This window comes from Psychrobacter sp. JCM 18903 (genome assembly GCF_000586475.1).
In the GTDB taxonomy this organism is placed as follows: domain Bacteria; phylum Pseudomonadota; class Gammaproteobacteria; order Pseudomonadales; family Moraxellaceae; genus Psychrobacter.
Window position 1 is genome coordinate 57672 of record NZ_BAWJ01000014.1, and the last position, 47909, is coordinate 105580.

The window sequence follows — 47909 nt, forward strand, 5'->3', positions numbered from 1 at the left end:
GTTGCTGATTTGGGTCATCGGGTGCGCCTTCGGTAAAAAGTGCCGCTTATTTTAGCAAATTTTAGTGAATTTGCCCAATGCCATCTGTGTTTTGAGACAAAATTAATCAAATACTGGCATTTATTCTGGCTTTTCTACGATGAAAGGGCGGTAATAGTTTGCTAAACGATTTAAAGAGCGATCCGGTAGGTCGGGTAGCAACTTATTTAAGGCCATACTCATGCCTTTATCAATGGCGGCTTTGGCAACTGGGACAGCTTTGCGTTTAATCATGCCAAGTTTCAGCGTTTCAGCATAGCGGCTGATAAAGTGAGTCAATGTCTCTTCATTCATGGTTTCAAGCGCTGTTTTAAATGCTTTCATATCTACTTGCTCAGGTGTGATAGCAGCAAAGCCTTTTTCGATGGTTTGCGCATCTGCATCAGATAATTTGAAACCCACTCGTTTTACACCTTCATTATCAATAAACGTCGCCCGATCTCTCAAGAAGTGAAAGCTTGGCATTACTTCTTCGTTATTCTCTTTACCGAGTAAGATGTTAAGCAGCGTATCTGTCGCTTTTTCAACTGTGCCAACAATTTTTCGCATGGAGCTTGACGTTCAGGGTTTGGAATAATATCTACCAATCCAATCAACAAATTGTCGATTAGATCACGTGCTGTTTGATGCGTCAGGGCATCACGATATGGGTAGTATTCGACCTCCTCATTTGAGGCAATCACTTGCTCAGCGTCAATGATTAATGCTTTCAATTTATCTGAAGGTACAAACCCAAAATAATGCGCCATGGTGCTTCCTTTATTTGTTGTTTTTCATGTTTAACCAGCGTTACATTTGTCGTTAAATCAGTTAGTATCTAGATGGGTTGCAGTCAAAGACTCACCATATGCTGACTAGTGACATGTGCTAACGATAGAATGCAAAGCCTTATTAATGGATGATGATACCACAGTACTTCTATAAACAGCCTTTGGACAGGTGCGCTAAGTCACTAGTCGCCGACTAATTTAACATATTTTTTATATTCTAAATTAAAAAGCTTGAACTTATAAGGCTACCTATTACTTGTCTAAGGAGAGATAAGATGAATAGTGCAATCGTGCTAGTGTTTGCTGTTGCCGCGATGCTTTGCGGTTATCTGTTTTACTCAAAATTTATCGCTACTAAAATCTTGGCATTGGATAACAGTATCCCCACGCCAGCGCACACTATGAAAGATGGGGTGGATTATATCCCCACCAATAAATACGTGCTATGGGGACATCATTTTACTTCAGTCGCAGGAGCGGCGCCGATTATTGGTCCTGCCATTGCGGTTATTTGGGGCTGGGTACCTGCTATCATTTGGGTAGTATTGGGCACGATTTTTATGGCAGGTGTCCACGATATGTCAGCCATTTGGGCTAGTATGCGCAATCGAGGTCAGTCGATTGGCTCGATTGCCGGTACCGTCATGGGTACACGTGTACGTAGCTTGATGATGATCGTTATCTTCCTATTATTACTCATGGTAAATGCGGTATTTGGCGTCGCTATTGCTAATATGATGATAAAAACCCCGTCCGCTGTGCTACCTGTTTGGGGGGCTTTGATAGTCGCCTTTATCATCGGTCAGTGTATTTATCGCTATAAGATGAATCTGGTTTGGGTATCAATCATTGGGGTCACGGCTTTATATGGGCTTATCTATCTTGGTCCTATGTTCCTGTCGTATTGCCTGAGACATTCTTAGGCTTACCTGACAATGCTGTTTGGATTATTATCTTGTTTGCTTATGCGGCAATCGCTTCTTTATTACCGGTTTGGATGCTCTTGCAGCCGCGCGATTACATCAATGGCTTACAGTTATTTGTCGGTCTAATTTTGTTATACGCTGCCATCTTTATTGCGACGCCGAATATTGTCGCGCCAGCGATAAACACGGCATTGCCAATCGGCACACCATCTATGGTGCCTTTATTGTTTGTGACCATTGCTTGTGGTGCAATTTCAGGCTTTCATGGTCTGGTAGCAACGGGTACGACATCTAAGCAGATTGATAAAGAAGAGGATGTGCGATTCGTTGGTTACTTCGGTGCCATGGGTGAGGGGATGCTGGCACTGGGTGCGATACTCGCGGCAACAGCAGGCTTTGCAACCCTTGGCGACTGGCAAGCCGTTTATCAAAAATTTGGCGATGGCTCTATTGGTGCCTTTATTGATGGCGGTGCAACTATATTGAATGCTGGTGTCGGCATTGATATGGTTTTATCACAGACGATGCTGACGGTAATGGCAGCATTGTTCGCTGGCACCACGATGGATACTGGAGTACGTTTGCAACGCTATATTTTCCAAGAGTTTGGTGAAATTTATAAACTACCTGTTCTAAATAAAAGTGTGGTGGCAACATTGCTTGCCGTTGGCAGCTGTTTGTTATTAGCCTTTGGTGCTGGTGGCATCGATGGTGCTGGCGGTATGATTATTTGGCCGTTATTTGGCACGACGAATCAGCTAATGGCCGCATTAACCTTGATGATTGTTACTGTCATCTTGTTACGTAAAGGCAGACCTGTGTGGTATACCTTGGGGCCATTGTCATTTTTACTGGTCATGACGGTTTTTGCGTTATTGATTCAGCTAAAAACCTTTTTCAATGATGGTAATTGGCTGCTTATTATTATGGATGTCATTATCTTAATAGCTACGATTTTAGTGACGTTTGAGAGTCTATCGGTACTCCGAAAAGAGTGGTCGATACACAGAGGCAAAAGCAATCTCTAAGCCATGTTGAATAACTAGTTAGATACTTACTGAAATACGATAAAAACGCTAGCAGCAATTGCTGGCGTTTTTTGTCTCATATAGGCATGATAGTTAATAAGCATCCGCAAAAGAAGAGTGATTATGGAAAACACGGATATAACAAAACCTATAAAAAATATTGAGCCATGGTGGCAAAGATTTGCGGCAGGGTTAAATGAGTTTTATCATGCGCCTTATCGTCAGACAATGGCACGCGCCGCGCGTGATGAAGAAGATTTTTTCATGCTACTCATGTTTGCGGAAAGCTTGGGTATCGACAATCCGGCCAGCTTTTATACATTAGAGTTGCAGCCATTGTTTTTAGAAAACTTCCATGAGTGGCATACACGTATGGGTATGGATAGATGCCCTTTTGACCACGTAGGTTGCTGCTAGTTTCCTTTAAATTAATTAAAATGAGATAAAAGTATGGCATTACATCCTTTGCCCGCATTGGTAGAGCAACTGGCAAAGCAGCCGATTATATTTATCGGCGGCAAGGGCGGTGTCGGTAAAACCACCACTGCCGCCGCACTTGCCAGCTATTATGCCAATCATGGCAAAAAGACACTGATTGTCTCGACCGATCCAGCACACAGCTTGGGCGATGTGTTAAACGTCCCACTAAAAAACCAAAAAACAGTCGTAACTTCTTGTCTAGATGCTATTGAACTAAACCCTGATATCATCGTCGATGAGCATTTTGCCCAAGTTGAACGCACCATTACTTCCTATGCAAACCCAGACATGATGCCAAAAATTCGCGAACATCTACGGCTATCAAAATCAGCACCTGGCGCACAAGAAGCCGCCATGCTCGAATCTATGTGCCAGCACTTGGTTGCAGCAGCAGATGCCGGCTATGAGCACGTCATTTTTGATACCGCACCGACGGGACATACACTGCGTTTATTAGTGCTGCCTGAAATGATGGGGGCATGGACGGATGGATTGCTAGCGCAGCAGCGGCGGCAGGCAAAACTTCGCTCAGTAGCAAATCATTTGGGCAGTCATGAACAACACAATAATAAAAACGACTTAGCCAATCCATTTACCGCAAAAAAAACTGACCGCTGGGAACAAGCAGTATCCGTACTAGAGAAACGCAAACAGCTGTTTCGTCAGGCAGGGTTGCTACTGCATGACCGAACACAAACCGCCATTGTATTGGTTATGACGGCTGACGTATTGCCACTGGCTGAAACAAAGCGGGCGATAGAGCAATTAGAAGACAGTAAGCTCATGCCAGCCGCCATCGTTATTAATCAGTTGATAGCACCGACCCAGTCTGATGCGTTTTGGCGTCATCGAGCTGAGCGCCAACAACAATTAATGCAAGATATTGAGCAAAGCTTTCCCAAGTATCCGTTATACCCAATATATCTGCAACAAACCGATGTGCGTGGTATTGAGGCATTGAGTGAGTTGTTAAAATCAGTACTATAAAAAATTTTAGACATATAGGATTATACAATGCTAATAATTTATGTGTCTTTCTCGTCCTCACCTTTGATATTTATCATAGGTACTTGATCAGACACTCCTTTCAAAGCACTTTTGTATTTAGTGATTTGAAGCTCTCTTTGTGAAATTTTTGATGAGTCTGTTTCTTTATTAGCCACTTGTTTATTTTCTAATTTCTTCATTGCACCACGAAGCAGTAGATCCTCCATCTCTTTCTTTTGAATATTGAATTTTTCGGAGTACATTTTATTTTTAAGGATCTCCTGACTTGTTGCCACTCTCTCTCTTTCTCTTGTTAAAGCTAAATCTAATATAATTTGATCCCATGTACTGTCTGTTACTTTAGCACTATCAGAAATTAAATCTAAGGCTTGTTGTCTAGGCATAAGCGTTAACCCTTGCTCGTCTGCTTCCAATAGGTCTTCTTCATTCTTAGCTCTTATTTCATTGAAATGAGTGAAATAAGTCGAGGTAAGTTCCTCACATCCACTAAGAGCGCCATTAAGGATAGACATCTTTCTTTCTAGTTCTAGATTATTCTGGAAATCTGGATAACGAATATGGTGATCGATTTCACCCCAGGCTTCATCTAAGATAGTTCGAGTTTGAAGTTCAAATTTAAAATCATAAGGTGGAATACCTTTAATTATGTAATGCGTAGATCGATAGCGGGATGGTTTTGTGTCTAATACATATTTATATCCTTTATGCGTAGTCTCATGCTCTGGATATAAACTAAGATCATCATCGTTAGCATGGTAGATTGTTATACATTCGTCTTCACATACGACAAAATTACCTAGAACAAAGTCGTTAACCCATTCCCAGTTATCCTTGAAGAGGTATATAGCTCTAATCCCAACTAAGTCATTGATTATATCTTTATAATTATCTACGTTAACATTTAAATATTTAACATCAGCCTTCCCTTTTAGAGCTTCTTTTCTTTTTCTTACTATTTTAGTTAGTAAATGAAGAGGGTCTTTGATTCTCTGCTTCACGGAATTTATGCTATTCCCATTCTGTAATATATTACCAAGGTAACGTGCTTGTTCCATGAGCATTACCTGATTGCTCATGTAATCCCTATATATATGTACCAATACTTCTTTATCAATCTGAGCTGCTTTTAAACTTTCTACTTGAAGGTCTTCTAGTTCGAAAAGTTCATCTTCATGTTTCATATAAGTTCTATCCAAATAATTAATATTTTTTTAAAAATAGATTGCTACTCACGCTTGTACTATTGCAATTTAACTGAAAGCGACCATGCCATATCTGCTCGTAATAGCTGAGCTTGTTCAGATTTACCACTACTGAGTGATGACCATTGCGGTTTACCACGAGCTTTCTTGAGCTCACTGGGTAATTTATGTGTTGGCCATGGTGTGACAGTGGCGCTTTCGTCATCTAACGACTGTTCAATACTGGATTTCTCACCTTTATACAGCAATTGCGTGGCATCAGTTGCTGCATGACCACGATGGCGCAATGCTGTCAATAAATCTATGGATCGAGTGGCCAGTAGTGTCAACGTAGCAGGATCGATATACAAGCGTTTTACCCCTGTGATCCTATCAGCAATGCTACTGGTGTTAGACAATAAACCCCCTGCAATACCACCAATCGCTGCACCCAATCCCAAGGTTGTACCAAGAGCGGCCGCATCAATCCCCAATCCTAGTAGCGCACCAGCAGCAGCTCCCGATGTTGTGCGTATGCCATAGCTTTTTAGCAGTTCAGGGTCAAACGGATCTTGTTGATAGGCTTTTAGCTCAAGTGGCGTTGCTGCTACGTCATTGTCATAAAACTTATATAAGTTAAGCAAATTATGTTGCATAGCACGTTCGCTCTGTCTCACCGCCTCTTGCATTTGCTGTAATACTGGCATTGGATCGTCATCTTCACTAATTTCACGAACAAAAGCAGCAACATTGATTAAAAAATCAGCAATGATAATGTTGGCCTCGTCATTTAGCTGCGCCCAATTTTCTATCCTACGCTGCATCAACTGCTCAAGCATCTCAGAGTGGGTAAGCATGGTGGCTAAATTCTGCCATAAGCGCATTTCATCTGCAAACTCAAAAGCCACGGAGTCAAAGCGTGTAGAAATATGCAAATTACGACGCGCCAGCATGGTCTGCCACTCGTCGATATTGGCATCCTGACTGTCAGTGAAATTAAATACTGGCATCACAGGAATCGCTGCCCAAGATAAAATAGCTAACTCGTCTTTATATTTACCGAGTACCGGCTCACGTGCATCGACGACATAAATGGCCATATCACTTGCCAGCAGCTGCCGAATCACTTTGGCCTCTTGGCTATAGTCCTCATTGCTATTTAGTGCCTCACCACCTTGGGCAATGTCTGCTGCCAAAAACTGTTGCAAACGCTCAATGCCATCACGCCGACTGGCGGTATTGTCCTCTAACCAATCCATCAATCCTGACGCATCTTCTAGACCCGGTGTGTCATACAATACCACCAACACTTCGCCCGTTTGGCTGTCTGTTAATTTGGCTTGCTCTACATGACGGGTAGTTGCGGCTTCGTTTTTGACTTCACCAAAATAGACGTCACGCAATAGTGTACGTAGTATGGATGTCTTGCCCGTATTGGTATGACCAACGACGGCCAATTTTAGCGGTTCACCACTGGCGATGGTTTTCCTTGTCATACTTGTCGTTGTTGTTAATGGTTCAGTTGATAAAGGTTGATTGTCTTGAGTTTCCACTGACTGAGTTACAGCTGATTTTAAAGTGCTGTTTGCGGTATTAGAAGTTGCCTCATAAGTCTTATCTGCAAAGAGACCAGCAGGCTTATTGTGTTCATAATTCTCTTTTTTGTTATTATTATTCATAATATCGTCTTCTATTTATTAATGACCAAAACATATAGTGGCTTTTATTGTAGAACAAATTGTGTACTATTTCGGTATTAATACTAACCATCTTTCTTAAGTAACTGATAATCACAGTTTGGCTAGTCAATCAATTATTCACTAGACCAATGTTGCGGGCAGAGAGTGCGGTTTGCCACTGCTGATAACGAACATCTTGATGGTCTGCAACCTGCTTGGTTAAGTCTAAAGCGCTTGAATCACTCAGCAGCTGCACAATGAGCCCATCTTTGGCGTGAGCAGCGATTTGATCAAGTTTACGCAATGTACCACGGTCAGGTAAGGCCTTATGATGAATACCAAGTAAGACCTGCACTGGATGACTGCCTAAATAGCTCTTCAAACGTGCCATATCGTCACGATCATCAACGATACCGAAATTCTCTATCTCACTATTAATATCGCTATCTGAATTAAGCCCCGACTGCCACCAGTTATCCTGCTCTGCTGGATACTCAAGCAAAGCAACCAGCTTCTTGCCAGCGCTAACAGCTGCTTTTGGCGCAATAGGAACGGGCACTTCATTAAAGTCATCAACATCTACCACCTGACGTTGCCAAAAGTTTAAAATCTTTTGATAATAGGGCTGCTTGATGTCCAACCGCATCTTTTTACGACGGAACATCAATGCACAAAACGCCCAAGCAATCGCTCTTGGTACAATACCGTACATCAGCAAACTACCAACCAATAAGCCTGCCCATTGCCGCGCAACAGTCAATGGCATCGCATCAGTCACCAAGCGACTCTGTACAATAGCGTTGCTATTTGGCACATCGAATCCCACCATACTTGGTAACCAGCCAAGTACCTGTGTCAAAGTAATTAGCGCTTGATCGGATAGTAAAGTCGACTCCCAGCTAAAGCTATACTGACGCACAATCAATAGGAAAATAATCGCCAGCAGCATGCCTGTCAACGTTGCCAGCCATAACTGATGACTAAATCTCCCCAAATACCAGCGCATCCCGCTATGCTGTAATTGGCGCTCGTACAAATCGACTGCCGCCTTGGTAACATCGTCTTTACCACGTATCAGATAACTGGGACTGACAAAATTGGCAAACCAATTCGAAGACGGCTTGCTTGATTAATCAGGCTCATCACCAGCCAACCTAACAGCATAATGGTATGAAAACCCAGCAAGCAAACCAAGACATAAAAGAAATTCACCACATTTGTCTGTAGTAAGGTGAATAATCCCAAAAATCCTGAGAGACACCACACCACGCTCATGACCACCATGATGCCTTTAATACGGCCATCAATTTTGCCCAATATTCGTGCCAGCGCACCGTTACTATCGATACGTGAGGCTCGGCGGTGCAATTTTTGAATGGGTTTGCCATCCTCACCTTGTAGTTTTTCCGTGATAAGTAGCGGGTCAGTGGCAAAGACATGTTGCTGCGTCTCAAGCGTGCGTACCAACTCAGTCAATTGATCTTGGGGTGATAGCATAATGCGATAACATCCATATAAAGGCGTTTATGTAGGAGATAATTCTTGATTATTGTAGCGTATATATGAGGACACGCCTTCGCCAAATGTTAAAAAATGAACATTTATTAAGCATTTTTATCATGGTAAAGACAATAAAAATCAGCCAAAATGAATAATGAACGAAATGATAGTGACAAGGGTGAAAAAACGCTGTTAAAGGGAATCCAAAAAAGGAATCATCATGAATAACAGAACATATCTAATCGTTGGTGGTACAGGCGGCATTGGTAGAGCGATGATTGAGCAATTAGTAAATGGCACTGCCAGTGACAATAAGGATGAGAATGCGAATACTGATAATGGTGGAAAACAAGGTATCCATGTCTTTGCGACTTATCATCGCAATGTACCTGATTTTGAGGCTGACAATCTGCATTGGATATCCATGAATATCTGCGAAGAACAAAGTATCGAGCAAGCAGCCGAGGTTATTCAGCAGCAAACCACTCATATTGATTGGATTATCAATTGTGCAGGGTTATTACATACGGCGACGCAGCAGCCAGAAAAAGCGCTGCGTCAGGTTGAGACTGATTTCTTTTTACAAAACATGCAAGTGAATGCCTTAGCCAGCTTACTCATTGCCAAGCATTTTAGACCACTATTAGCCAAAGCTGCGCGTAGTAATGACAAGCCCGCAATCTTTGCAACGATATCCGCGCGCGTTGCAGTATCAGTGACAACCAACTGGGCGGATGGTATAGCTATCGTATGAGTAAAGCGGCACTCAATATGGGCATGAAAAACCTGAGTATTGAATGGAGTCGCTCGCTCAAAGACGTGTGCGTGGTTGTCCTGCAGCCAGGAACGGTAAATACGCAACTATCAGCCCTTTTCAAGGTAATGTGGCCGAAGGTCAGTTGTTCTCGCCAGCCTATAGTGTGGAATGCTTATTAGAAGTGCTTAACCGTATGAAGGCGATGCAATCAGGAAGCTTTGTTGACTGGGCAGGGGAATCCATACCTTGGTAGCTCTAAATGATTGAAACGTTCACAAAGCCAATTCAAGAGATGAAAATAGGGCGTGTCGTCAATATGAGGACACGCTCTATTTTATTTATAAGATAAGGGTTGTTTTTAGATAGGCAAATGCTTAATTCGCCATAAACAAGTCCATAAACTCATGTACAGGTGTGTGCTCTAAGCGGGTTTGATCGCTACAAAGCGCAAAAATATCCTGACAGCGACTGTCGATAAATCGCGTCGCCAAACTGGCACGAAACTTGGCTTCTAATACAGGAATACCTTCTTTGCGGCGGCGCTTATGTCCGATAGGGTATTCGACAACAACCTTGTCGGTACTGCTACCGTCTTTAAAAAATATCTGAATAGCATTGGCAATCGAGCGCTTGCTTGGGTCATGGTAATCTTTTGAATAACCCGCATCTTCTTCTACGATCATTTTGCGGCGTAGACCATCAATTAACACATGGTGCTGTGCATGATAATCGTCTTCATAATTTTCTGCCATTAAATCGCCAGTGAGCAGAGGCACCGCTACCATATATTGCAAACAATGATCGCGATCAGCAGGGTTGGCCAATGTGCCTTCTTTAGAGATAATTCTAATCGCAGATTCATGAGTGGTCAGGACAATTTTTTCAATATCGTCGATTCTGTCATCAATGCGTGGATGTAAGATAACAGCAGCCTCACAAGCAGTCTGCGCATGAAACTCGGCAGGAAAGCTTAACTTAAATAAAATATTTTCCATCACGTAACTGCCAAACTCACGCTGGAAAGTAAAACGGCGCTCGTTTGCAGGTTTAAGGCTAAGTCTTTATTGGTATGGCTAAACAATACATCATAAAACCCCCACTGCGGTGCAGAGAGTGCCCCAGGGATACCCATTTCACCGCGACGGGTAATATCAACCAAGCGTACCGCACGACTGGTAGCGTCGCCTGCCGCCCAAGATTTACGGCTACCGGCATTGGGTGCATGACGATAAGTACGTAGCGCTTGACCATCGACGATTGCTTGGGATATTGCCGCCATAATACGCTCACGCGGCAATTTATAGAGCTTGGCGACCACAGCGGTAGAGGCCAATTTAACTAAAAACACATGGTCAAGACCCACACGGTTGAATGAGTTTTCGAGTGCAATTACCCCCTGAATCTCATGCGCCATAATCATAGCCTCAAGCACCTCACGCATGGTTAATGCTGATGATTGCGACTGACATTTTGTTGGCTGATATAATCGGCGACTGCTAGGATACCGCCTAAATTGTCCGAAGGGTGCCCCCATTCAGCAGCCAGCCACGTGTCATTATAATCGAGCCAGCGCACCATACAGCCGATATCAAAGGCGGCCTTGATAGGATCTAGTCTGTGGGCTGTACCCGGAACGCGCGCGCCATTAGGTGTGAGCTGATCGGCACAATCTGGTCCCAAATGCTTGGTGCATTCAGGGAAACGTAGCGCAAGCAGACCACAGCCAAGCGTATCCATCAAGCAATGACGCGCAGTATTCCAAGCATCTGCGCTATTGGGGGAGTCGTTATCTATCGAATAATTAAGCACATAATCAGCAATCTTTTGAATCTCAATGTCATATTCTGGACGGACATTGCTTTCTACCGTTGCATCATTTTTATTTGAATGTGTTGTATCTGAATTATCATTTGACATGGTTGTCTCCTCTTCCTTGAGTGTGCTACTTCCTTGACCCATTATCTCGGTCATCTTTTTAAATTAGCCATCATTTAAAAGTAGCATACTCAATATGAAACAACCAAACTGAATTATGTTAAAAATTAAAACCTTGCGGCACGCTTAAATCATCAAATATAGCAGACCTAACACAAATAAAGCCGCCATGATAAACAGCAGAAAACTTAATACTTTGTTCGTTGTGGAGGCAGACTCAGTACGATCTTTTTGTACTTTGTTTTTCTTGGCAACGTATAGAACCATTTTTACATGCTCTATGTTGTCTTCGAGATAATGATCGCCTTCAGGGACAAACCCCAAGGACTCATAGAAGCTGAGTAAGTAGGCTTGTGCAGAGAGTATAATCGGGCGCTTTTTACCGTATTTTTTACGGCAGTGCGCAATGGCATGAATCATCATCTGCCGTGCTATACCGTCACCTCTGTGCTCTGATAAGACCAGCACTCTACCGATGGCAGGCATAGCAGTATGATTGGTCTTAATCGTAGGGTCAGCGACCGATAGATTGGATTTTAATTTATTAAATTCAGGCGGAATGATACGGCAGTAGCCTACCAACGCCTCGTTTTGATGCGCGATAAGATGGAGGCAATCAAAGTCCACCTCATCCATATCTTGATAGGCGCAGTTTTGCTCAACCACAAACACTTGTGATCGGGCTTTTAAAATATGATAGAGATCAACTGAGGTCAGCTCATCAAAGGTTTTGATAGAAAATTCACAAGTCATAGTGGGCTAGCTTCTGGAAATAGGCAGTAAAAGATTGGCATTATAACGATTTAGGCACACATTGACCATTCCTAACCATTTAGAGTCTGGCTGATTTTATCCAAATTTAAGCTATCCGACATGGCATTGAATATCTCAAAATATTTGCCGTGTTTCTCATATAGCGCTTCATGCGTACCGGTTTCAACCACGCGACCATCTTCTATCACGACCAAGTCATCCGCATCGATAATTTGGGCAATATTATGCGAGACCATGATCACGGTACGATCTTTTTTGATGAGATCTAGGCTCTTCTTCACTTGTTGGCTGGCGATGGCATCGAGGCTAGCGGTTGGCTCATCCAAAAACACAATAGGCGGATCTTTTAAAAACATCCGTGCCAGCGCGATACGTTGCTGTTGACCACCAGACAATGACTTTGCTGTACTCTCATAGCCTTCTGCTAAATTAATAATTTGCTCATGAATCGAGGCTTTTTTAGCAGCGACGATAATATCTTCATCAGTGGCATTCATATCGCCATAACGAATATTTTCGCTAATCGTACCTGAAAAAATATGATTACTTTGTAGTACCAAGCCAATATTTTGACGCAATTCATGGGTATCGCAGTCGGCCAAATCATACCCATCTAAACATATTTTGCCAGCATCTGGCGCGTAAAACTTGACCAATAGATTAATAACGGTGCTCTTGCCAGCGCCGCTTAAGCCCACCAGCGCAGTAATGCGATTGGGTTTAATAGTAAAGCTGACATCTTTTAGCGCTTGCGTGCCATTCGGATATGTGAAATCGACGTTTTTCAGCTCAATATGACCTTTTAAATTTTTACTACTTCTGCCCGTGATATCTTCAACTTGGCTTTCATCTTCTAATATATCAAAGAAACCTTCGGCATAAGTCAGGGCGTTATTAATCTGATCATAGATACGATGCAATTGGCGGATAGGGGCGGCGACGTTTTGGAATAGCATGACATGGAATAAAATCATACCGATGGTCATCTGGCCTTTTAATACAAAGTAGGATGTCAGCAGAATGATTACCACCACGCCAATCTGCTCAATAAAGGTCTTTATCGCATCATAAATAAAACCAATACTGCGAATACGCAACTGATTGTCAGTCATGTCTTTTTGAATGGTTAAGTGCTTTTCCGCTTCTATCGACTCACGAACAAAGGATTTCACCACGCTGATGGAGTTGATCAAGGAGATAACCAAGCCACTTTTGGCTTCTCGATAGCCGCGCATCTGCCGACGGAATCCTTGTAGACGCCGTGCTTGTTTTTGGCTGATGAAAAAGTAAATAGGAATGATAATAAGACCGACCAAGCCTATCCAAAAATTGGTCGAAAACATAATGATGAGTGAGACGATCGCACTGGCAAACAGTGGCAGCATATCAATAAAGAAGTTTTGCACCAAACTGGTTAAGCTGCTGACGCCATAGTCGATACGGGTTTGCAACTTGCCGCTGTCGTTTTCGCTACTGGTATAAAATGCCATCCGATAGGTGAGGATGCGCTCAATGATTTTTTGCGATAAATCACGTGATAGATTGATACGAATCTTTTCGCCAAAGAAGCGTTGCCCAAACGAGATAAATATCGACAGTATCTCTTTGGTTAAGAGTACCGCACTGATAATGGTCAGCATGCGCACGCCAGCTTCCCAAGGTTCAGCGAGGATAGCGATTTCGGTCAAGGTATCAACGGCATAGCGCAGCACAAAGGCGTTAACCTGCGCGGTAAAAGAGCCCAGCACGGTTAATATCAATGTGGCAATAATTAAAACTTTATATGGCGCGGCAAAAACGGCAAGCTTTTTGAGGATATCCCACAACAACGCTCGCCGCTCAGTTTTTTTGAGCGGTGTTTTTTTGTCTAATTGCATACGGCGTGGCTGGGGAGATATTGGCATATATTTTTTATGAATATTAGTAATTAGCCTTCATTATGTACTACTTTATTAGCGATTCCAAAAGGGATATGAACTGAAGGTAAAATACTAGCAGATTTTAAATGTAGCTTTTGATCATCAAAGAATATATGTGGCTTTAGTACCTCAAGTACCTTAGATTTATCAACTCCTCCCATAAAAAAAGCTTCATTGGCGAGAATATCCCACGCACGCATGGTATTAATTGCACGCTTATGTGAAGGTGCGTTTCTTGCTGTGACAATAGAAACCCTCAAAACTGGTTCATAATTAGGGTTTTTGAGCTTATAAGCATTTTCAAGTTTTTGAATATGAGAAATACGATCAATAAAATTCTTTAAAGGTCCTGGATTATGAGCGACATCTACCTTAGTAGACTCATGGGTGTGAAATTCATCAAGGTTTTTATTTTCTTTATAAATACTTTCAGACTCATCATCAATAATCACACCATCAAAATCGAACGCTATTCTTAATTGTCTATCATCAAGATCATCAGATATGTCACCGTGTAAAATTTGTCCTGCTGAATAACCAGCATCTATCGCTTGTTTAACATCACTTTCATTGGCAGACAAGAACAGTTCTATATCAAAAGCTGGAATATATTTATAAGCTGATTGACCTTGTAAAAAAACAGCTCGAGTAATAGATAACTTATGATATTCAATAGAGTTCATAACTCGCAAACCAGTATCTGGATCATTGCGAGATAATAGTATGACTTCCACTATAGGCTCATCGGATATTTGATTAAGTTTTAATAACCTTCTAATAAATGGATATGCAACACCCGTGGTAAGAGGGATATCTTGTTTTTCACGTTGATATTTTCTGTATTCTTGCTCACCTTGTTCTCTAAATATCTCATCTGACTCATGTAAATCAAATAAAGCGCTAGATGATAATCCGATTACTAATCTATTCGTTAAGTCGTAAGCCATTAAAACATCCTTAATTAAAAACTGTCATTTGGCACAAAAACTTCACCCACCATAATACGCCTTGCTGAGCGGCTCATCGAGACTTTTTTGGCTTGCCAGCGACCATCGACTTGCTCGGTTTTTCCGCCTACTAATAACGTGCCAGAGGGATGACCAAAACGTACTTCACTAAGTTGCTTTTTCGATTGACCGCCACCTGCCGCTTCATTGACCAATGTACCTTGTGTAGTTGCCGCTGCGGCAATCGCAACCGCTGCCGTGCCCATCATGGCATGATGTAGTTGCCCCATGCTCATCGCCCGTACGACAAGATCAATCTCATTCGCCTCAACGGCTTTGCCACTTGATGCGCTGTAACTTTGTGCAGCGCCAACCCATGCAATCTTGGGTATATGCTGACTGCTTTGCGCTTCACTGACGTCTTTAAACAGCCCCATCGCAACGCCGCCTTTGGCACGGATTTTTTCAAGCTTAGCCAAGGTTTCGCTATCGCTATTGATATCGCCTTGCAACTCAGTACCCGTAAAGCCTAAATCTTCTGCTCTCATAAAGATGGTTGGGATACCAGCACTAATAAAAGTTGCTTTAACACTATCGCTAGCCAAGCCACAGCCAGATACATCAAAGTCATCGATTAGATTATTTGTCGGGAACATGTCGCTTGATGAATCAACGGGATCAATAAATTCAATTTTAACTTCAGCAGCAGGGAAGGTGACACCATCTAACTCAAAATCGCCGGTTTCTTGCACTTGTACTTTGCCTTGTGCGTCCATGTAAACAGGCACATGAGCAATAATGGTTTTGCTGATATTCTCTTGCCAAATACGTACTTCGCAAATACCGCTGTCCGCGTTTTTATCGATGCTGTTAGCAATCTTCTGCGCTGCGACCAGACCCATATTAATGGCACAGGCACCGACTGCTGCGGTCAAATTGCCACAGTTACCCGCCCAATCAATCATTGGTTTGGCGATATTGACCTGTCCAAACAAGTAGTTCACATCGTGGTCTGATCTAGAAGACTCAGATAAGATGACTGTTTTTGAGGTGCTAGAGCTACCATTGCCTAAGCCATCGATTTGCTTACCATAAGGATCAGGCTACCGATAACCCGCAATAGGAAATTATCACGCGCAGCCCCTGCAACTTGGCAACGCTCAGGTAAATCAGACAGTTTAAAAAATGTGCCTTTTGAGGTGCCGCCACGCATATAGGTGGCTGGGACAGATAGTTGTGGAGCGAAAGCAGGGTTTGGTCGGGTCATTTTTTTATTCCTATTATTTTAGTACGATATATTCATCACCGTTTTGAATGACCATTGTTAATGATTCAATAGATTGCGGCGACAACATATTTAAAGACTCACTGGTTTCTTCAGAGCTTTGTGCAGCTGCTTGTTGCAGCCAATAACGTGCTCTTTCTTCATTTTTTTGAACACCCCATCCGTTTAAATAGGCTGCTGCTAAAAAGTTCTGTGCCTGCAGATCGCCTTCTTTTGAGGCAATAGACAAAAGCTTAGCAGCTTTAGTCAAATCTTGCTTGGTACCCCATCCTTTTATATACATAAGGGCTAAAGTTGTCACGGCATGAATAAATCCACTTTCAGCGGACAAACTGTACCAGTAACACGCTGCTACTAAGTCTTGACCGACACCATCACCAGTATGAAATTTAAGCGCCAAGAGATACTGCGAAACTGGGTCGTCTTCATCAATGCCAGGTCTCAAATCGGACTTAGCCATTTCAAGTTATTCCCGTCGAATTTGTATAATACTATCAACGGACTCTTGTATATCGCGGCCGGTACGCACATTAGAAACCCAACAACCAATAATAATAGCAATAACGACAATGGAAATAGAGACGTCTACCATTGATAAATCAGTGAGACTACTACAACCGCTAAGATTCAATACAGAAATCAAAATAATAAAAATTCTATTGATGTTTTTCATGCCACTTCTTATGATAAAAAATGACAATTATACTAAATAGAAAAACAAATGTTTATTTTTTAATAAAATTCATTTAAATAAAGTACTATAAGCAATGTATTTAATGGATAGAAGCCTAATAAGACTAAGGAGTATCAGAATCTATTGTGAGACTACTAAAAAAGCCAATGCCATATAAATATAACATTGGCTTTTGTCACGTGTACGGCAGCTATCGTTGTTGTTTATTCGTTTCTATTAAACGATATCTAGCGTGCCATCGATAAACTCTTTGGCAAAGCGCTGTAGCATACCGCCAGCGTTATACATTTTAACTTCATCAGCGGTATCTAAGCGGCATTTCACTGAGGCTTTATCGACAGTACCATCTGTGCGGTTAATGACCAATGTCATCTCACCACCAGCCGACACTTCGCCTTCGATATCAAATACTTCGCTGCCATCGATATTAAGCGTATTGCGCGTGACACCTTCTTTAAATTGCAAAGGTAGTGCGCCCATACCGACCAAGTTTTGACGGTGGATACGCTCAAAATCTTCTGCGACGACGACTTCTACACCAGCTAAACGGACGCCTTTAGCAGCCCAGTCACGGCTTGATCCTTGACCATAGCCATCACCTGCGATGATGATAAGCGGTTGCTCGCGGTTCATATAGGTTTCAATGGCTTCCCACATACGCATGACTTTACCTTCAGGCTCTACTCTAGCCAGTGAACCTTGGATCACCTCACCTTTCTCGTCACGTACCATCTCATTCAATAGCTTAGGATTGGCAAAGGTCGCACGCTGCGCGGTTAAGTGATCGCCGCGATGGGTTGCATACGAGTTGTAGTCCTCGGCAGGTAAGCCATAGTATCAAGATACTCGCCAGCCGCCGAATCGCCCAAAATCGCATTAGACGGTGATAAATGGTCAGTAGTGATATTATCACCAAGCACCGCTAACGGACGCATGCCTTTTAGCTTATTCATCGCTGCCATTTTGCCTTCCCAATACGGCGGACGGCGGATATAAGTCGTCTGTTCACGCCAGTTATAGAGCGGACTTAATGCTTTGCCGGTGTCTTTTTTGGCTTCGTCAAACATCGGAATATAAACAGCGTTAAATTGCTCAGGTTTTACCGCTTTAGCCACGACGGCATCAACTTCATCATCATCGAACCAGATGTCTTTTAGATAAACGTCATTGCCGTCTTGGTCTTTGCCCAATGAGTCTTTTTCGATATCAAAACGGATATTACCGGCAATAGCATAGGCAATCACCAATGGTGGTGATGCTAAAAATGCTTGCTTGGCATACGGATGGATACGACCATCAAAGTTACGGTTACCAGACAGTACAGCTGTGGTGAACAGATCATTATCGATAATTTCTTTTTCGATATCTGGGTCAAGTGCGCCGCTCATACCATTACAAGTGGTACAAGCAAAGCCAACCACGTCAAAGCCAATTTCTTGTAGCTCAGGCATCAGTCCTGCTTCTTCTAAGTACATTTTTACCGTTTTTGAGCCTGGTGCTAATGATGATTTCACCCAAGGTTTCCGTAACAAGCCTTTAGCATTGGCGTTACGGGCGACAAGGCCTGCTGCCACCATGTTGCGTGGGTTTGAGGTGTTGGTACAGCTGGTAATAGCCGCGATAATCACCGCACCATCTGGCATTAGACCATCTTTGGGTTCTGGTAGTTTTTCATCAGCACCGTGGGCGATACCTTTGGCGACCAAATCAGTGGTCGATACACGTGCATGCGGGCGTGAAGGGCCCGCCATGTTACGGACAACAGCGGACAAGTCAAACTCAAGTACACGGTCATAAACCGCATTTTCCATACCATCAGCCCATAGACCGGTCTGCTTAGCATACTGCTCAACCAATTTTATTTGAGCTTCACTACGACCAGTTAGGCGTAAATAGTCGATGGTTTGTTCATCGATATAGAACATCGCCGCGGTTGCGCCATATTCTGGCGTCATGTTTGAGATAGAAGCACGGTCACCGACACTCAGCTGACGTGCACCTTCACCAAAGAACTCGATATAGGTAGAGACTACGCCAGCATCACGTAAGAACTCGGTCATAGCGAGTACTAAATCGGTGCCAGTAATGCCTTTTTGCAGTTTGCCCGTTAGCTTAACGCCGACGTAATCAGGCAGGCGCATATATGATGGATTGCCCAACATCACGCTTTCAGCTTCAAGCCCGCCAACACCGATTGAGATGACACCTAAAGCATCAACCATTGGTGTATGACTGTCAGTACCGACTAAGGTATCAGCAAAAGCGACTTGTTCCCCGGCTTTGTTTTGTACCACTTGTACCACAGGTGACATTTTTTCTAGGTTAATTTGGTGCATGATGCCGTTACCAGGTGGTACAACGTTGACGTTATCAAAGGCATACTGACACCAGTTGATAAAGTGAAAACGGTCATCATTACGGCGTTCTTCGATAGCACGGTTTTTCTCAAATGCATTTTCTTCAAAGCCTGCATGCTCAACGGCTAGTGAATGGTCGACAATTAATTGCGTTGGTACAATTGGATTTACTTTTGATGGGTCACCGCCTTGCTCAGCGATGGCATCACGTAGACCTGCCAAATCAACAAACGCCGTCTGACCCAAAATATCATGACAAACCACGCGGGCAGGGTACCAAGGAAAATCTAAATCTTGTTTGCCTTCTATATGCTGTTTAAGCGCCGCGGTTAAGTCTTCTGGCGGGCAACGGCGTACCAAGTTTTCACACAATACTTTTGAGCAGAACGGCAGTTTGTCATAGGCACCCGCTTCAATGCTTTCAATCGCTTCGCGGGTATCAAAGTAATACAAATCTGTATCAGGTAATGGCTTTTTGAATTGTTCATTCATCGGTTGTACGAGGGCGTTGTCCATAAGTCACCTTTGGCGGTTGGCTGGTTTAAATTTAAAAAAGAGTCATTCTTTTAGCAAAATCGTCAGTGGTATTAGAAATCGGCTTTGCTAAAAAAATATGCTTAAACAGAAAGTGAGATTATTAAGAAAAAGTTTAACTGCTAAATGGTGAATATATCTAGCAGTTAAACTGGTTATCTCGCATAAGCACTTATCCGAGATAGTAAATATATATGGATTAACGCGCGCTCATCTCTGGTACTGGGCGTAGCTCTTCACCGGTATATTCCGCACTTGGGCGAATGATACGGTTATTAGCACGTTGCTCAAATACGTGTGCTGCCCAACCTGTTAGACGTGAGCAAACAAAGATTGGTGTGAACAGCTTGGTTGGGATACCCATGAAGTGATAAGCAGAGGCATGGAAAAAGTCAGCATTACAGAACAGTTTTTTCTCACGCCACATCACTTCTTCACAGCGTACTGATACTGGGTATAGCACTTCATCACCAACATCTGCTGCCAGTTTTTCAGCCCAGCCTTTAATCACAACATTACGTGGATCTGATTCGCTATAGATAGCATGACCAAAGCCCATGATTTTATCTTTACGCGCCAGCATACCCATCATTTCTTCTTCGGCTTCATCAGGTGAACTAAAGCCTTCAATCATATCCATCGCCGCCTCATTAGCGCCACCATGCAGAGGACCGCGTAGTGAACCGATTGCGCCAGTGATACAAGAATGGATATCAGATAGCGTAGAAGCACATACACGTGCGGTAAAGGTCGAGGCGTTGAACTCATGCTCTGCGTACAAGATAAGAGACACGTTCATCACTTTTGTGTGTAGCTCGTTTGGTTTCTCACCCTTTAATAGATTCAAGAAGTGACCACCAATGGTCGCATCATCGGTTTCAGTTTCGATACGCACGTTGTCATGCGTGAAGCGATACCAGTAGTTGATAATAGAAGGAAATACAGCAAGCATACGATCTGCTTGGTCGTTTTCTTCCTCAAAACTCATTTCGGTTTCTAAGTTACCCAGCATAGAGCAACCGGTACGTAATACATCCATTGGATGCGACTCGGCAGGGATACGTTCAAGCACGTCTTTTAATGACTGCGGTAGACCACGTAAGCTTTTGAGCTTGGCTTGGTAAGCGTCAAGCTCAGTTTGGTTTGGCAAGTTGCATAAAGCAGCAAGTAGGCCACTTCTTCAAAGATGCATTTGTCTGCCAGCTCTGACACGTCATAACCGCGATACGTCAGACCAGAGCCTGATTTTCCGACGGTAGATAGAGCGGTCTTGCCAGCGACTTGTCCACGTAGACCTGCGCCTGACAATACTTTTGTTGATGGGCTTTGTGCTGCCATGATGAAATTCCTTTTGTGGGTAGCTTTTTGGGTGAAAAACGGTGTTTCTAAGTTTCTAATAATAAATTTGTCAGTTAATGACTGATGATAGCGCCAGTTGAGCGTTACGCAGGCTGTTCAAGCTGTGGACCATCTAAATCGACATTACAACGCTCAAACTCCGCTTCGATAGGGCCGTTTAAGACTTCCATTGCGCTGCCTTCGCCTTCTGCATTGTTGATCTTCATGTACTTGACACCCAGTGGTGATTCCATGAATGTCTGAATCTCAGTCATCTCTTCTGGAGTAGGGTCAGCCATTGGCGTTGCAATCTCTTCACCATTCATGACGCGCAGTTGCTCATTACCAAACGTAATCAGCTTTTTCCCTACTTCTGACGTATAAAAGTCATCCAACTCTTGTAACTCTGCATCGGTAAACTGACTCTTATAGAAGCTATCGACTTCGGCTTTACCCAAGTCTTTGTCGCGTGATTCGAGACAGCTGACTTGCTCTGCACTGAGCGCACCACTATTGATAACTGGTGCGAACAATAGACTGTCGACGGTATCTAGCGTAATCGTCGTCATGACCAAATCATCTTGAGTGGCAGGTGCGGTAGCCTCTTTGGTAGTATCAACTTCAGCAGTGCTTGCACCATTGGTCGTATCATCAGCGGTTTCTGGTGTTTTATCACAGCCCGTCATGAATAATAGCGCCGCAAGCGTGCTGCTCAGTAGTGACGTTTTAAGAGCAGTATTAGCAGTAAAAAATGGCATAAATGACCTAAAAGTAAATGAAGACGGATTTCGAAAAGATAACACACTCAAAGGTGAGCTATCTTTTCAGTGTTGCCAATAACTAACTCTTAACTACTTATTAGCAAATAATTTGTCTAGTGTCTGCTCAAACTCATGATAATTTAAGAAATCATACAGCTCCATGCGGGTTTGCATGGTATCAACAACTTTTTCTTGTGTGCCATCAGTTAATAGATGCTGATAAACGTTTAATGCCGCTTTGTTCATCGCACGGAATGCTGATAGTGGGTACAACACCATCTCGACACCCACGCTATATAGTTGATCAGTGGTGTAAAGGTCGGTCTGACCAAACTCTGTCATGTTGGCGAGTACTGGAATATCTAGTACGTCAGTGAACTTACGATACATTTCGATATCCGTTAAGGCTTCAGCAAAAATCATGTCTGCGCCTGCTTCTTGGAAGGCAACAGCGCGCTCTACAGCAGCATCAAGCCCTTCGACCGATAGCGCATCCGTACGTGCCATGACCACAAAATCAGGGTCAGTTTTGGCATCCAATGCCGCTTTTAAGCGATCAACCATTTCTGAGATACTGACGATTTCTTTATTTGGGCGATGACCACAGCGCTTTTGAGCGACTTGATCTTCGATATGTACGGCTGCCACGCCCGCTTTTTCCATTTTTCTGATGGTTTGTGCAATGTTAAACGCGCCACCAAAACCAGTATCGATATCTACTAATAACGGCGTATCAACTGCGTCAGTGATACGTCGTGCATCTTCTAGTACATTATCAAGGCTAGTCATACCCAAATCAGGAAGACCAAATGAGGCATTTGCCACACCAGCACCGGAGAGATACAACGCTTGATGGCCGACTTGGGTCGCCATCATTGCAGTATAGGCATTGATAGCACCTGCAATTTGTAGTGGCTGGTTATTATCGTTTTTTTGGGTCAAAGCACTGCGAAAGCGTGCGCCTGCTGAAGGTGAAGTCATGTGAGTGTCCTTGCATAGAGAGATAGTATTATCGTTATTGTGTTCGATTATACTCAATAATCAGTAAGTGAAAAGCATTGTTTGAGCATATCTATTTAAATAATTTAAACAACTAGTTTATTAAAATTAATATTATTCACTATGTAAATAGCATTATCTATAAAGTAATGGTTTGCTTAAACTATTATTCATATTGCTGAATTTGCAAAGACACGTATAGCCCATTATTTACATTTATTTACAATAGCGGTTGCGCTTATTTTTATCGATTCATGGTTTTAGCTTACCAAAAAGCCCTAATAGCTAAGCTAAAAGGGCTTTTATGATATAAATAGATATTTTTAAAACCGATACCTAGCCAAATAGTCCAGCAAGATTGGCTAAAAATAACAGCGCAAAACCCGTTAAGAAGATGAGTCCCGCGATAGAGAGTGCATTCATGCCAAAAGACAGTTTTTTATGGTTTTTAACCAGTGAGTAATTTAACCAGCCAAAGATAGGCGCTGAGACAAACGCCGATATCATGGCAAACTTAAGCATAGTCCCTAATTGTCCAGTAAAGAAAGTGATAATCATCAACCCACCACCGATAGCATAGGTCGTCCAAAAAGCGATTTGCTTTTTGTTGATTTCGCTTTCACCTTTTATTAGACGCCAGCACTCAGCGTTGGCACGGCCATAACCGTCTGCACAGGTGATCGTCGTGCCAAACATACACATAAAGGCGACGAAAGCGACCAATAGACGTGACCATTCGCCGATGGTTGCGGTATACATGTTAATCAACTGATTGATATAAGCGCCACCGACCAGCTCAATTTCTTGTCCTGAGCCATACTGTACAAACACACCTAATGACAAGAAAAATAAGGCTAAAATTGCTGAGACGGCATAACCGACGTTAAAATCTAACAAACCTTGGCGATGGGTGGTGTGATCGGCTTTGACTTTGGCAGATGTCCACATCGAGGTAATGGCGGCAAACTCAAGCGGTGCTGGCATCCAGCCCATGAGTGCCACAATAAAACCTAAAGTTGCTAAATTCCAAGGAGAGGCCGCGACAAAGTCAGCAGCCATAACCGTTGGCTTGCCAGCAGCAATGATGACAGCAGCGACGGTCGCAGTCGTCAAGGCAATCATAATCCATTTGGTCACACCATCAAGCAGCTTATAGTGACCTGCAATTAAAAAGAACCAAGAAACCGCCACGATGATTAGAGACAGTGCCATCGTCGATAGCCCAAGAGAAGCGGGTAGCATAAAACCTAAGATAACCGCTGCTATTAATGAGACCGCGCCCGTACTAATGACGGCTGATAGGATAGAGAGTATAAAATATACCCACAGATATACTTTTGAGCGTTTGGCATAGCCTGCAATCAAACTCTCGCCAGTGTCATAGACGTAGTCGGTTGCAAAGCGAAAAAATGGATACTTAAAAACGTTGGCTAAAATAATCATAATGGCCAGTTGCCAGCCATATATAGCGCCAGCCTGCGTCGATGAAATCAAATGCGAGCCACCGATAGCAGCGGTTGCCATCAAAATACCGGGACCAAAAATGCGCCAGCTAAAGCCTTCTTGTGGCGATGTCGCGGTATCGTCAGTGGCATTTGGGTTGGTGCGTGGATTATTGAGTGGTTGTGTGGTCATGAATACCTCTAAATGGTTAAAACGGCAAATTATCACTTACCTGTGTCAGCTTGCCAATGATCATGAGAGAAGCGCTTTATAAACTGCTTAAATATAAAACGATTCATCTTGTATCGACTTTAGCACACCGAAGCCAGTCAGGAGAATGATTATTCTAGTTATTATTACTATTTGTTTGCATTGCCATTCTTTTTAGTTAGCATAATCAGTTGATAATATCAAGTATTAAGGCTGATTATTTTTTAGCGGTTCTTTATAACACAATATCCATCCAATATCTGATAATTTAAGGCTGTGACACAAATTTTTGCTGCCGATAAGTGATGCCGCGCTGCTCATATACCTGATAGGTGGCGCGCAGCAAATCAGAAATGCTGGGATGAACGAAATCTTTGAGTGTATGCAGATAAATAGGGGAGGTGACGTTTTCGTGTACTAAACGTTGATAACTGATTTGGTCGGTACGCACAGTCTTTAGGCTAGCAGGCACAAGGGTAATGCCTTCGCCAGCCGCCACCAAGCCTAGCGCTACTTGCAAGTCACTCACCGTCGTAGTCATAAAAGGCGAAATACCGTATTGTGCGAATAAGTGTAGCAACGGCTCCGTAATAGGCGCGCTAAGTGTGGATTGCTCAGCGCTTGTGCGTCTGGATTTTGTATTACTATCCAGCTTTGCACTGGTTGATCTTACGCTAGTCGCTATCGGTAAATGGGTTTGATGGTAGAGAATCAGTCGATTGTTTGCTAAGTCTATCAATCGCTGCTCCTTTACATGCGCCAAAGGATGGGCTTTTGGTAAGGCGACGACATAACGTTCATGACGCAGTAGTATTTGTTGAATCCATGGATCTTGATGCGGGAAACGCCCAAATCCGATGTCTATCTCACCAGATTTGAGCGCCTCTATCTGTTGATATGAGCTGATGTCTTTGAGATTGACTTCGATATCGGGGTTGGATTGCTTCAGCATGGCAATAATTTCAGGAAGCAATCCATAAAGCACGGATGGGACAAAGCCAATATTTAGCATGCTGCTGGGCGTCGATAGCCGCTGCGTCATACTGGTGACGGTATCAATTTCTGTCAATATGGCGCTGATTTTGTCGTAAAAGAATGTACCCGCTTCGGTCAGATGTAGCGGTCTATGGTAGCGATCGACCAATTCCACACCCATATCCGTTTCAAGCTGTTTAAGCAGACGACTCAAGCTTGGTTGTGACAATCCAGTTTTAGTCGCTGCGGCACTAAAGCTCCGTGAATTTGCGATAGCAATAAAAGCGTTGAGCTGTTTTAAATCCATATCTTTGTGCTCACTTGTTTATGATGTCACCGTTGCTTGTGGCTTATTTTTTTTGGCTATTTTGATTATTTTATCCGAATAAGAGCAGTAAGCGACAAATTATGCTTGAAGCGAACGAGGCGAGCTACTATATTGTTTGTTAACGTTAGTGTTACACTTTAGCAAACAATAAAAACTTTATTCTTAATTCTAGCCGTTATCTACTTTTTCGCGGTAAAAACTGGTTTGGTATTACTTCATGAGCGACAAAAAAAATAGCCCTAATGCGCAGTTAGAGGCAAATTTAGCCAAAATTGCTAATACTAAGCCACGTAAGCGTATGCGTAAAGATAATATCTACGAGCGTTTCATCACGCGTGTCGAAAATGTTGATAGTAATGAGGATAACCCTACTTTCAAAGAAAATGCATTAAAACCACTAAAGAATACCGATCATCTTTCATCGTATGAGCCATTAAGCGCCACAGAGCTAGAATTATTTGCTAATTTAGAGCAAGAAAGCGTGAGCACAGGTATTCATGTGGATTTTTCTGATTACGATAAAGACGAGGGTTTTTCGACAAATCATGCACCGATAGCTAATACTGACAACTCTTTAGATTCTGATGCAAATAACGATAAATCTTCTTTATATATCGCTGACAGCGCAAATGCTGATGATTTAAAACGTCAAGATTCAGAAAGATTAGCAGCGGAAAAAGTTAGAAACGAACAACTATCTAATAATAACGACGCTGTAAATGACAGTGCCATTGCTAAACAATTAGCGAAATCAAAGGAAAAGCAAGTAAGTAGCAAAAAACCGCTTATTATTGGCATGATCTTTGGCTCATTATTGATTGCTATTATCGTAGCAACACTAATTTTCACCGGCATTCTATCGACCTCAACGAAAACGATTGCACCTGATAGTGCAGAGACGAAAACAACAACGACAGATGCAGCACCAGCTGTTAGCACTGGAAAAACAGTAGTAACCGATGATAACCAACCTTCTGCTGATACAGGTGCGGTAGACAAATCGACAGTGATGTCGCAACCAAATGAATCCCCCACTGAGAATCCAGACACTAATCCTAATGGGGTAGAGACTACTAAAGCGCCATCGACCATGCCAGCAGCTGAGGCAGCCATCACTTATGATGACTTTAGAGAAGAATCTCAAAGTACCTTGTATCGTGAGACCAATGATTAGGGTCTGCTGCACATTCATAATTTCAACTAGTCATTTAATCTAAGGTATATTCTCAATTCAAATGGACTGAATTTTGCCAAGCAGCGTTAAACATCTGCTTAACACATCGAGATAACCTGTGCTATTTTGCTTATTAGACTGCAATTCATCTCATTTTTATTACCATTTTTCAAATTGCTCATCAGCAACTAGCCATACAATAATAGTGCTTTCAAGCCGCTTATCAGTCAATTCTATCGCTCATACCAAAAATCATTGCAACATACCTGAGAGCCCGTATCCTGATATCAAGGATACGGTGATAGGCCGTTCATAACATGGATTGACTCGGTATTGGATTATGACTATCTCAGACAATAAAAATGATATCAATAAAAGTGTTGGCTTACCCAGTAACTCTAATAACGAGCCACTATTAGCAACCGACACAGCAAAGCTAGCAAAAGGCAGTTTGCTGTGTCATGTAAAATGGTTTGCCATAGTGGGCGTCTTGTTGTTAACGACTATATTCGTGTCGGCTCGTTTTTTTTCAACAATCCCTCAAACATCCATGGTAAGTGTTCATGTACCTGTTACGGTAGCTACTCATCAAATCAACGAGACGGCAGCAGATAGCTCACCGCTAGTAGAAGTTAAAAACAATCATATTAAGGCTAATGTTGAAGCTAAGTATGCTCAAGCCGAGACTGCTATTAGTTATGGTGATTTTAGACAGGAAGCACAGAATATCTTATATCGTGAGCCAGAAGCGTCTGTCTCACATATAAACCTAAGTACAGCTAGCATTGAGCCTGCCATTAGTCATGAAGATTTTAGAATAGAAGCAAAAAACATCTTATACCGTGAGGAAAAATAATCAAGTTTATAGGCTAACAGTCGTTATGGTTAATGCTAATTGATACTAGACTTAACCATATCTCTAATTTTAATGACACCTAATATTTGCTGACCATCTGCAACCAGCAGTAGCGTACTACCACGGCGAGCCACTTCTGGTAATTGTTGTTCTAAATCCATAGTACATCGACGTCGCCAGCCGCTTCCACCGCCCGGCCAAAGATCGCAATCACCTTAGCTTGAGCATTCGGCTCATGACCGCTACGCCAATCGTTGTCAAAATTAAGCAAGCTAATAAAGCCGCTGAAATAATAGCGCTGACTATATTGCCTTTTGAGAGGACGGCAATATAGTCAGTTCAATCTCATTTGGCGTTCTGGTACGTTTGGCACCCTCTATTCTACCAAGGCCATCATAAATAGATGTCGAATCTTAAGTGACGCTGGAGCAGTATTTTTTGGGAGCAATAAGGGTTTTTAATATTGTAAATAATTATAGAAACAAAAATGATTATCATTTACAATATTGTTCACAAAGTTAGTACACACAGCATTATTAGCTAAATATAACTTTTACCACTCTTTGATCCTCCAATTAAGTGAAGTGAATATGAAACGCCACCATCAAGTTGCTCTATCCTTTCTTACCCTTTGTATCAGCCAGCAACTATATGCACAAAACAATGTCAGTGCTATGGACATCGCTTCAAATACGAGGCTTTCAGAAGACTTAGCTGTCAACGCCGCCTCAAGTGAGTTACCAAACGTGACTTTAGATACCATTACGGTCACTGCTAAAGCAAGGACAGGAACGGCTTTGGCACAAAAAATTAGTGAGATGCCCGCCGTCACACAGGTAATTACCGAAAATGAGCTACAAATGCAGGCGACAGGCAATCGTACTACTGGAGATATATTGGCTCAGCTGATTCCAAGTTTGGGGGCAAGTAGTGGCTCAACCAGTAACTATGGCACGACCATGCATGGCCGTCCCGTGCAGTTTTTGCTGAATGGTGTGCCATTGAGTGGCTCACGCAGCCTTTCACGCGAGCTAAACAGTATCGACCCTGCGCAGCTTGAGCGGGTAGAGGTGCTCTCTGGTGCGACCAGTATTTATGGGGCTGGCGCGGCTGGTGGTCTGATTAATCTCGTCACAAAATCTATGGTGGGTTATGGCTCTATCAGGCAAACCAGAGTCGGCGTCAGTAGCAGTCGTAATTTTGACTCAGATTCCTTGGGTTATCATGTGGGGCAGACATTGGGTTATGGCGGTGAGCGAGTCTATGGTCGCTAGATGTGGATTATGATCGTAAGGGCGGCAAATTCGATAGCACGATAATCGCATCAGTCCAGACGTCAATCAAACTGACCAACAAGATACCGAGTCGCTAAGTATTAATGGTAGCTTGGGTATAGAGCTCACTGACAGCCAACGTCTTGATTTGGCAGTGACTTACTATAATGATGAGCAGGATACTGACTATGGTCCAGATTATGGTAAAAATTTACAAGTATTATTAAAACCGAAAAAATTACCACCATCTTTAAAAGCGATTGATGGTGCCGACGTAGAAAATGAGCCTTATACCACTAAAACATCGGTGAACTTAAATTATAATAATGATGATATTGCAGGCTCAAATTTGAGCGTGACTGGCTACTATCGAGACGAAAAAGGCCGTTTTTATCCTTCTGGGAAAAGTGCAGCAGACCAAGCAGCTGAAGTTTGGGCTACCAATGGTCTTACTGACAAAGACACGCTAGATAAGCTTTTGGGCGCGGCAACATTCGTCACTCAATCAGAAGCAGATATTGAGGTGATGGGTTTGCGTGCCGCTATGCAAACGGATAGTAAAATTGCAGGTAAAAAAACGCTATTTAGCTATGGTGCTGACTTTGAACGCGAAAAAAGTGAGCAAACCTATGAAGGTCAAGACTTAAACACGTTTATTGCTAGTAATGGTTTGAGCGCTCAAACCAACAGACTATCTTACAATGGTGGACCAGATACCACCATCGATAAATGGGGCGCTTTTGTCAATGCGGATATAGATATCACTGATAAATGGCATACCAGTGCTGGCGTGCGCTATCAAAAACTCAAAGCAGAAACGGCTACTTTCACGCCCATTTATGAGCAATTGCTCGAAGAGTATTTTAATGATCCTCTCATCAACGGTGTCAGTAATGCTTATGGCATTGACTATCAGGCCGGTCAAGTGGAAAAGGGCAATACAGACCACGATAAAACCCTATTTAATATCGGTACCAGCTATCAATTAACCCCAAATGACCAAGTATTTGCCAATTTTTCACAAGGCTTTACCACTGCTGACATTCAGCGTGCGCTACGTGATGTACGGGCAGGCTTTGTCGTCAACTCAGACAATGTACAACCTATTGCAATCGACAATTACGAGTTGGGCTGGCAAGGTAAGCATGGCAGTACTGCTGCACGATTGAGCGGTTTTTACAATGAATCAGATAAAACGGTACGCTTTACCAATGACTATACGGTAGAAGTCGTCGATACCGATGAGCGCGTCTACGGCGTAGAAGGCTCGCTCAGCCATGATATTGATGATCAATGGCAAGTGGGTGGCAGTGTCACCTATACTCGTGGCCAGTATGATAAAGAGGGTGATTGGTTGGAGCTGGATGCCGTACGCTTGACACCACTTAAAGGCACCGCATTTGCGCAATACAACTTCGATGAAGGCAGTAATATACGTCTACAAGCATTGGCAATTGGCGGTAATGATAAAGCCTTTAAGGATCAACAAAAAGACCCTGATTCTAGCGCATTGCCAGTCACAGGTTATATGACACTTGATGTATTAGGACAAGTCAAAATGCCGGTAGGTCGAGTAAACTATGGGGTTTACAACTTACTCAATAAGGATTATCTAACGGTCTATCATCAAACAACCTATGGCGACTTAAATCGTTTGCCTGCCTCGGGTACAACTTACGGCTTGAGCTACACTGTGGATTATTAAAAATAATATCAGAAAACCTTTTACGCTAATTATTGAATAGCGTGAAAGGTTTTTACATTTTTTTTTCAAAACCTAAAATACGATTAAAAATCTAATTTATCTATATCTTGATTGATAATAACTATCAGTTATGTTAGTTAACATTCTCCTAGCCGTTATTCGGTATCAACTTTGTCTTTAGGTCTTTAGAAGACCTTTCAGTTAGTACGCTGTCTATGAGTAAGGGAGTAGCAAAATACTGCTTCACTTTTTAATTCCTTTTTTAGTCTGTCTCGATTCGTCATAAATTTTTTATTTACTTCGTGAAGTCGTCGTATTTCTCGCTTTTATTCTATTAATGTCTGAGACTGTGCTGATATGGTATAGTCAGCGAACCATTAAACTGTTAGGTATGATACTCCCTTCGTTGTACTACTTGCATGATCTGCGGTTGCCTATTTTTAATATGACTATTAAAAAAGATTTAATATATGGCTGCGAAAACCTTAAAAAACTATTTGGAAAAAATAGACGCTGGTGAAGCTATTAATCTTAGAGCTTTTCAGAAATTAATAGCGTCTATTTCATCCTTTGATGGATTTGCCGAGTCTGACATACAATCGGTTAAAAAGGGTGCACATACTTACATCCTAAGTTATATAAACCCTGAAAAGTTGGCTTTTTTACACCATTATGCTGAGAGTCAAGGCGAAGATAGAGTCTCAGGAGCAATGCAAAATAATAGCCATGCATTTAAAGTGAATGGCTCACTACTCCTTATCCAAAAATACCAAAACCATCCTGACGTTCTGATATTCAAAGACGACGGTAGAATTCCTAAATATAAAACCAATAAGTCTGCGTTAATATTAGAAAACAGAGAGCTGTTTATTCATAGCGATAAAACATTTAAGTTTTTAAGCGAGCACTGCCAAATTACTGAGGATATGCGTAAAGACATTGACGTCATCTTTGGTGCAGGGACAGAGATTACTAATGGCTTACACCTTCCATTTTTAAGTCTTTATAACACCTTGTATTTATGTCTAAATCTTGACTTGGGCGGCATTAAAACGGCAACCTCATTGATTAATAACTTGCCATCAAGCATGGCGATTCACTTTGTCATTCCAAATGATATCGAATCTCGCCTTAAGCAAGTTATTGATAAATGTTCACCTGAATATATGCAAAAGATATACAACCTTGATGAGAATATGTCTCAAGTACTGCTCCCCTGCATACGCATTATCAAAAAACACAATACTATCTTAGAACAAGAGGCATATTTGTATGGCTACTGATTTTAATACTCATTACTCGGCTGTTAATGAGCTTACGGCTCACAATATAAATGCCCCTACTATGGATCATAACGATAACAAATCGTTAGATAGTCCATTGATCGACAATGACTTAAATGACTTAGAAAGGGGTGTTGATGACTATTTAAATGATGACTTTAGACTCAACTACTCTCTTAACAAGATTGTTTTGGTTAACTCTGCGAGTCATGCTTACTCAGAGATACCCATCGATGAGCCTTTAGTACTGCTTGGTAAAAATAACCGCGGCAAAACCTCTAGTCTTGCCGCGACTAAGCTTATTTTATATCCTGAAGTTAATTTTAATAATTGTGAAAGCAAATTCAACTTTACGAACAAAGCAAATGATCCCTACAGCAAGGAAGAGTCTTACAAACATTATTTTCCAATCAGTGAATCTTTTATCGCCGTAGAAGTAAAGAACCACGCTGGTTTATTTACGATGCTGCTATACCGTGTTGGAGATTATAAATACCATCGTTTGTTCTTCCTGTGCCTTATGAAGAGATAAAGCCGTTCATATGGAATGAGCAGACCAATTACTTTGCTGATGAGTTAGGTATTAAAAGCCTGATAGAGGTACAGAAAAAACTGGGTGGATTACACCTCACCACCAAGCAAGAATTACAAAATGTGATGTACGGTAATAGAGGGTCTAAAACCAGCCATTTTTGTGTGGTGCCGATTAAAGACCAAAAAGAGGCGTCTATTCGCTCTTTTGTCAAAATTTATGAATTAGCGTTTGATGCTGGTAAGGATGAGAAAAAGAAACTGCCCAATGCTATTGCGACTATTATCGAGATGCAGCGTGGACGAGACAAAGAGAAGCTGAACGAAAATGTACATGACCTTAAGATAGAGCGCGCGCAGCTATTTGAAGAAAGTTTAAAGATTAAAAGCTTAACGGAGAATAAAGACGACTATGAATTTATTCAAAAGCAGTTTGATGCTCTACATCTGGATGCAAAACATGCGGTCTTAGAGTACACGGCATTTTTACGAGAATTTAAATTAAAGCAACAGCAGTATGCTAAAGATAAAATCGCTATTGGTGCTAAAAAGGAAGACATTGAGAGAGAACGCAATCATGCCATAGAAGAAGTAAAGCAAGTTGCAAATGAGATTACTAGATTGGGCACACTGCACAAAGCATTAAAAGAGGAAGTAGCACAGCTGCAGCAACAGAAAATCAAAGCTGAGAAAATATTAGGTCAATTTGCTCATAAAAGCCAACAAGATATTATTGCTGAAATGACTATCCAACGTCATAGGTATGACGAAAATTTTAAAGCCATGCAAGCTAAAGAAAATATGGTTATTTTAATTCAACAAAAGAATAAGCAGAAACAGGACTTAGAGGCAAAAATAAAAGCCGCTCAAAACGGACTTGATAATCATGACTTGTTACTTGCCAATCAGTTACCCTCCCATAGCGTGCATATATTAGGCAGTATTAATGAGGATTTTTTAAATATTACTGCTAATAGCCCATTGACGGAGGAAGCGCTACGTCAAATTAGTGATTTTACGGCGCTGTTTACGGTTGATGATGCTAATCATTTGTCCTTTTTATCGTTCACTTTACCTAATACATTTTATCACCCTTATGATGCTGATAAACAGCGCTCCCAGTTTGAAAAAACTATTACACAAGATAACAAAGAAGCGTCTACATTGAGCCAAGAGATTGGAGAGTTAAACAGCGCACTGTCTCAGTTTGATACAGACATAGGTAAAAAGATTGCTGAGGGGAAAAAACAAGCCCTTAAGGAGCAGATAGTAGAGCTTGATGCCAATATTACGCTACTTGAAGGGTTATCCTTGATCAAAAGTCAGATAGAGGATAAAACACAGCAAATAAGCCAAAAAGACAAGGCGCTGGCAGAGGCTCAAGACCTGCGAGCCATTAAAGAGCAATCTAAAGCATCAACAGACAGTAAGTATAATCAAATCGTAGAGCAGTTCGATGACATTATTAGCTTTGGTAAAGAGGCCGAAAGCATTACAAATCTGCTGGCAGGTGTAAAATCGCAGGGATTGCCTTATCTAGCGAAAGACGATCCTGAGATAGCATCATATTTAGAAAGTAATGATATTGAGATTAATTTAAATGCAGCATCTACAATCGCCAATCGCATAGGCGGGCTAAGTGAGCGTGTTAATAGGCTTGTCAGCAAAGTGTCAGATTTTACAGAAGTGGTTTTGGTAGAGGGTATTAATCCGCACCAGCGTATTGAAGGTATCAATAGTCTGGGAGAGGTGATTCAGCAATATAAAAATTCCTTTGATACGCTTGAATTTCAAAAAAGCAATTATCATGACAAAATAAAAACCCATAATAGTGTGATTGATAACTTATTAAAAGAAATTACAGATTCGGCTGGATTACTACGTACGACGATTAGCTCCCTCAATAAAAAATTGAATGAGCATAAGATATCTAACTTACATCAAGTCTCTCTTAAGCTTAACTTAGCACCTGATTTTGCCAATTTGGAACGTACCTATGCTAAGCACAATGCCAATCAAACCAGTCTTTTAGATGAGCGCTTTTATGAATCGCTTATCAACTATGTTGAAAAGACTAGCCATTCAAACAGTCAACGTTTAAAAATGCGTAATTTGATTGATAGTATTGACTACGAGTATACGCAGGCGACGGGTGAAATCGAACAAAAGTCACAATCAGGCGGTACGACCAGTACTATTACCGCCTTAATTGCTACATTGCTATTTAGTGAAGCTTTCCAAAAAGGCAGTAGCTTACGCATGCCTATTATTGTGGATGAAGTGGGCACCATTGACAAAGATAATATTAAGACCATTGTTGAACAGGTAAGCAATGCTGGATTTACTATTATATGCGCCAATCCGGGCTTGCATGCAGACACCCTACGCTATATCCCTAATTACATTCGAGTTGATAAAAGCTTGCTCAATGGCAAGCCCAAATCTCGTGATTGTATCTTCCATATTATGCCGAGCCAAATCAACCGTCAGGGGAGGGTTGTGCATGGTCATTAATCGAGAAGCGATATTAGCAGGTATATTAAAGCATAAATCTCATTTTTTAGATTCGTTGATGTGATTAATGCCAACGAGACGGCGTTACAGTTTCCTATGACAGCATATCTGAAGTTTTACGAACAAGTTATTTATCAAGATGATGACTATGCCTTAAAAGATATCTTAAGTGTCGAGGCATTATTGCAGGCGAATGTATTCGTTAATATTGATGGTTTAACCAATATGGTAACGCTATCAAAAGACATTTATAACATCTTAGTATGGCTGGATATTTCTCGCAAAAAACAATTAGATTCTCAACCTTTTGAATCGCATCGACAAGACGTTGTTCGACTGGCAAATGAGTTGACGACTTTGCCCATTGAGGGTATTAACTTTAAAGAGACTTATGCTTTTTTCTATGAAAAACTTAGCGACATTCAAGTAGATATCTCTGAAAATATGCGAGTCCTAGATTACCGTGTCGATGAAATTGCAGATATGTATAAAAGCCGTGAAATGGGCTCATTAGAGACGGGTTTAGATGAGTTATTTCATAGAGCGCAGCATGTATATCATCGTAACATCACGCCTTGCCTTGAGTTTATTAACCCAAGCCTTGAATTAAAAGGGACTAAAAATCTATCAGAAACCTTAAAAGATCTTGAGCATTATTTTGAAGAAATAGGGGAAGTAGACAAGGCGAGAACACTACAGTTTCGCGTTGGCGCTATCTTCTGTTATTACAAAGACATCAGAGCCATTGCCAGTCGTTTAAACGCTTATTTGGTGAATTTAGCACAAGAAAGAGAGTTCTTTTTGAGTATGGAGCGTGCTTTTGGGGTGTTGGTTGAATCGCTAGTGCCTTTAAGGCATGGACGCCATCAGAATAAATACTTAAATGCGGACAGCGAGGTATTCAAGCTTGCCACAACCTTTGATGGTTTAGAAGATCATAAAAAAAAGTACGAGAAACGTTTTAACTATTCACCAAGTAGGGGACTGGATCATTTTAATAATTATTATGAGATGATGCTCAGACGTCCGTTGAAGCAAAAGCTGGATAATCCCTTACGTGCGTTACCACTAGAGATTGACATTGAAGAGGAACGCTGCGAACAAATATTGAGTATAACGTTATATGAGATAGCAGTGGATAATATGATTGAGAATGTACAACGCTATGTGTGGCAGAAGCTACAGGAGTTATTGCCTAATGCGGGCATAATAGATTTTTTGTATGCGCTCGAATACTTTTTAAGTGCACTGGATGACGCATGTGTGTCTCAGCGCCGCAACGATCGTGATAGGATTGATGATGGTGTTTATTATCTTGATTATATCATTTGGGATTATGCAGAGGCTTAACTTTAAACATCCTAACGTTACTTCAAATAGACAGGTAGCACGCTATTATGGCAAATTACACCTTAAGCAAAGAAATATATAGCCATTTAATGAATGGAAAGATGCTCAATAAACATCTCCTTGATAATGCAGGTGATGACACCGTTAATCCATTATTTATTGAGATAATAGACAATAAAGATGAATACGTTAAACAGTATAAAATGAGCGGTTATCATCTGGTTATTGCACCAATAAATGATCCTGAGTATATTTACATCGTTGCTACAGGCACGCTAGATGGCACAAAAACTGAACTAGCAATGAAAGCGATGACTATGTTGCTTGTTATTGGTCAATATATTAATCACCATAAATTTAAACTCAGTAAATTAACCAATGCTAAAAGTGGTGGCTTGACCCAAGACGATTTTTTGAAAATGGCAGACATGCCTCATGTTAAAGAGATATTGGAGAAGTCCAAACTCATCACAAAAGGTGAGCGGACGTTACAAGACGTGGTTATTAAACTATTGGTTCATCGAGATATTATGATTGAAGTACCTAGCAAAAAAGCTTATATATTAACCAACGCAGGCCATTCTTTTTATCAGGAGATTCAGCGTAAGTTTGACACTGAGTCTGAGCTAGCAAATGAAGAAGATAATACGACAATAGATACGCAAGCAAGTTAATATTCAGAACAGCAATGTGTTATGACTTGATTGCCTAACTTGCCAATGTAGCTAATATGATAATTATATTTGGCTCATCAATCATTTTTATTGCCCATAAAAAGTTCTTCACCATTTCTTTAATTTTAAGACCGCTTTATTAGTTTTTTTATACACATCAAAAACAGGCTTATTACTTAGCAGTAGTAAGCCTGTTTTTGATGTAATGAGTCTCGTAAATGTGCAACGAGCAGTTTTAACTTTTGATCCGGTTGTCTGGCCTTAGGATAAACCGCATATAGCCCCAGCTTCTTGCTGGTAAAACATTGTAAAATCTGCGTGAGTGTATTTTTCTGTATTTCCTCATAGATCAACACTTGTGGTAAAAAAGCGATACCTAAATCGCTAAGCGCGGCTTGTTTAATTGCACTCAGATGATTGCTATAAAACCGACCATAGACAGATATTAATTGCTCTTTGCCGTCCATATATAGCGGCCATGTATTGTTAGCCGTATTATCAAACTTATAAACTAAGCACTCATGATTCTGTAACTGTTCAGGAGTTTGAGGCGTACCATATTGCTTTAAATAGGCTGGAGTCGCGCATATAATCCACTGACTATCTATAAGGCGCCTTGCAATGAGTGAAGAATCTTCAAGCACAGCGGTCCTTAGTGCCAAATCAAATCCTTCCTCTATCAAGTCAACCAATCGATTGGTAATTTGTAACTCTACTGATACTTCAGGGTGTTGTTTACAAAATTCGGCAATAGATTCGCTAAATATGAAATTCGCAGAGACCACAGGCATGGTTATACGTATATGGCCTTTCATATCTTCGCCGTAACCCGTGACAGCATTTTCAGCTTCTTGAAAGGCGGATTTAGCAATTTTAGCTTTGTTATAAAGCGCCCTGCCTGCATCGGTTAAGCTCAACTTTCTAGTGGTTCTATAAAGCAGTTGTGTATTTAAGTTCTCTTCTAATCTCGCAATGCGCTTGCTCACTACTGAGTTCGTCAATGATAATTTTTCAGCGACTCTAGAAAATGACCCTTCTTCAACAACTTGAACGAATAAAATCATGTCGTCAGCTTTGGTCACACTTGTTCTCCAATTGCAGTAATGTGTTTCTGATTATATCAAAAAAGGAAAATAATATTGTCCATTGATGCAATATATCAATGAATTAACAAGGCGTAGACTATTTCAGGGCATTTTTAACATTGGGACATAAACTGTCGCAAGTCGTGCTCGGCTTTTTCTGCAAGACAGCTTTAGTAAATAAGCAGTCCCTATTTGTGAATATTTAATACAACTTAGTCATCATAGATTCGTCAAAATAAAGGCTTCGATGACTTGGTTCAAGGAAGATCACACAATCAAAAGGATGTAATTTTGAATCAAACAATATATGGGCTTTTGGCATTACTGCCAATCGTTCTCTGTGGTATTTTTCTGATAGGTTTGCAATGGTCAGCTAAAAAAACAATGCCTATCATTTTAGTGGTTACCGCTGCGCTTGCCATTTTTATATGGGATATGACGCTTAACCGAGTGTCATCATCTATTATTCAGGGTTTGGTCATTACGGTTTCGGTATTGTGGATAGTCTTTGGTGCTATTTTTTTGTTGAATACATTGAAACATACTGGTGCAATCGCCGTTATCCGTGCTGGGTTTACCAATGTGTCGCCAGATAGACGTGTGCAAGCCATTATTATTGCATGGTGCTTTGGTTGCTTTCTTGAGGGCGCCTCTGGTTTTGGTACAGCTGCCGCTATTGCAGCGCCTTTGCTGGTGGCAGTAGGGTTTCCGGCGCTGGGTGCGGTGTTGATGGGAATGATGATACAAAGTACACCTGTATCATTTGGTGCGGTCGGTACGCCTATTGTGATAGGGGTAAATGATGGGTTAGATAAAGCTGCCATTAGCGCTCAACTGGCACAAGAAGGAGTACAGTGGAGCGAATTCTTACAACTGATTACCAGTCAAGTCGCCATTATTCACGGTGTCATTGGTACGTTTATGCCACTTTTTATGGTGATGATGCTCACTCGCTTCTTTGGTAAAAACAAAAGCTGGCGGGAAGGCTTTGCGATTTGGCCGTTTGCGATTTTTGCAGGCTTGGCATTTACAATCCCTTATATGATAACTGGTGTTTTTTTAGGGCCAGAGTTTCCGTCACTGGTCGGTGGCTTGGTCAGTATTACTATCGTTGTTAATGCTGCTAAAAGAGGGTTTTTGGTGCCAAAAACCACATGGGATTTTGAACCGCAAAAAAACTGGCCGAGTGAATGGCTTGGTAAGTTAGTGGTCAGTAAAGAAGATATTACGCTGACCTTGAGTGATAAGAAGATGTCCACCCTTATGGCGTGGTTCCCTTATTTACTGGTTGCCCTTTTACTGGTGTTTTCAAGAGTATTTACAGGCTTTCAGTCTTTACTTAACAGTGTGGCAGTAGACCTAACCTCGATTTTAGGTGAGACAGATATCAGTGCCAGTTTTAGTCCTTTATACTTACCAGGCGGCTTGTTACTAATTAGTGCTTTGATTGCCGCCGCTTTTCAAACCAAAAAACCAGGCAGCGCCCTAAACAGTGCCTTTAAAGAATCAGGCAAGACTGTACTAGGGGCTGGGTTTGTACTTATTTTTACGATTCCAATGGTTAGAATTTTTATTAATTCAGGCATAAACTTATCAGATGTGGCGAGTATGCCAGTCGCCAGTGCAGAGTTGTTTTCAGGTACTTTTGGCAATGTTTTTCCATTGATTAGTGCAACCATTGGTGCTTTAGGTGCATTTATCGCAGGCTCTAATACCGTATCTAATATGATGTTCAGTCAATTCCAATATGAAGCCGCCATGAGCTTACATATTTCACCTTCTCTAATCATCGCGGCGCAAGCGGTTGGTGCCGCAGCTGGTAATATGGTTGCCATACATAACGTGGTGGCTGCATCAGCAACGGTGGGTTTACTTGGTATGGAGGGCGCCACACTTAGGCGTACTATTTTACCCACCATATACTATGTGTTGTTCTGTGGCATCATCGTCATGGCCGCCATTTACATTTTTGGTTTTCAAGGGCCCTTGGCATCATGAGTGACACACCATTACAAGATAAGGAGCGTCATATATCTTCGTCAAATCACGCTTCTAAAGGCATGCTTAGTCCTGATCAGGTGTTAGATAAACTGACCAACTTGCTAGGCGCGAGTAATGTACAAGCTGATCCAGAGAAAAATGAGCACTATAGAATGGGGTGGCGCTCTGGTGGCGGCAGTGCCTTAGCGGTTTTGTTTCCGCAAACATTGCTGGAGATTTGGCGTAGCCTAGAAGTGTGCGTTGAAGGCGACTGCATCATTATCATGCAAGCGGCTAAGACAGGTCTGACTGAAGGATCAACACCGAGCGGTAATGACTACGATAGACCCGTTGTGGTGATTAATACGCTTGCCATAAACCAGTTGTATTTGGTGAATGACAACGAGCAAGTGATTAGCTTGCCTGGGGCAACATTGCATCAGTTGCAAAGTCAGCTTAATGCTGTCAATAGAGCGCCTCACTCGGTCATCGGTTCCTCGACATTAGGAGCGTCTATTATTGGTGGTATATCTAATAACTCTGGTGGGGCTTTGGTCAAAAGAGGCCCTGCCTATACCGAGCTTGCTGTGTTTGCCCAAATAAATGAACACGGTCAACTGGTGCTAGTCAATCATCTAGACGTCGAGTTGGGTGACACGCCGGAAGAAATATTAACGAATTTGCAAAACGGTCATTTTGATAAAAAAGAATTACCTGACACGGGTAAGCTTGCATCTGACAGAGAGTATATCGTCAGAGTAAAAGAGGTTGATGCAAGCACGCCCAGTCGCTTTAATGCGGATAAGCGCAGACTGTATGAAGCCAGTGGCTGCGCTGGCAAGCTTGCCGTGTTTGCAGTACGTCTTGACACTTATCCAATAGCGGCAAAAGAGCAAACTTTCTACATAGGCACCAACAGTGTGAGTGAGCTTGCACTGCTCAGAAGACAGATCCTATCCCGCTTCGACAATATCCCTGAAGTGGGCGAGTATATGCATCGTGATATATTTGATGTCTCCGCTAAATACGGTAAAGACACGTTCTTGAGTATCAAGCATCTCGGTACAAATGCTTTACCTAGATTGTTTTCTATCAAAGGCGCTATGGATGCAAAGTTCCATAAATGGTCATGGATGCCAAAGCATTTTACTGACAAAGTCATGCAGTTTATCGCTACGCTATTCCCAAAGCATTTGCCCAAGCGCATGATGGAGTACCGCAATCAATACGAGCATCACCTCATCATAAAAATGAGTGATGAAGGTATAGCCGAGGCACAGAATTTTCTGAAGATGTTTTTTGATGCGTCGGACACAGGCAATTATTTTGAATGTAGTCAGGAAGAATCAGAAAGCGCACTTTTAAATCGTTTTGCAGCAGCCGGTGCCGCATTACGCTATGAAATCATACATGAAAAAGAAGTCGGTGAGATATTAGCGCTGGATATTGCCATACCACGTAATGAGCTAGAGTGGCTTGAAAGCTTGCCTGAAGACATTGAAAAACACTTAGAGATGAAGCTATATTACGGACATTTCTTTTGTTATGTGTTTCATCAAGACTATATTTTGAAGAAGGGCAGTGATGCCAAGCTTGTTAAAAAGATGATGTTAGAGTTGCTAAACGAACGCGGAGCCAAATATCCTGCTGAGCATAATGTCGGTCATTTATACGAAGCAGAACCTGATTTGCAAAACTTCTATAAAAGCCTAGACCCAACCAATAGCTTTAATCCGGGTATTGGTAAAATGTCGAAAACCAAACGTAACTGCTCGTGCTGTTTGTAATAGGCAGTTTGGGCTAAGCTTGCTGCTTCAAAAACAAGCCAATTGCATCCATCGTTTAGCACTAATCAATAAATAATTAGAGATTCAAAAATATTACATAGATATCTAACAGAATAAGGGCAAGCGTATGATTATTTCATCTCCAAACGACTACAGGCTGCTGCCAAGCGCCGACTGCCACCATTTCTATTTCATTACATAGATGGCGGTGCTTATGAGGAATATACCTTAAAACATAATGTTGAAGATTTATCAAAAATTGCCCTTAGACAACGTGTACTGAATGATATGTCACAGCTTAGTCTTGAGACGCAGTTATTTAATGAAACTCTGTCTATGCCTGTCGCGTTGTCACCCGTGGGTCTGACAGGTATGTATGCACGTCGCGGAGAAGTGCAGGCCGCTATGGCAGCCGATCAAAAAGGCATTCCGTTTACCATGTCGACGGTTTCGGTTTGTCCGATTGAAGAAGTAGCGCCTAAAATTAACCGTCCAATGTGGTTTCAGCTTTACGTATTAAAGGACCGAGGTTTTATGAAAAATGCCTTGGAGCGTGCCAAAGCGGCGGGGTGTTCGACCTTGGTTTTTACGGTAGATATGCCAGTACCAGGGGCACGCTACCGAGATATGCACTCCGGTATGAGCGGTAAAAATGCCGCTATGCGCCGTTACTTCCAGTCTATGACACATCCGCAATGGGCATGGGATGTAGGACTAAATGGCCGTCCGCACGATCTGGGTAATATCTCTACTTATTTAGGCAAGACAACAGGATTGGAAGACTATATAGGCTGGCTAGGTAATAACTTTGACCCCTCTATTTCTTGGAAAGATTTAGATTGGATTCGCGAGTACTGGGACGGACCTATGGTCATCAAAGGTATTTTGGACCCAGAAGATGCCAAAGATGCGGTGCGTTTTGGGGCAGACGGCATAGTCGTATCCAATCATGGTGGGCGACAACTGGACGGTGTTTTATCCAGTGCACGGGCGCTGCCTCCTATTGCTGATGCGGTTAAAGGAGAGATTAAAATCTTAGCTGACTCTGGCATACGCAATGGCTTAGATATTGTGCGTATGTTGGCTTTGGGCGCTGATATTTGCATGCTAGGGCGCGCTTTTATTTATGCTTTAGCAGCGGATGGCGGTGCAGGGGTAAGCAATTTGTTAGAACTGCTAGATAAAGAAATACGCGTCGCAATGACCTTGACTGGTGCCAAAACGATTGTTGATATTAATTCTGACTGTTTGGTAAAACTGGATAATTAAACCGAGGCTATAGAGTTTGTCAGTACACGAAGTGAGCTATTGCAAATAAGATACCGGAGCTTAGAAGCCGTCGGCTTGGTCGTTGAACACAAGCGCGAGGTTGCAGAAATTCCAATATATAGGCTACCAACAATCGAATGTTAGGGTGTTTTGGTTGTTATGTGATGACTGGGAATGAGATGCTATGTAAAGGGCTTATTGTGCATTGTGAATGCTAATAGGTATATTATTGTTGAGCGATAACCACAACTTAAAGCAATCATTACGTTGAACCCCTGAGCTTATCTATATAATCAGCCCAATCTTGCATCATTAGCACTCTGGTATCAATTTCATCTAATCGGTTATAAGCGCCGCCATGCGTATCCTTTATTCGATGTCCTAATTGCAGCTCAGTCACGATATCTGAATAACGCAGCTCAGGTTGTTCCATTAGTAGAGTTTTCGCTGATGCTCGAAATCCATGAGCGCATTGAACATCCTTATATCCAAGCCTATGAAATATTTGCACTAGCGTTGCTTTACTAATATAAGGATTGCTCGAGGCGCGTATCGATGCAAATACGTGTTCTTTGTGACCTGTGATTGCTTGTATTTTTCGTAAGCGCTCAATTACTTGAGTGGCTAGTGGTACAACTAAGTGCGATACCATGTCATCACGACCTTCGCCTTTTGTTGGGGAAAACTCCCATAGCTTATTATCCCAATCTATATCTTGCCAACGCATAGACCGCAAATCGATACTACGCACAAAGACATACGGTAGTAAATTCATCGCTTCTAATGTGGTTTTACTTGCCCCTTTGAAATTGGACATATCGTTCAGGAGGGTGGCAAACTGATCAGGCTTGGTAATGGCTGGTAAGTGGTTGCCTGAACTGGCAGGTGCGAGCTCGCCACGTGTATCAATAGCTACATTTCTATCGCATAATCCTCTTGCGACAGCAAATGAGAAGACTTTTTCAGTATAAAGCCGAGTGCTGGCACCAACGAAGGTTGCTTGATTTTCATTGTTTTGAATCGCCTCACATACACTCAATATCATCTCGCTTGTGATATCGTTCATTCTTAAGTCGCCAATTTCTTGGCACATATATCCTAGACACAAATCCCAAAATTTAAGGGTTGAGTCACTAAACGCGCGCTTTCTAGATTTACTATGGTGACGACTTGACGTTTTGTGATCTCGCCACGCTTGTGTGATTTCAGAAAATGTGGCGTTCTTTAGATGAGCATACCTATTGACTTGTTCTTTTTTATGAATGGCTTTAGGGTCGGAGCCTTGTGCGACCGTGCTAAGTATAGTTTCTGCTTTATACTTAGCTTCATATAGACTGATATCTTCGACCTTACCTAGCATTATTCTAGGGCGCTTGCCATCGATATGCGGATGAGCGTACCGTAAGTAGTATTCCTTTTTACCATTTGGATAAATACGAATACTTAAACCCGCGATACCTGAGACACTGACCGAGTAATCTTTATCTCGGCATTCAAGTTTATTGATATCATTTAAATTATCGACAGCCATGATGTACATCCGTCAGCTTTATAAGCTAGGTAAATTGTGAGTGTTAATCTATTATCTCTATACTTAGATTTAGATTTAGATCAATCTTTGCGCACGTTTTATGAGTCCTGAAAAGCGTCTTCTGGGAAACGTAGATAGCTATTGGACACTAACATGGACACTGTTATTCATTAATGAGTTTACAGAACCCTTTAAATATAAGGTTGTATAGCGTAATCATCCCCAACCTTCACTTGGGGATAATTATAGTATAACGACTGAAGGAAGGGTAGGCTATGCGTTTATTGAGCTGTAGCTTATTATTACTGGTTATTTTGGTCAAATAATTGGAGTTAATATAAGATGAATGCTTTGCCTAGCATTTGATTGAGCATATTTTCGACAAAAACCATGCTCCTGTACGTGCACAGAATACAAAAATTAGGGGCATAGTACTGTTCTGTGCAAATTTGGCGGTTGTTAACTCAGTGCTTTAGATTGAATTATATTACGCATAGTGAGTGGGTTTTTGATAACTTAAAACAAAAAGTATTACAGCTTAGTTGGTCATGATACTTGCCACTATAAGGCAGATATAACCAGACTTGCAGACAGGTTAAGTAAGAGTATTGTAAGATCATACATGCGCTATTAGAACTGGTATGAAGTAACAGAAAATCAAAAGAGTTATGATTTTTGAGCTAAGCTAATAATCCATAGGTAGTGATATCTTTATATGCCTAACGTATTGCAAAAGCATTCGTACCAAAGAGCCAGATGATTAAGATGCTAACAATTGAATGATAGTGAATTTTGCTGTTGGATGATGATTAGGAATGAGGAATTGGATAAAGTGCTGATTGGCTATTCTGGCAGATGTAGCCAGTAGGATGGTGACACATAGAACGAACTCATCAAACAGTTTAGCTTTAAAGCTTCGATGATCGATAAAGAAGATTTAGTTAAGGTTTACCATAGTGATGATTGCAATACATTTGAAACGGTTATTAACTAAACTAACTAGTTGTTTATGATACATAACATAACCCCATGAATTTACTATCAGATACTTCTTATTTAACATATGCGTACCTAAAGCTAGGTTCACAATAAAATAGGAATGATTAACTAATAAAAACAATGCTCTACAGTTAGGAAGAAAATTAATGGTTCATGAACCTTAATATTTAACTTAAACCAATCACCTCTCCTCATTTCATTTCAATTTCTCTTTTTCAGCTATTCTTAACTTCCCTCTAGCTTGTTTAATTTATTCAGCGGGCAATATCGACAGCTGCACCCGATAGTGCATTAAAGGCAGTGTTCACTGATCGCGGCTTGGCAGAAAACTCACTAAAAAATATTCGCATTTGCATTGGTAATGCTTGGATTTAAAAGGCTGTTTAATGATTGCTTGTCACTGCCTTTTCAAAATCAACAGGATCGTTGGCGCTATCACTATCAAGCGCATTTAGCATGCAGTAATGATAAATTTCTTAGACAGGGGTAACTCTATAAGTTAACTACTAAAATTTCTGCAAAGTCAGCGCTTTAGTTTTGAGCTGCTTGCACTTTGGTTGTCGATTCCAGTTTTTTTAATAACCAATTTCGCTTATAGGATAGCGTAGTGGCATCTTTACTTCCCCATATCAAAGGCCAGCATGGTAGTGGGAGCGGCTAACGAATTAGGGAGACTGAAGGCGTGTCAGACAATGGCATTAAACTATCGTTTTAAGTTTCATGGTTTGATTCAGATTGTGTATGACTGTTGGTATTCTTAGGTGACTAAATCTCAAATTTAAGCACTGCTAAACTTGAACTTTAATGACTTAGTACACACATCAGTAAGTCTATTTATCAATCTATAGGTATACCTATGTCTAAGCTAAGCCGAGAAAGCGTAGCAGAGTTTGCAGCAATACATGTAGTTATGCATGAAGCTTCCCGAGATAGCGCTGTGCAAGAAGTTATAAATAACGATGCAATACTTCAAGATGAAGAGCCTAGAGTCTTAGCTGAACACGGTCTTAACGGGGATTCTGGTGTAGACATTGAAGCGCTTACCGATACTTCAGAATACGCTCAACCAATAATGCCTGACGATCTTAAGAAAAAACGCCAAATTATGGCTGTTAGAAAAGAGTTATTGGGTGATGGTACTATTGATAAATTTTACGTTGATGATGTTGTGTACGAGCGCCTTAAGTAATTAACTATACTATTTATTTGATTAAGTGAGACCATCCCGAATTCTGTGTAACTGCCGTTTAGATTAAATGCTTACTAATACGCTCATCAAACATAATCATAAAACGATTCAGAGCAGACGTCCAGTTACGGATTGGCATCGACCACTTTTTGGATGCTTGCTGGGTGGCTAAGTACACCACCTTGAATGCTGCCTGATCAGAGGGGAACACCTTACGCTTATTCACCGCTGTCCGAATCACGCTGTTTAAAGACTCAATAGCATTGGTGGTATAAATCACTTTTCTGATGTCTTTAGGATACTCGAAGAACACCGTTAAGCCCTCCCAGTTATTACGCCAAGACTTGATGACATGTGGGTACTCTGTGCCCCAAGTCTCATCAAAGTGCTCAAGGTTGGCCTCTGCTATCTCAAGCGTATCAGCGCCATAGATGGCCTTTAAATCAGCCGCTACGGCCTTCTTATCTGTCCACGGTACGAACTTCATTGAGTAACGCACCATATGCACGATACACAGCTGAACCTTGGCTTTGGGGTAGACGGTGTTAATGGCATCGGGGAAGCCCTTTAAACCATCGACACAGGCAATGAGTATATCTTGTACCCCGCGGTTTTGTAATTCAGTGAGAACACCTAGCCAGAACTTAGCGCCCTCATTCTCTGATAGCCACATACCAAGCAGCTCTTTTTTGCCATCAAGTCCCACGCCTAAGGCAGATAGATCGCCTTGTTGATGATCTGCTTGTCTTGGCGTACCTTAACGACGATGCAGTCCAAATAGACGATAGGATAAACACTGCTCAGCGGCCTGTTCTGCCAAGCGGTGATGTCCTCTAATATA

Annotated in this window: 35 protein-coding genes and 7 pseudogenes (1 of these 42 only partly in view); 18 read left to right on the top strand and 24 right to left on the bottom strand. The window is 41.7% G+C overall.

Going from position 1 to position 47909, the window contains the following annotated elements; translation table 11 throughout:
• The 3 genes from TT12_RS10625 to TT12_RS17465 form a co-directional block, all read right to left on the bottom strand.
• A protein-coding gene (locus TT12_RS10625) for a hypoxanthine-guanine phosphoribosyltransferase (RefSeq protein ID WP_045447249.1) crosses the window boundary here: on the bottom strand, nucleotides 1-18 show its beginning. The gene continues 546 nt to the left of window position 1, outside the view; 18 of the gene's 564 nt are visible here — the first part of the coding sequence; its start codon is at nucleotides 16-18; the stop codon falls past the left edge of the window.
• Nucleotides 19-120: 102 nt separating this feature from the next.
• On the bottom strand, nucleotides 121-588 hold the full coding sequence (locus TT12_RS10630) for a hypothetical protein (protein ID WP_243443599.1): 468 nt from the start codon (nucleotides 586-588) through the stop codon (nucleotides 121-123).
• The gene (locus TT12_RS17465; RefSeq protein WP_243443600.1) at nucleotides 504-788 is read right to left on the bottom strand and encodes a hypothetical protein; all 285 of its coding nucleotides are present in this window, start codon (nucleotides 786-788) and stop codon (nucleotides 504-506) included. Before TT12_RS17465 ends, TT12_RS10630 begins: the two co-directional genes overlap by 85 nt.
• A gap of 296 nt (nucleotides 789-1084) precedes the next feature.
• Between TT12_RS17465 and TT12_RS18545 the strand changes: the two are divergent.
• The 3 genes and pseudogenes from TT12_RS18545 to TT12_RS10645 all read left to right on the top strand — a co-directional run bounded on the left by TT12_RS18545 (nucleotide 1085) and on the right by TT12_RS10645 (nucleotide 4230).
• A pseudogene (locus tag TT12_RS18545) lies at nucleotides 1085-2763 on the top strand (carbon starvation CstA family protein).
• A gap of 123 nt (nucleotides 2764-2886) precedes the next feature.
• The gene (locus TT12_RS10640) at nucleotides 2887-3180 is read left to right on the top strand and encodes a cory-CC-star protein (protein ID WP_045454674.1); all 294 of its coding nucleotides are present in this window, start codon (nucleotides 2887-2889) and stop codon (nucleotides 3178-3180) included.
• A gap of 33 nt (nucleotides 3181-3213) precedes the next feature.
• Nucleotides 3214-4230 carry an ArsA family ATPase gene (locus TT12_RS10645; RefSeq protein WP_045454677.1) on the top strand — a complete coding sequence of 339 codons (1017 nt, stop codon included), beginning with the start codon at nucleotides 3214-3216 and terminating at the stop codon, nucleotides 4228-4230.
• Between the two features lie 38 nt (nucleotides 4231-4268).
• Here TT12_RS10645 and TT12_RS10650 read toward each other — a convergent pair whose 3' ends face one another.
• The 3 genes and pseudogenes from TT12_RS10650 to TT12_RS10660 all read right to left on the bottom strand — a co-directional run bounded on the left by TT12_RS10650 (nucleotide 4269) and on the right by TT12_RS10660 (nucleotide 8608).
• On the bottom strand, nucleotides 4269-5432 hold the full coding sequence (locus tag TT12_RS10650; RefSeq protein ID WP_045454680.1) for a RelA/SpoT-related domain-containing protein: 1164 nt from the start codon (nucleotides 5430-5432) through the stop codon (nucleotides 4269-4271).
• 59 nt (nucleotides 5433-5491) lie between these two features.
• Nucleotides 5492-6928 (bottom strand): GTPase/DUF3482 domain-containing protein, encoded by a 1437-nt coding sequence (locus tag TT12_RS10655; RefSeq protein WP_413786974.1) that lies wholly within the window; start codon nucleotides 6926-6928, stop codon nucleotides 5492-5494.
• Nucleotides 6929-7241: 313 nt separating this feature from the next.
• A pseudogene (locus TT12_RS10660) lies at nucleotides 7242-8608 on the bottom strand (DUF2868 domain-containing protein).
• A gap of 223 nt (nucleotides 8609-8831) precedes the next feature.
• Between TT12_RS10660 and TT12_RS10665 the strand changes: the two are divergent.
• Nucleotides 8832-9365 (top strand): SDR family NAD(P)-dependent oxidoreductase, encoded by a 534-nt coding sequence (locus tag TT12_RS10665; protein ID WP_243443601.1) that lies wholly within the window; start codon nucleotides 8832-8834, stop codon nucleotides 9363-9365.
• A gap of 43 nt (nucleotides 9366-9408) precedes the next feature.
• The gene (locus tag TT12_RS17480; protein ID WP_243443602.1) at nucleotides 9409-9621 is read left to right on the top strand and encodes a hypothetical protein; all 213 of its coding nucleotides are present in this window, start codon (nucleotides 9409-9411) and stop codon (nucleotides 9619-9621) included.
• Nucleotides 9622-9742: 121 nt separating this feature from the next.
• Here the strand turns inward: TT12_RS17480 and TT12_RS18550 are convergent, their stop codons facing one another.
• From TT12_RS18550 to TT12_RS10725, 14 genes and pseudogenes are all read right to left on the bottom strand, one after another.
• Nucleotides 9743-10363 (bottom strand): MmgE/PrpD family protein, encoded by a 621-nt coding sequence (locus TT12_RS18550; RefSeq protein ID WP_279378880.1) that lies wholly within the window; start codon nucleotides 10361-10363, stop codon nucleotides 9743-9745.
• Nucleotides 10363-10809 (bottom strand): MmgE/PrpD family protein, encoded by a 447-nt coding sequence (locus TT12_RS18555; RefSeq protein ID WP_279378881.1) that lies wholly within the window; start codon nucleotides 10807-10809, stop codon nucleotides 10363-10365. The genes TT12_RS18550 and TT12_RS18555 overlap by 1 nt, the downstream gene beginning before the upstream one ends.
• Before the next feature lie 2 nt (nucleotides 10810-10811).
• Nucleotides 10812-11285 carry an MmgE/PrpD family protein gene (locus TT12_RS18560; RefSeq protein WP_279378882.1) on the bottom strand — a complete coding sequence of 158 codons (474 nt, stop codon included), beginning with the start codon at nucleotides 11283-11285 and terminating at the stop codon, nucleotides 10812-10814.
• Nucleotides 11286-11429: 144 nt separating this feature from the next.
• Entirely contained in the window at nucleotides 11430-12056 is a 627-nt protein-coding gene (locus TT12_RS10675) for a GNAT family N-acetyltransferase (protein ID WP_045454686.1), read from the bottom strand.
• A 71-nt stretch (nucleotides 12057-12127) separates the two neighbouring features.
• Nucleotides 12128-13954 (bottom strand): ABC transporter ATP-binding protein, encoded by a 1827-nt coding sequence (locus tag TT12_RS10680; protein WP_201606103.1) that lies wholly within the window; start codon nucleotides 13952-13954, stop codon nucleotides 12128-12130.
• Between the two features lie 50 nt (nucleotides 13955-14004).
• Nucleotides 14005-14943 carry a 5'-nucleotidase gene (locus TT12_RS10685; protein ID WP_045454693.1) on the bottom strand — a complete coding sequence of 313 codons (939 nt, stop codon included), beginning with the start codon at nucleotides 14941-14943 and terminating at the stop codon, nucleotides 14005-14007.
• Between the two features lie 14 nt (nucleotides 14944-14957).
• Nucleotides 14958-16210: pseudogene (prpF, locus tag TT12_RS10690) on the bottom strand (2-methylaconitate cis-trans isomerase PrpF).
• Between the two features lie 13 nt (nucleotides 16211-16223).
• Complete coding sequence (locus TT12_RS10695; RefSeq protein ID WP_201606084.1) at nucleotides 16224-16688, bottom strand: tetratricopeptide repeat protein; 465 nt, start codon at nucleotides 16686-16688, stop codon at nucleotides 16224-16226.
• A gap of 450 nt (nucleotides 16689-17138) precedes the next feature.
• Nucleotides 17139-19771, bottom strand: a pseudogene (gene acnD, locus TT12_RS10700) (Fe/S-dependent 2-methylisocitrate dehydratase AcnD).
• A 304-nt stretch (nucleotides 19772-20075) separates the two neighbouring features.
• Nucleotides 20076-21151, bottom strand: a pseudogene (gene prpC, locus TT12_RS10705) (bifunctional 2-methylcitrate synthase/citrate synthase); the annotation flags it as partial.
• Between the two features lie 104 nt (nucleotides 21152-21255).
• Entirely contained in the window at nucleotides 21256-21909 is a 654-nt protein-coding gene (locus TT12_RS10710; protein ID WP_045454696.1) for a DUF2059 domain-containing protein, read from the bottom strand.
• A gap of 93 nt (nucleotides 21910-22002) precedes the next feature.
• Nucleotides 22003-22893, bottom strand: a complete 891-nt coding sequence (prpB, locus tag TT12_RS10715) for a methylisocitrate lyase (RefSeq protein WP_045454699.1) — start codon at nucleotides 22891-22893, stop codon at nucleotides 22003-22005.
• 354 nt (nucleotides 22894-23247) lie between these two features.
• Nucleotides 23248-24546 carry an NRAMP family divalent metal transporter gene (locus TT12_RS10720; RefSeq protein WP_045454703.1) on the bottom strand — a complete coding sequence of 433 codons (1299 nt, stop codon included), beginning with the start codon at nucleotides 24544-24546 and terminating at the stop codon, nucleotides 23248-23250.
• Between the two features lie 286 nt (nucleotides 24547-24832).
• Nucleotides 24833-25846, bottom strand: coding sequence for a LysR family transcriptional regulator (locus TT12_RS10725; protein WP_045454707.1), 1014 nt, complete (start codon nucleotides 25844-25846; stop codon nucleotides 24833-24835).
• A 238-nt stretch (nucleotides 25847-26084) separates the two neighbouring features.
• Between TT12_RS10725 and TT12_RS10730 the strand changes: the two genes are divergently transcribed.
• On the top strand, nucleotides 26085-27041 hold the full coding sequence (locus TT12_RS10730) for a hypothetical protein (protein WP_045454710.1): 957 nt from the start codon (nucleotides 26085-26087) through the stop codon (nucleotides 27039-27041).
• A gap of 340 nt (nucleotides 27042-27381) precedes the next feature.
• Nucleotides 27382-27897, top strand: a complete 516-nt coding sequence (locus TT12_RS10735) for a hypothetical protein (RefSeq protein ID WP_045454714.1) — start codon at nucleotides 27382-27384, stop codon at nucleotides 27895-27897.
• Nucleotides 27898-27932: 35 nt separating this feature from the next.
• On the opposite strand, the gene TT12_RS18565 is transcribed toward TT12_RS10735, so the two are convergent.
• Nucleotides 27933-28058: a hypothetical protein gene (locus tag TT12_RS18565; RefSeq protein ID WP_265089911.1), complete on the bottom strand. Its 126-nt coding sequence runs from the start codon at nucleotides 28056-28058 to the stop codon at nucleotides 27933-27935.
• 429 nt (nucleotides 28059-28487) lie between these two features.
• Between TT12_RS18565 and TT12_RS17485 the strand changes: the two genes are divergently transcribed.
• From TT12_RS17485 to TT12_RS10765, 7 genes are all read left to right on the top strand, one after another.
• On the top strand, nucleotides 28488-29171 hold the full coding sequence (locus TT12_RS17485) for a TonB-dependent receptor plug domain-containing protein (RefSeq protein ID WP_243443603.1): 684 nt from the start codon (nucleotides 28488-28490) through the stop codon (nucleotides 29169-29171).
• A 112-nt stretch (nucleotides 29172-29283) separates the two neighbouring features.
• Nucleotides 29284-30876, top strand: coding sequence for a TonB-dependent receptor (locus tag TT12_RS10740; protein WP_243443604.1), 1593 nt, complete (start codon nucleotides 29284-29286; stop codon nucleotides 30874-30876).
• Between the two features lie 470 nt (nucleotides 30877-31346).
• Nucleotides 31347-32159, top strand: coding sequence for a hypothetical protein (locus TT12_RS10745; RefSeq protein ID WP_045454717.1), 813 nt, complete (start codon nucleotides 31347-31349; stop codon nucleotides 32157-32159).
• Nucleotides 32149-32691 (top strand): hypothetical protein, encoded by a 543-nt coding sequence (locus TT12_RS10750; RefSeq protein ID WP_045454720.1) that lies wholly within the window; start codon nucleotides 32149-32151, stop codon nucleotides 32689-32691. The genes TT12_RS10745 and TT12_RS10750 overlap by 11 nt, the downstream gene beginning before the upstream one ends.
• A complete protein-coding gene (locus TT12_RS10755) occupies nucleotides 32673-35204 on the top strand; it encodes a hypothetical protein (RefSeq protein ID WP_045454723.1) in 2532 nt (843 codons plus the stop codon). Before TT12_RS10750 ends, TT12_RS10755 begins: the two co-directional genes overlap by 19 nt.
• 60 nt (nucleotides 35205-35264) lie before the next feature.
• On the top strand, nucleotides 35265-36554 hold the full coding sequence (locus TT12_RS10760) for a hypothetical protein (protein ID WP_045454725.1): 1290 nt from the start codon (nucleotides 35265-35267) through the stop codon (nucleotides 36552-36554).
• Nucleotides 36555-36601: 47 nt separating this feature from the next.
• Nucleotides 36602-37228, top strand: coding sequence for a condensin complex protein MksE (locus tag TT12_RS10765; RefSeq protein WP_157908409.1), 627 nt, complete (start codon nucleotides 36602-36604; stop codon nucleotides 37226-37228).
• Between the two features lie 176 nt (nucleotides 37229-37404).
• Here TT12_RS10765 and TT12_RS10770 read toward each other — a convergent pair whose 3' ends face one another.
• Nucleotides 37405-38310 (bottom strand): LysR family transcriptional regulator, encoded by a 906-nt coding sequence (locus TT12_RS10770; RefSeq protein WP_201606079.1) that lies wholly within the window; start codon nucleotides 38308-38310, stop codon nucleotides 37405-37407.
• Nucleotides 38311-38604: 294 nt separating this feature from the next.
• Here TT12_RS10770 and TT12_RS10775 point away from each other — a divergent pair, with 294 nt between their 5' ends.
• From TT12_RS10775 to lldD, 3 genes and pseudogenes are all read left to right on the top strand, one after another.
• Entirely contained in the window at nucleotides 38605-40311 is a 1707-nt protein-coding gene (locus tag TT12_RS10775) for an L-lactate permease (protein WP_045454733.1), read from the top strand.
• Nucleotides 40312-40373: 62 nt separating this feature from the next.
• Entirely contained in the window at nucleotides 40374-42080 is a 1707-nt protein-coding gene (dld, locus tag TT12_RS10780) for a D-lactate dehydrogenase (protein WP_045454776.1), read from the top strand.
• A gap of 127 nt (nucleotides 42081-42207) precedes the next feature.
• Nucleotides 42208-43349, top strand: a pseudogene (gene lldD / locus TT12_RS10785) (FMN-dependent L-lactate dehydrogenase LldD).
• Between the two features lie 262 nt (nucleotides 43350-43611).
• Here the strand turns inward: lldD and TT12_RS10790 are convergent.
• A complete protein-coding gene (locus tag TT12_RS10790; protein ID WP_045454779.1) occupies nucleotides 43612-44880 on the bottom strand; it encodes a tyrosine-type recombinase/integrase in 1269 nt (422 codons plus the stop codon).
• A 1855-nt stretch (nucleotides 44881-46735) separates the two neighbouring features.
• On the opposite strand from TT12_RS10790, the gene TT12_RS10795 reads away from it, so the two are divergent.
• The gene (locus TT12_RS10795) at nucleotides 46736-47068 is read left to right on the top strand and encodes a hypothetical protein (RefSeq protein ID WP_045454736.1); all 333 of its coding nucleotides are present in this window, start codon (nucleotides 46736-46738) and stop codon (nucleotides 47066-47068) included.
• 58 nt (nucleotides 47069-47126) lie between these two features.
• Here the strand turns inward: TT12_RS10795 and TT12_RS10800 are convergent.
• Nucleotides 47127-47909: pseudogene (locus TT12_RS10800) on the bottom strand (IS256 family transposase); the annotation flags it as partial.

Coding starts and splice junctions, on each gene's coding strand:
- TT12_RS10630 (WP_243443599.1), bottom strand. CDS start 588: ATGCGAAAAATTGTTGGCACAGTTGAAAAAGCGACAGATACGCTGCTT.
- TT12_RS17465 (WP_243443600.1), bottom strand. CDS start 788: ATGGCGCATTATTTTGGGTTTGTACCTTCAGATAAATTGAAAGCATTA.
- TT12_RS10640 (WP_045454674.1), top strand. CDS start 2,887: ATGGAAAACACGGATATAACAAAACCTATAAAAAATATTGAGCCATGG.
- TT12_RS10645 (WP_045454677.1), top strand. CDS start 3,214: ATGGCATTACATCCTTTGCCCGCATTGGTAGAGCAACTGGCAAAGCAG.
- TT12_RS10650 (WP_045454680.1), bottom strand. CDS start 5,432: ATGAAACATGAAGATGAACTTTTCGAACTAGAAGACCTTCAAGTAGAA.
- TT12_RS10655 (WP_413786974.1), bottom strand. CDS start 6,928: ATGACAAGGAAAACCATCGCCAGTGGTGAACCGCTAAAATTGGCCGTC.
- TT12_RS10665 (WP_243443601.1), top strand. CDS start 8,832: ATGAATAACAGAACATATCTAATCGTTGGTGGTACAGGCGGCATTGGT.
- TT12_RS17480 (WP_243443602.1), top strand. CDS start 9,409: ATGGAGTCGCTCGCTCAAAGACGTGTGCGTGGTTGTCCTGCAGCCAGG.
- TT12_RS18550 (WP_279378880.1), bottom strand. CDS start 10,363: ATGGAAAATATTTTATTTAAGTTAAGCTTTCCTGCCGAGTTTCATGCG.
- TT12_RS18555 (WP_279378881.1), bottom strand. CDS start 10,809: ATGCGTGAGGTGCTTGAGGCTATGATTATGGCGCATGAGATTCAGGGG.
- TT12_RS18560 (WP_279378882.1), bottom strand. CDS start 11,285: ATGTCAAATGATAATTCAGATACAACACATTCAAATAAAAATGATGCA.
- TT12_RS10675 (WP_045454686.1), bottom strand. CDS start 12,056: ATGACTTGTGAATTTTCTATCAAAACCTTTGATGAGCTGACCTCAGTT.
- TT12_RS10680 (WP_201606103.1), bottom strand. CDS start 13,954: ATGCAATTAGACAAAAAAACACCGCTCAAAAAAACTGAGCGGCGAGCG.
- TT12_RS10685 (WP_045454693.1), bottom strand. CDS start 14,943: ATGGCTTACGACTTAACGAATAGATTAGTAATCGGATTATCATCTAGC.
- TT12_RS10695 (WP_201606084.1), bottom strand. CDS start 16,688: ATGGCTAAGTCCGATTTGAGACCTGGCATTGATGAAGACGACCCAGTT.
- TT12_RS10710 (WP_045454696.1), bottom strand. CDS start 21,909: ATGCCATTTTTTACTGCTAATACTGCTCTTAAAACGTCACTACTGAGC.
- prpB (WP_045454699.1), bottom strand. CDS start 22,893: ATGACTTCACCTTCAGCAGGCGCACGCTTTCGCAGTGCTTTGACCCAA.
- TT12_RS10720 (WP_045454703.1), bottom strand. CDS start 24,546: ATGACCACACAACCACTCAATAATCCACGCACCAACCCAAATGCCACT.
- TT12_RS10725 (WP_045454707.1), bottom strand. CDS start 25,846: ATGGATTTAAAACAGCTCAACGCTTTTATTGCTATCGCAAATTCACGG.
- TT12_RS10730 (WP_045454710.1), top strand. CDS start 26,085: ATGAGCGACAAAAAAAATAGCCCTAATGCGCAGTTAGAGGCAAATTTA.
- TT12_RS10735 (WP_045454714.1), top strand. CDS start 27,382: ATGACTATCTCAGACAATAAAAATGATATCAATAAAAGTGTTGGCTTA.
- TT12_RS18565 (WP_265089911.1), bottom strand. CDS start 28,058: ATGGATTTAGAACAACAATTACCAGAAGTGGCTCGCCGTGGTAGTACG.
- TT12_RS17485 (WP_243443603.1), top strand. CDS start 28,488: ATGAAACGCCACCATCAAGTTGCTCTATCCTTTCTTACCCTTTGTATC.
- TT12_RS10745 (WP_045454717.1), top strand. CDS start 31,347: ATGGCTGCGAAAACCTTAAAAAACTATTTGGAAAAAATAGACGCTGGT.
- TT12_RS10750 (WP_045454720.1), top strand. CDS start 32,149: ATGGCTACTGATTTTAATACTCATTACTCGGCTGTTAATGAGCTTACG.
- TT12_RS10765 (WP_157908409.1), top strand. CDS start 36,602: ATGGCAAATTACACCTTAAGCAAAGAAATATATAGCCATTTAATGAAT.
- dld (WP_045454776.1), top strand. CDS start 40,374: ATGCTTAGTCCTGATCAGGTGTTAGATAAACTGACCAACTTGCTAGGC.
- TT12_RS10790 (WP_045454779.1), bottom strand. CDS start 44,880: ATGGCTGTCGATAATTTAAATGATATCAATAAACTTGAATGCCGAGAT.
- TT12_RS10795 (WP_045454736.1), top strand. CDS start 46,736: ATGTCTAAGCTAAGCCGAGAAAGCGTAGCAGAGTTTGCAGCAATACAT.